The 57671-nt window shown below is 30.9% G+C and carries 51 protein-coding genes and 1 pseudogene (1 of these 52 running past the window's edge); 36 read left to right on the top strand and 16 right to left on the bottom strand.

From position 1 onward, the window contains the following. Nucleotides 1-7, top strand: the 3' end of a protein-coding gene (locus HMPREF3125_RS02545) for a TetR/AcrR family transcriptional regulator (RefSeq protein WP_017638061.1). Its footprint begins 569 nt before the window's first position; the window shows 7 of its 576 coding nt (coding positions 570-576); its start codon lies beyond the left edge, outside the window; it ends in the stop codon at nt 5-7. A gap of 298 nt (nt 8-305) precedes the next feature. Here the strand turns inward: HMPREF3125_RS02545 and HMPREF3125_RS02540 are convergent, their stop codons facing one another. Then, the gene (locus HMPREF3125_RS02540) at nt 306-755 is read right to left on the bottom strand and encodes a hypothetical protein (RefSeq protein WP_070451726.1); all 450 of its coding nucleotides are present in this window, start codon (nt 753-755) and stop codon (nt 306-308) included. A gap of 21 nt (nt 756-776) precedes the next feature. Continuing rightward, entirely contained in the window at nt 777-1352 is a 576-nt protein-coding gene (locus tag HMPREF3125_RS02535; protein WP_070451724.1) for a hypothetical protein, read from the bottom strand. 380 nt (nt 1353-1732) lie between these two features. On the opposite strand from HMPREF3125_RS02535, the gene HMPREF3125_RS02530 reads away from it, so the two are divergent. The 9 genes from HMPREF3125_RS02530 (at nt 1733) to HMPREF3125_RS02490 (ending at nt 14721) form a co-directional block, all read left to right on the top strand. Next, the gene (locus HMPREF3125_RS02530) at nt 1733-2695 is read left to right on the top strand and encodes a zinc-binding dehydrogenase (RefSeq protein WP_070451721.1); all 963 of its coding nucleotides are present in this window, start codon (nt 1733-1735) and stop codon (nt 2693-2695) included. A gap of 236 nt (nt 2696-2931) precedes the next feature. Beyond that, complete coding sequence (locus HMPREF3125_RS02525) at nt 2932-4662, top strand: DUF2075 domain-containing protein (protein ID WP_070451719.1); 1731 nt, start codon at nt 2932-2934, stop codon at nt 4660-4662. Continuing rightward, the gene (locus HMPREF3125_RS02520; protein ID WP_070451717.1) at nt 4655-4993 is read left to right on the top strand and encodes a nucleotide pyrophosphohydrolase; all 339 of its coding nucleotides are present in this window, start codon (nt 4655-4657) and stop codon (nt 4991-4993) included. Before HMPREF3125_RS02525 ends, HMPREF3125_RS02520 begins: the two co-directional genes overlap by 8 nt. Before the next feature lie 80 nt (nt 4994-5073). Beyond that, nucleotides 5074-6960: a hypothetical protein gene (locus tag HMPREF3125_RS02515; RefSeq protein WP_070451715.1), complete on the top strand. Its 1887-nt coding sequence runs from the start codon at nt 5074-5076 to the stop codon at nt 6958-6960. A gap of 112 nt (nt 6961-7072) precedes the next feature. Further along, on the top strand, nt 7073-8941 hold the full coding sequence (locus tag HMPREF3125_RS02510; RefSeq protein ID WP_070451713.1) for a DUF262 domain-containing protein: 1869 nt from the start codon (nt 7073-7075) through the stop codon (nt 8939-8941). Nucleotides 8942-9080: 139 nt separating this feature from the next. After that, entirely contained in the window at nt 9081-9491 is a 411-nt protein-coding gene (locus HMPREF3125_RS02505; RefSeq protein WP_070451711.1) for a phosphate-starvation-inducible protein PsiE, read from the top strand. A gap of 280 nt (nt 9492-9771) precedes the next feature. Next, nucleotides 9772-12009 carry a transcriptional regulator AryK gene (locus HMPREF3125_RS02500; protein ID WP_070451709.1) on the top strand — a complete coding sequence of 746 codons (2238 nt, stop codon included), beginning with the start codon at nt 9772-9774 and terminating at the stop codon, nt 12007-12009. 146 nt (nt 12010-12155) lie between these two features. Beyond that, nucleotides 12156-13334: a M20 family metallopeptidase gene (locus HMPREF3125_RS02495; RefSeq protein WP_070451707.1), complete on the top strand. Its 1179-nt coding sequence runs from the start codon at nt 12156-12158 to the stop codon at nt 13332-13334. 1 nt (nt 13335) lies between these two features. Further along, nucleotides 13336-14721 (top strand): MFS transporter, encoded by a 1386-nt coding sequence (locus HMPREF3125_RS02490; RefSeq protein ID WP_070451705.1) that lies wholly within the window; start codon nt 13336-13338, stop codon nt 14719-14721. Nucleotides 14722-14832: 111 nt separating this feature from the next. On the opposite strand, the gene HMPREF3125_RS02485 is transcribed toward HMPREF3125_RS02490, so the two are convergent. Further along, nucleotides 14833-15306 carry a peptide-methionine (S)-S-oxide reductase gene (locus HMPREF3125_RS02485; RefSeq protein WP_017637820.1) on the bottom strand — a complete coding sequence of 158 codons (474 nt, stop codon included), beginning with the start codon at nt 15304-15306 and terminating at the stop codon, nt 14833-14835. 170 nt (nt 15307-15476) lie between these two features. Here HMPREF3125_RS02485 and HMPREF3125_RS02480 point away from each other — a divergent pair, with 170 nt between their 5' ends. The 6 genes from HMPREF3125_RS02480 to HMPREF3125_RS02455 all read left to right on the top strand — a co-directional run bounded on the left by HMPREF3125_RS02480 (nt 15477) and on the right by HMPREF3125_RS02455 (nt 22498). Continuing rightward, nucleotides 15477-16778 (top strand): MFS transporter, encoded by a 1302-nt coding sequence (locus HMPREF3125_RS02480; RefSeq protein WP_070451703.1) that lies wholly within the window; start codon nt 15477-15479, stop codon nt 16776-16778. A gap of 2 nt (nt 16779-16780) precedes the next feature. Next, nucleotides 16781-18196, top strand: a complete 1416-nt coding sequence (locus HMPREF3125_RS02475) for a glycoside hydrolase family 32 protein (protein ID WP_070451701.1) — start codon at nt 16781-16783, stop codon at nt 18194-18196. Nucleotides 18197-18335: 139 nt separating this feature from the next. Then, nucleotides 18336-19313, top strand: a complete 978-nt coding sequence (locus HMPREF3125_RS02470) for a LacI family DNA-binding transcriptional regulator (protein ID WP_070451699.1) — start codon at nt 18336-18338, stop codon at nt 19311-19313. Between the two features lie 671 nt (nt 19314-19984). Beyond that, complete coding sequence (locus HMPREF3125_RS02465) at nt 19985-21040, top strand: PTS sugar transporter subunit IIC (RefSeq protein WP_070451697.1); 1056 nt, start codon at nt 19985-19987, stop codon at nt 21038-21040. A 217-nt stretch (nt 21041-21257) separates the two neighbouring features. Then, on the top strand, nt 21258-21575 hold the full coding sequence (locus tag HMPREF3125_RS02460; RefSeq protein WP_070451695.1) for a hypothetical protein: 318 nt from the start codon (nt 21258-21260) through the stop codon (nt 21573-21575). 524 nt (nt 21576-22099) lie between these two features. Further along, nucleotides 22100-22498 (top strand): hypothetical protein, encoded by a 399-nt coding sequence (locus tag HMPREF3125_RS02455; protein ID WP_070451693.1) that lies wholly within the window; start codon nt 22100-22102, stop codon nt 22496-22498. Nucleotides 22499-22594: 96 nt separating this feature from the next. Here the strand turns inward: HMPREF3125_RS02455 and lip are convergent, their stop codons facing one another. The 6 genes from lip to HMPREF3125_RS02425 form a co-directional block, all read right to left on the bottom strand. Then, nucleotides 22595-24769, bottom strand: a complete 2175-nt coding sequence (gene lip, locus HMPREF3125_RS02450) for a YSIRK-targeted triacylglycerol lipase (RefSeq protein ID WP_070451691.1) — start codon at nt 24767-24769, stop codon at nt 22595-22597. A gap of 246 nt (nt 24770-25015) precedes the next feature. After that, nucleotides 25016-26083: a polysaccharide intercellular adhesin biosynthesis/export protein IcaC gene (gene icaC, locus HMPREF3125_RS02445; RefSeq protein WP_029056681.1), complete on the bottom strand. Its 1068-nt coding sequence runs from the start codon at nt 26081-26083 to the stop codon at nt 25016-25018. Beyond that, nucleotides 26067-26945 (bottom strand): intercellular adhesin biosynthesis polysaccharide N-deacetylase, encoded by an 879-nt coding sequence (gene icaB, locus HMPREF3125_RS02440; RefSeq protein ID WP_029056682.1) that lies wholly within the window; start codon nt 26943-26945, stop codon nt 26067-26069. The genes icaC and icaB overlap by 17 nt, the downstream gene beginning before the upstream one ends. Next, entirely contained in the window at nt 26929-27255 is a 327-nt protein-coding gene (gene icaD, locus HMPREF3125_RS02435) for an intracellular adhesion protein IcaD (protein ID WP_046467279.1), read from the bottom strand. The genes icaB and icaD overlap by 17 nt, the downstream gene beginning before the upstream one ends. After that, nucleotides 27225-28448 carry a poly-beta-1,6 N-acetyl-D-glucosamine synthase IcaA gene (gene icaA, locus HMPREF3125_RS02430; protein WP_070451688.1) on the bottom strand — a complete coding sequence of 408 codons (1224 nt, stop codon included), beginning with the start codon at nt 28446-28448 and terminating at the stop codon, nt 27225-27227. The genes icaD and icaA overlap by 31 nt, the downstream gene beginning before the upstream one ends. A 288-nt stretch (nt 28449-28736) precedes the next feature. Next, nucleotides 28737-29765, bottom strand: a complete 1029-nt coding sequence (locus HMPREF3125_RS02425; protein WP_070451686.1) for a family 20 glycosylhydrolase — start codon at nt 29763-29765, stop codon at nt 28737-28739. A gap of 220 nt (nt 29766-29985) precedes the next feature. Between HMPREF3125_RS02425 and HMPREF3125_RS02420 the strand changes: the two genes are divergently transcribed. Further along, nucleotides 29986-31356 (top strand): CitMHS family transporter, encoded by a 1371-nt coding sequence (locus tag HMPREF3125_RS02420; RefSeq protein WP_017637810.1) that lies wholly within the window; start codon nt 29986-29988, stop codon nt 31354-31356. 110 nt (nt 31357-31466) lie between these two features. On the opposite strand, the gene HMPREF3125_RS02415 is transcribed toward HMPREF3125_RS02420, so the two are convergent. From HMPREF3125_RS02415 to HMPREF3125_RS02400, 4 genes and pseudogenes are all read right to left on the bottom strand, one after another. Next, nucleotides 31467-32111, bottom strand: a complete 645-nt coding sequence (locus tag HMPREF3125_RS02415) for an FMN-dependent NADH-azoreductase (RefSeq protein WP_017637809.1) — start codon at nt 32109-32111, stop codon at nt 31467-31469. Between the two features lie 172 nt (nt 32112-32283). Next, on the bottom strand, nt 32284-34902 hold the full coding sequence (locus HMPREF3125_RS02410) for an ABC transporter permease (RefSeq protein ID WP_070451684.1): 2619 nt from the start codon (nt 34900-34902) through the stop codon (nt 32284-32286). An 11-nt stretch (nt 34903-34913) separates the two neighbouring features. Then, nucleotides 34914-35615 (bottom strand): annotated as a pseudogene (locus HMPREF3125_RS02405) (ABC transporter ATP-binding protein). 283 nt (nt 35616-35898) lie between these two features. Further along, nucleotides 35899-36495, bottom strand: coding sequence for a TetR/AcrR family transcriptional regulator (locus HMPREF3125_RS02400; RefSeq protein ID WP_017637806.1), 597 nt, complete (start codon nt 36493-36495; stop codon nt 35899-35901). Between the two features lie 217 nt (nt 36496-36712). Between HMPREF3125_RS02400 and HMPREF3125_RS02395 the strand changes: the two genes are divergently transcribed. From HMPREF3125_RS02395 to HMPREF3125_RS02385, 3 genes are all read left to right on the top strand, one after another. Beyond that, nucleotides 36713-37825, top strand: a complete 1113-nt coding sequence (locus HMPREF3125_RS02395) for an amidohydrolase family protein (RefSeq protein ID WP_070451682.1) — start codon at nt 36713-36715, stop codon at nt 37823-37825. A gap of 149 nt (nt 37826-37974) precedes the next feature. After that, the gene (locus HMPREF3125_RS02390) at nt 37975-39213 is read left to right on the top strand and encodes an ArgE/DapE family deacylase (protein WP_070451680.1); all 1239 of its coding nucleotides are present in this window, start codon (nt 37975-37977) and stop codon (nt 39211-39213) included. A 493-nt stretch (nt 39214-39706) separates the two neighbouring features. Then, entirely contained in the window at nt 39707-40444 is a 738-nt protein-coding gene (locus tag HMPREF3125_RS02385) for a methyltransferase domain-containing protein (RefSeq protein ID WP_070451678.1), read from the top strand. 66 nt (nt 40445-40510) lie between these two features. Here the strand turns inward: HMPREF3125_RS02385 and HMPREF3125_RS02380 are convergent, their stop codons facing one another. Next, nucleotides 40511-41020: an immunodominant staphylococcal antigen IsaB family protein gene (locus HMPREF3125_RS02380; protein WP_017637802.1), complete on the bottom strand. Its 510-nt coding sequence runs from the start codon at nt 41018-41020 to the stop codon at nt 40511-40513. Nucleotides 41021-41304: 284 nt separating this feature from the next. Between HMPREF3125_RS02380 and HMPREF3125_RS02375 the strand changes: the two genes are divergently transcribed. Together HMPREF3125_RS02375 and HMPREF3125_RS02370 are read left to right on the top strand one after the other, a co-directional pair. Continuing rightward, on the top strand, nt 41305-42258 hold the full coding sequence (locus tag HMPREF3125_RS02375; RefSeq protein WP_070451676.1) for a hypothetical protein: 954 nt from the start codon (nt 41305-41307) through the stop codon (nt 42256-42258). Between the two features lie 81 nt (nt 42259-42339). Then, nucleotides 42340-42909, top strand: coding sequence for a hypothetical protein (locus HMPREF3125_RS02370; RefSeq protein WP_017637800.1), 570 nt, complete (start codon nt 42340-42342; stop codon nt 42907-42909). 56 nt (nt 42910-42965) lie between these two features. Here HMPREF3125_RS02370 and HMPREF3125_RS02365 read toward each other — a convergent pair whose 3' ends face one another. Beyond that, nucleotides 42966-44003 (bottom strand): PTS sugar transporter subunit IIC, encoded by a 1038-nt coding sequence (locus tag HMPREF3125_RS02365; protein WP_070451674.1) that lies wholly within the window; start codon nt 44001-44003, stop codon nt 42966-42968. Nucleotides 44004-44317: 314 nt separating this feature from the next. Between HMPREF3125_RS02365 and HMPREF3125_RS02360 the strand changes: the two genes are divergently transcribed. The 4 genes from HMPREF3125_RS02360 to HMPREF3125_RS02345 all read left to right on the top strand — a co-directional run bounded on the left by HMPREF3125_RS02360 (nt 44318) and on the right by HMPREF3125_RS02345 (nt 48447). After that, complete coding sequence (locus HMPREF3125_RS02360; RefSeq protein WP_017637798.1) at nt 44318-44539, top strand: hypothetical protein; 222 nt, start codon at nt 44318-44320, stop codon at nt 44537-44539. Between the two features lie 171 nt (nt 44540-44710). Continuing rightward, on the top strand, nt 44711-45268 hold the full coding sequence (locus HMPREF3125_RS02355; protein ID WP_070451672.1) for a sugar O-acetyltransferase: 558 nt from the start codon (nt 44711-44713) through the stop codon (nt 45266-45268). Between the two features lie 263 nt (nt 45269-45531). Further along, entirely contained in the window at nt 45532-46893 is a 1362-nt protein-coding gene (gene brnQ / locus HMPREF3125_RS02350) for a branched-chain amino acid transport system II carrier protein (protein WP_046467265.1), read from the top strand. A 186-nt stretch (nt 46894-47079) separates the two neighbouring features. Next, complete coding sequence (locus HMPREF3125_RS02345) at nt 47080-48447, top strand: MFS transporter (protein WP_070451670.1); 1368 nt, start codon at nt 47080-47082, stop codon at nt 48445-48447. Between the two features lie 289 nt (nt 48448-48736). Here HMPREF3125_RS02345 and HMPREF3125_RS02340 read toward each other — a convergent pair whose 3' ends face one another. Continuing rightward, nucleotides 48737-49285, bottom strand: a complete 549-nt coding sequence (locus HMPREF3125_RS02340; protein ID WP_046467263.1) for a cysteine hydrolase family protein — start codon at nt 49283-49285, stop codon at nt 48737-48739. A gap of 162 nt (nt 49286-49447) precedes the next feature. On the opposite strand from HMPREF3125_RS02340, the gene HMPREF3125_RS02335 reads away from it, so the two are divergent. The 10 genes from HMPREF3125_RS02335 to HMPREF3125_RS02290 all read left to right on the top strand — a co-directional run bounded on the left by HMPREF3125_RS02335 (nt 49448) and on the right by HMPREF3125_RS02290 (nt 57605). Next, complete coding sequence (locus tag HMPREF3125_RS02335) at nt 49448-49807, top strand: Na-translocating system protein MpsC family protein (protein ID WP_070451668.1); 360 nt, start codon at nt 49448-49450, stop codon at nt 49805-49807. A 157-nt stretch (nt 49808-49964) separates the two neighbouring features. Then, the gene (locus HMPREF3125_RS02330; protein WP_017637793.1) at nt 49965-50990 is read left to right on the top strand and encodes an NAD-dependent formate dehydrogenase; all 1026 of its coding nucleotides are present in this window, start codon (nt 49965-49967) and stop codon (nt 50988-50990) included. A gap of 238 nt (nt 50991-51228) precedes the next feature. Then, complete coding sequence (locus tag HMPREF3125_RS02325; RefSeq protein ID WP_046467261.1) at nt 51229-51852, top strand: nuclear transport factor 2 family protein; 624 nt, start codon at nt 51229-51231, stop codon at nt 51850-51852. Between the two features lie 17 nt (nt 51853-51869). Further along, nucleotides 51870-52814, top strand: coding sequence for an amidohydrolase family protein (locus tag HMPREF3125_RS02320; RefSeq protein WP_017637790.1), 945 nt, complete (start codon nt 51870-51872; stop codon nt 52812-52814). 192 nt (nt 52815-53006) lie between these two features. Then, nucleotides 53007-53888 carry a ribose/proton symporter RbsU gene (gene rbsU / locus HMPREF3125_RS02315; protein WP_017637789.1) on the top strand — a complete coding sequence of 294 codons (882 nt, stop codon included), beginning with the start codon at nt 53007-53009 and terminating at the stop codon, nt 53886-53888. 18 nt (nt 53889-53906) lie between these two features. Further along, a complete protein-coding gene (gene rbsD, locus HMPREF3125_RS02310; RefSeq protein ID WP_029056702.1) occupies nt 53907-54311 on the top strand; it encodes a D-ribose pyranase in 405 nt (134 codons plus the stop codon). A 23-nt stretch (nt 54312-54334) separates the two neighbouring features. Next, a complete protein-coding gene (rbsK, locus tag HMPREF3125_RS02305; protein ID WP_046467258.1) occupies nt 54335-55243 on the top strand; it encodes a ribokinase in 909 nt (302 codons plus the stop codon). A 167-nt stretch (nt 55244-55410) separates the two neighbouring features. Next, the gene (locus HMPREF3125_RS02300; protein WP_070451665.1) at nt 55411-55857 is read left to right on the top strand and encodes a MarR family winged helix-turn-helix transcriptional regulator; all 447 of its coding nucleotides are present in this window, start codon (nt 55411-55413) and stop codon (nt 55855-55857) included. A gap of 37 nt (nt 55858-55894) precedes the next feature. Continuing rightward, a complete protein-coding gene (locus HMPREF3125_RS02295; RefSeq protein WP_070451950.1) occupies nt 55895-56899 on the top strand; it encodes an NADP-dependent oxidoreductase in 1005 nt (334 codons plus the stop codon). A gap of 19 nt (nt 56900-56918) precedes the next feature. Further along, the gene (locus HMPREF3125_RS02290) at nt 56919-57605 is read left to right on the top strand and encodes a type 1 glutamine amidotransferase domain-containing protein (protein WP_070451663.1); all 687 of its coding nucleotides are present in this window, start codon (nt 56919-56921) and stop codon (nt 57603-57605) included. Nucleotides 57606-57671 lie beyond the last annotated feature (66 nt).

The raw sequence follows: 57671 nt of genomic DNA, 5'->3' as shown, positions 1-57671 counted from the left end.
GATATAAATAGATTTCAATATAGAAGGATTGACATAAATATCTTTAAGGACTTTTATTAGATAATTAACGTTTGAACTCTAGAAAAAATGATATCTTGTTAACAAATAAAAACCTCTTGTGAACCGTTGATGTGACGGCTTGTAAGAGGTTTTATGTGATAAAGTCATTAATTATGAGTTAAAAATCAATTATACTCGAATAGGTTGTTAATTAAATTCTCAATTATATTTTTAGTTGAAAATACATTTTCTAAAAGCTATCCTGCTTTTTGCACAATTAGTTTTGTTTTTTTCTTCAGTATTTATTAATTCTGGTTGTTTTTTAGCTGATTTCTAACATAATTTGCATACTCGTTACCTTTTTGATATTCAAATCTTCCCTCGACGACTTTTTTATTATCATCATCCATATTTTGAGTGTAATAGTTCATTAATTCCTCGTCAGACATGTTATCGATATTTGAATTATTAGAAGTTGTATTACTTTTATTACTTTGATTATTAGCTGGTTGTTGCTCATTATTATTTTGTATTGCTTCATTAGTGGAATTATTTTGACTACTATTATTACTAGTTTGGTTGTCATCATTAGTTGTCTCAGATTTTTGATTATCTTTTGTTTTACTATCTTGTGTTTGTTTATTGTCACTTGAAGCTAACACACTGTTTTTAAGTTGACTGTAACCAAAAAGTATTCCTGAACCTAATACGACTAATACAAACAATATTGATAAACCAATAATTACATTTTTCATTCTTTATATTCTCCGTTTTAATTAATTTTCACTGTCATCTTCATCTTCTGTATTTTCGCTATCAACATTTGCATTTTTAGCTGACATATTCACTTCATTACCAGCATCTCCAGCAGGTCTACCATTAATCGTTTTAGGATTAGAGCTGTTTGAATTATCTTCATTATTTTTATCTTTAGTCCATTCTTGGGCCATTCTATCGGAAACAGGTTGGAATTTACCTTCGTCTGCTAGTTTTTGTGCTTCAGGAGTTAATTCAGATGTAGAAATCAAGCCATCCCCATTTTTATCAAATCTGAGAAGGTTATTAGGATCTTCTTCATTTGTAGTGTTTGCTTGTTCATTTGTATTATTTTGTGAGCTATTTTGTGTATTACTTTGATTCGTATTGTTGGAATAATCTTGTTGGCTACTCTTATCTGTAGTAGTATCATTTGATTTTGAATCTTTATCTTTACTCTCTTTTATAGTAGTTTCAGTCTTTTTCTGATGATTACTGGCGGTTAGATTTTTAACGCTACTATAGCCGAATATTGCTGCAATTCCTATCATCAAAATGAGTGCAATAATCGTTAATATTTGAATAATTTTTTTCATATTTAATTTTCCTCTTTTTCTTATTTGAAAATATCTGCGTATTGTTTAAATTATATAAATTGTCATATTAATGTTTAAAACAGTGGTTAGTGAACTTAAGGTTATCAAACTTTAATAATTATATCTACTATATTATTGAATTAATTTATACTTTTTAGTTATTTGTAAAATTTATATTAAGTAGTAACGCTATGTTTTTTATTTTTGAAAAAGGTAGTAGTTTAAAATGTTTTAGTTATTTAAACTGAAAGTTAAATCAAACTGCAACTTATGGAATTCAGTACATAAGAGAATAATTTTTAAACAAAGGCATTAATTTAGTATAAAATGGGGAAAATAGAAATGAGATTCTTCCAACAAAAATAAAGGAGAGAAAACATATGAAAGCAGTTGTCATATATAATCCTGGTGATTCAGAACAATTAAAATATCAAGATGTTGAAACACCTGTCGTCAAAGAAGGCTGGTCTTTAGTGAAAATAAAGGGATTTGGTATTAATCGTTCAGAAATTTTCACTCGACAAGGTTTTTCACCTTCTGTACAATTCCCGAGAATATTAGGAATTGAATGTGTAGGGGTGATTGAAGAATCAACAGATTCTGAGAGATTACCTAAAGATCAAACGGTCGTTTCTATAATGGGGGAAATGGGACGTGACTTTGATGGTAGTTATGCGCAATATGCATTATTACCTAATGAACAAATTTATCCTATAGATACTAATTTATCGTGGGAGACGCTAGCTACTATTCCTGAAACATACTATACGGCATTTGGTTCTATTAAAAATTTAAAAATTGAACATAATGACAAAGTATTAGTAAGAGGTGCAACTAGTGGTGTAGGCGTAGCTTTTCTTAATCTAATTAAAGCTAAATATAAAGATGTAACAGTAAGTGGTAGTACACGGGATATGAGTAAGAAATCATTGCTTATAGAAGTAGGCTTTGATGAAGTAATCGAAGATAAAGAAAATGAACTAGATACAAGTTCTGAATATGATAAAGTGTTAGAATTGGTTGGTACAGTTACCATTAAAGATAGTTTTAAACATCTTAAAGAGGGCGGAATCCTTTGTGATACAGGAATACTTGGAGGTAAGTGGTACTTAGAAGAATTTGATCCTATCTTTGATATTAAGAAAAATAGTTACCTAACAAGCTTTGTTTCAGAAAATGTTGATGAAGCAAAGATAAAAGAACTCTTTGATTATATAGAAACCAATAATATTATTGTTAAACCAGAAAAAATATTCAAACTCGATGAAGTCAATAAAGCACACGACTATTTAGAAAGCACAAATAGCTTCGGCAAAGTTATTGTGTTAAACGAATTTGAGTAAGGATGATAACAAGAACACTTAAATATAAAGCAGGCGACTAATGATACAAGTCACCTGCTTTTATTGTGTTTAACTAGAGGATTTTTGAGAGGAAAATAATGAAGTTTGAAATAAGAACAAAGTTTAGTAAATAATAGTTTAAAACATTAAAGGCAATAAATATCAAAAAACTATATAAAAGTATCACAAAATTGATAAAATAGAGATTAATAGATGATAATTCAATAGGTGATATGATGGGAAATTTATTAAAAATAGAAAATATTAAATATTCATTGGATAATTTGGATAGTTCAGTACAAAAGTGGAATTCTTCGGCAGATGGAAGATATTTATTAAGGTATCCAACTGTATACATAATTAATGATAAAAAGCGTGAAAACAATTTTGAAGTCTATGTGGGAGAAACGGCAGATATTAGAAATAGAACCAGACAACATCTTAATGCTGATACAAAGGTAAAAACCTTTTGGGAAGAATTTTCTGAATCAAATCAATCATCAATGTATGTGATTGGTCATGAGTTATTTAATAAATCGTTAACACTCGATATTGAAAATAGATTAATGCAGTATTTATTAAGCGTTGATAATATTACTAGGGTTCATAATAGTAGAACTAATCAACAAAATGAATATTATACGTCTGACATGCTAGACGAAATTTTCTCTGAGATTTGGAAATCTTTAAACAAAGAAAATAAATCTCTATTTCCTATCGAAAGTATTATTAAGGATTCAGCTATATTCAAAGCGTCTCCTTTCCATAAATTGACTCAAGAACAAATTAATGCGAAAGAAGAAATCTTAACTAAAATTAAAGAATCTATACTTTTAGACGAAGATGGACAATTGATTATTGTTGAAGGTGAAGCGGGATCTGGAAAAACTGTTTTAATGAGTACACTACTATATGAATTAGGAAAATATCATTTGGATTTAGATAAAAATCTAGATATTCATCTTCTTGTAAATCAAAATGAACATGTTTCTATATATAATCAAATAGCATCTAAATTAGGTATATCTAACAAAAACAATAAAATAGTTGGTAAGCCAACGAGCTTTATTAATAATCATTCACCAGATGAAAAGGTAGATGTTGTTATTGTAGACGAGGCACATTTACTTTTAACTCAAGGTAAACAAAGTTATCAAGGAAAAAATCATCTAGACGATTTATTAGCAAGAGCTAAAGTTGTAGTAATCGTTTTTGACTTAAAACAAGTCTTAACGACTGAACAAATTTGGGAAGCAGACAAACTAAATGAATATTTTGATGTTACAAAAAGTAAAAATAATCTTGTAACTTTAAAAAATCAAATGCGTATTAATAGTGATGATTCCACAGTTAAATGGATTAGAAATTTAGTAGATAATCAAACAATTAACACTATACCTAAAGATAAAAAAGGGTATGAAATTAAAATTTTTGATACGCCAGTTGATTTGGAAAATGCTATTAGAAATAAAGCACAACACACAGATAGTGGTATTTCAAGAATGCTTGCTACATTTGACTGGAAGTATAAAGATAAGCCTCCTGAAGATGAGGGTTTTTGGCGAGTTAAAATTGGAAACTGGTCTATGCCATGGAATTATCAATTAAAAACTAAAAGAAACCAATCTAAATTACCATGGGTTGAACGAGAACAAACAATTGATGAAATAGGGTCTACATATACTATTCAAGGATTAGATTTAAATTATGCCGGCGTTGTAATAGGACCTTCTGTTAAATATCGAGATGGTAAAATCATCTTTGATGAAAGCAGTAGTGCTAATAAAAAGGCAACTCGAAGAAGAACATTAGAAGATGGGTCAAAACAGTACTTCTCAGATATGCTTTTAAAAAATGAATTAAATGTCTTATTAACTCGTGGTGTTAATGGATTATATATTTATGCAGTAGATGATCAATTAAGGGAAGCACTTAAAAAAGCCGCAAAGGGTGAAAATAATGGATGAAACTAAAGAAATATTAAAAGAAATCAACCAATTTAGAGATGCTCGTAATTGGAGACAATTCCATAATGAGAAAGATTTATCATTAGCTATTAGCTTAGAGGCTGCTGAATTACTCGAATTATTCCAGTGGAAGTCACCTGAAGAAGTAGTAGAAAATAAGCAAGAAAGATTAGCAGAAGAACTAGCTGACGTCTTAATTTATAGTTATATGTTAGCAGATAACTTAGATTTTGATATTAATGATATTATTCGCAAAAAACTAGTAAAGAACTCTGAAAAATACCCATTAGAAAAAAGTAAAGATAATAATTCTAAATATAATGAATTATAAAATATCAATAATTAAAAAATTTGTTAATACTCAGTTGTTATTATTGATAGATGAACCTATAAATAGGGTGAGAAACGTAAATGGAAAGAATTAAATATTTTGGTGCAGATGATTTATCAGTTGGTTGGTATTTAGAAAAAATTAACTCTAGATTGAATATTTTGAGACAAAAAGATAATCAAAATATTAATGACGTTTTAGAGCTTTATAATTGTAATATTTATTTAAATAAATTTCCTAACTACTGTTTTCAAAAAGAAAATAGAAAATTATTAGAAAAGACAAATTCAATTATAGGAAGATATTTTTCTAAAATAAATAATAAAAACATAATCCAAGAAGTTGAATATATGAACAGAATTTATAGTTCTGATTTTATGTTTTTGTTAAATAAATTTAAGACCTATAAGAAAATAAATGAAGGGAAATTTGTTTTTCTTTTGAGTAAAAAATTAATTTCTCTTAGAAAAGTCTGTGAATTTAAAGAGATAGTAGCTAATTTTAGTAGAGTTTTGTATAAATATATGAAGGAAGATATTAATAGCAGTGAGATAATTATTGATATTAAATTAGGGGTATTCAAAGGTATACTTCCAAAAGAAATTACACACGAAATAGCTAATAATTTAATATTAAATTATATAACAAGTGAAAAAGTGAGTTATAATTATTTACTTAAAATAATAGATTCTGTCTCATATGAAGGTTTCGAGATTGACGTAAAAAACAAACAAAAGGCAAAAGAAAAAATTGAAGATATTAATGAGCAAATTTTTGAGAAAAAGCAAGCTATTAAATTTCAATATAGTATAGAATTCTCAGATATAAATGAAATAATGAAGTTCGATAATCAAGGAAATAACCTTCATCTTTATTTTGATGAAAAATATCTAAAATCAAATTTAGATTACCCAACAATATTTAATAATTTTATTTGGCTATTTGAATTTATAAATTTAAATGGGAATTTAACTTGTATTTTGAATAATAAAAATAAACAAACCCAAATTGAAGAAGTGTTAAGTGTTCAAATTCCGAATAATTATCCTATTTCACATTCATTTAGAATTTTAGAAAACGTTCAGTTATTAATTATGAGAAATTATTATGAATTTTTACAAGTAAATAATATTGAGATAGAGAATGCTTTCAAATGGTTTTTCGAAGATTACGTGTCTAGTGAGTTTAGTGTCAAGAATATGGTGTTTTCAATTTCAACTTCTAGCACATATAGAGAAAAATGCTTAAATTTAGTGGCTAATATTGAATCCTTATTAAATCAAATAGAATGTTATACACTCTATGGTGAAGTTAATTTAAAATTAATCCATCTGTCATCTAGAATGATGGATTTTAAGACTTTGCATACCAACATCACTAATAAGTATATTAATACTACAAATAGTGTAGAAGAAATATACAATTTCTTTTTTTCATGTAATCCTTTATTTATTGATTTCATAAAAAGTGAAAATGATGGTTATGACAATTTCTTCGATTTGCTTTTAGATGAAGATGGAGTAGTAACATTAATTAAAGAATCAGAAATAGTAAAAAAGATAAAAAGACTCAATATGTTAAAAGTTGATGAGGATCAAACAATTACTTTGGGAAATGTAAATACAATAAATTTAATGAAAATATTACACGAAAATAATACATTGTTATTATATAGATTATCTAAAGAAGAAAGAGAAATAATAGAAACTTTCCATAAAGAAGAATTAATAGATATATCAAGTTCAATGTTTAGTAAATTAGAATCAGAGATGTTTGAATTTTACTTAAATAATAAAAGTTTTTCCAATGGATATAGTCTTAGAAACAGATATGCACATGGTAATCTAGCTTATTTAAATGAAAAAGATCATTATCAAAACTATATAATGCTATTAAGAATTACAATTATGATTATTTTAAAATTTAATGATGAAGTGTGTTTAAATAAAGAATTAACTGCTCATTAAGGTATAAAATTAATAATTATAAATTTACTTTTACTTTTTAAAATAATAGTTGATCTATACTAATTATTTTTTTATACTTAGTTCAACTATAAAATTGTGAGGTTTAATTCTTATGGAAGAAAGTAAAATTGATTCACGTCACCAAAATATTTCTGAGCTCATATTTAATAGCAAACTCCCTTTTTTTATACCGGAATTCCAAAGAGAATTTGTATGGAATAAAAAAGATATTCTAGAGTTATTATATGATTTCAAAGAAGATTCAGAAGATTTTAAAAAAGAAACTAGTGAATTAAGTGGCTATTTACTTGGTAATATTGTACTAATTACGAATAAAGAATATATGACTGTCATAGATGGGCAACAGCGTTTAACTACGATAACAATAATTTTCAAAGCACTTCAGACTTATGCTAAAGAAAAGTCAAATGAAGATAGTACTTTCAAAGATAAATGGAATAACTTAACAAGTACTCTTTCTAAAGGTTATAGTATGACAAATGATTTAGGAGAATTTGTAAAGTTAAAAATTAATCACCATACGTCTTTACCTTTTGGAAGTTATTATAGACGTTTAATGCAAGATCAACAACTTGAAACCTCTTCGATTGATAATAATAGTGATAAAAACATTCATGAAATATATGAATGTGTCTCAGAATTTATAGAGGATAATTATTTAACTGAAAAACAAATAATTCGTTTTATTAACTATTTAATGTACAATGTGTATCTAATAATGACAACTGCTCCAAATGAATCTAAGGCTTTTCAATTGTTTGAAGTTTTAAATGATAGAGGTAGAGCTCTTGAACCGCTTGACTTAATTAAAAATTTAGCGTTGAAATCTATTGCAAAAAGTGGTGATGATACTTTAAGAGATGAATTTTTAGCAAACTGGAAATCTTTCAGCTTAAATTTAGAGTACCCTTTGTTAAAAGATAATCGTCGAAAAAAAATATCCTCCTCTAAGTTTTTAACAAATTATTTGTTAGCTTTTCATGGTGAAAACATTAAAAAAAATAATTTGTTGGATTATTTTAAGAAAAAACTAAAAAATTGGGATTCATATGATATTGTTGATTTTTCAAAAGATTTAGAACATATCTCTGATATTTATTCTAGATTAGAAGTTCATGATTATAAATCTTTTACAAAAAAACACGAATATTTAATCTCAATAATTTATGAAGTTATAAGTATTGAACAAGCCAAAGTCATGTTAATGCCTTTCTATTTACTTGATAAGGAAAATGAAAAAGAATTAATATTAAAAACAATTATTAGATATGTCACTACAATTCTTTTTAGTTTTAATCAGACCAATACCATTGAAAGTTTTATTCCTAAAATGATAAAAAACTATAATACGAAGAAAGATTTACAAAACACGGTTAATTTAATAAATCAAGAAATATTTTCTTTCACAGATGATATTATGTCAAATTTACCTAATAAAAAATTAGAAAATAAAAATGGCTCTCATTCGCCTAAAGCTTTACTACTATATAGATTATTAGAAGGTCTTATTTGTGAAAATGGAAATGCAATAGCTAAATCTTTATCAAAACAACTTACAATTGAACATATACTTTCACAAAAAATTAAAGTTGATGATTATACTAAAATCGGCTTTTCTGATGAAGAAGAATTTAACCAGTATAAAAACAAAGTTGGTAATTTAACTTTAATATATAATACTGATAATTCATCTATAGGAAATAAAAAATATGTAGATAAGTTACTTCATTATGAAAAAGATGTTGAATTTTTACTGACTAAAAAATTAGCAGTTAATTTAGAAACAAATGTTAAAAATGGAAAAGATACTAAACTAGTTAAATTGATTAATAGTTATATTACAACTCCTAAAAAGGATAATGTTGATGGTCATTTCACAAAAGAAATGATTGATCTTAGATCTAATGAGATAACAAATCTAGTAATTTCATTTGTTACAGATGATTTTAATATCAAATAAGTGTACCCTTAAATACCTAAATGGATAATTTTCAAAAGTATGTATAATTATCTAATAATTGATCTTCGAAATATACTGTTGTTAACAAATCTATTATCAATTTATTCTAAAACAGAATTAACAACACTAAGGAGAACAGATGAAAAAATTCACACCAGATAAGATAAGTGAGCGATTTTCAAATTTATTGTTATTAGCAGTTAATATTTGTATTGCTATCATAGCTATAACGTTAGTTATATTTTTATTTACCGAATGTTTTGGTTTCTTTAACAATTTATTTTTACAAGATAAAGATTTAAAATATAGTCAGGTTATCGAAGATTTATTAGTGTCATTTATGTATATTGAGTTTATCTTATTGATTATTCAATATTTCAAACATAATTATCATTTTTCATTACAATACTTTATTTATATTGGTATCACTGCAATTGTGAGAATCATTATTGTAGAACATAGCGATGCTACTGAGACTATTTTATTAGTCTTAAGTATATTTATTTTGACCATTTCATTGTATTGTTTAAGAAAATTCACCATCGATTAAATTAAATACAAATATAGCATTTATTTTAGAGGGAAGTTTGTGTGAAAGCACAGTTCCCTCTTTTAATATGCTTATAATTAAGAGACTACCGACACATTCCGATTATCCAAAAAGCGCCTCGAATTTAATTCCTTATTGATTATGGTTATCTCCAATACTGCATACTTTTCTATCCACACGTTCCTTCTCACATTCAGCTCGTATTTTAATATAGGTTGATGTAAAATAATAAAAAATCATCCACTACTAAAATGAGTAGCCCAGTGAATAGAGGGATAGTATGCAACGTAGCTATGTAATTCAAGTAAAGACAGAATCAATGAATGATTTCAAGCGATTAAATGGTTTAATAGTTGGATTCGTTATAAAAGGGAATGTGCATCTTTATTTAGAAAATAATTTGAAAGTATTAAATCAAGGGGATTTGTTTTTTGTGAATCATCGTGATTTGTATCGCTTTCAATTTCATAAAGATTCTATTATTTGTTTTGTGCATTTCCAATTGCAATATTTAGCAGATAAAATTGATGATGATCAGCGTTTGTATTTTAATTTAACTGATGCTACGACGAAGAAGAATATTAATCAAATGCGTAACATTATTGCAAGACTTGTTTCAACTCACATTCGCAATAATGAATTATCGAAACTTACTGAACAGCAGTTAATTATCCAATTACTTATGCATATGATTCACTATGTACCAAGAACATATCAATCGAAACAAACGATGATGAACAATTCTAAAATTGATCAAGTTTGTGATTACATTGAACTACATTTTCATGAGGATTTGAGTCTGAGTACCCTAAGTCAGTATGTCGATTGGTCTGAAAGTCATTTATCTAAGAAATTCACTGAAGTATTAGGTATGGGATTCCAGCAATTTCTAAATCAAACACGTGTTGAACATTCAAAGTTAGATTTACAATACACAGACGATTCTATTACTGACATAGCTCTACGAAATGGTTTTTCGAGTGCGACAACATTCTCTAGAACTTTTAAACAATTTACAAATGAAACACCAAAAATGTTCAGATGTAAACATGACAATAAAACTGAAGAAAACATTACACATCAACAGACCTATAATGATAGAGAATTAATTTTTTTACTCAATGATTATATTGTTGAAATGAATCACTTTATAGAAGATGTTGAAAAAATTAATGATAAGGCAATTGATTTTACAAAAGCGACAAAGCCACTGAATAAATTTAACCATATTATACAAATAGGATATTTAAGCAACTTACTAAGTAAACAATACCAATCACAATTACTTACTTGTCATCAGGATTTCTTTGTTAACGAAGTTTTGGTGTACGATATTATGCCGTATATTACGAAAAAATTAAATGCACCATTTATGTATGATGCCAATGTTTCAAATTTATTTTACGATATCGATTTATGCTTAGATTTCTTGATGGAACATGACTTTGCTTTAACGATGCATCTCAATAATTACCAATCTGAAGCATATCTTGAAACGTTTAAATTATTTATGCATCACGTTGCTGTACATACTAATCGTAAACACAATTTAAAAATCAATATCTATGTAACTGAACTGCATTCTTCACTTATTGAAATGATGAAGTATTTCAAATCGTTATTTCCAGACGGTGGATTGTATGTTCATTTTAATCAATTTATTGAAAAATGGTTACCAATTGCCAAACAACTTGAACAAGATATCAATTATTTTGTATTTGATGCTAACTCCAACGATGCGGTTAATTTCGATAAAGTTAATGATGATGAATTTAAAACAGCGAGCCAAATTATAATTAATAAAACGAATTATTTAATAGATTTAATGGCCAAATATAAGATTAAACGACCACTAATTTTATTAAATTGGAATACTTTAACTGGAAATACCTATATTACTAATGGCGAATATTTTAGAGGGGGCATTATTGTCGAGCAATTACTAAAATTGAGCTCTAAAGTAGATATGATTGGGTATTGGTTAAATTACGACTTGCATGTCAGTCATTGTAAAACTGAAAGAGATTATATGAATTCTATTGAGTTATTTCACCAATATGATGGTAAGCGACCAGTTTATTACACGGCGTTGTTATATAATAAATTATCCAATAATGTATTATATATTGATGAAACATGTATTGTTACAGGTTCAGATAGCGATTTCCAAGTTTTATTATTCGATGCTAAACACTTTAACCCTTATTTAGCATTAGATGATGAGATGAACCTACGTATTACTGAAATGATACATTTAAAAATAAAAGACCTGAGACAAGGAACATATAAAATAAAACATTTCACATTAGATAAAGAAAATGGTGCATTATTTAAAATATGGAGGATGCATCATTCGAAACATGGTATGGATCAAGATTCTATTGATTATATTAATCGTATGAGCTATCCGAAATTAGAAGTGGCAGAAGTAGAAGTGACAGATACACTCATTTTAAATATGAAAATGATTACTAATGGTATACATTTAATTGAAGTTAAACGTTATCCAGATATTTAATTAAAACCACAAATAATGTATGACAATTCTTGTTCTTTATTATCATAATTTTTTAAAAAACAAAAAATTAACTATACACTTCTTGAATAATGACAATATTAAAAAGATAAAATTTATTAATATGTAATCAAGGAGATGAAGTAATTATGACACAACAATTAATTGAAACATTAAAAGCTAAAGAAGATAAAATGATTGAAATTAGACGTTATATACATCAACATCCAGAACTATCTTTTCACGAAGATGAAACAGCTAAATATATTGCGGATTTTTATAAAGGAAAAGATGTTCAAGTAGAAACTAATTTCGGTGGTAGAGGAATTAAAGTCACAATCGATTCAGGAAAACCAGGTAAAACATTAGCAATTAGAGCTGACTTCAATGCACTGCCAATTACTGAAGATACAGGATTACCATTTGCTTCACAAAATGAAGGTGTAATGCATGCGTGTGGTCATGATGCACATACTGCATATATGCTCGTGTTAGCTGAAACTTTATCCGAAATGAAAGATGCGTTTACAGGTAAAGTCATTGTAATACATCAACCAGCAGAAGAAGTACCTCCAGGCGGAGCGAAAGGAATGGTTGAAGCAGGTATACTTGAAGGTGTGGACAATGTAGTTGGTGTACATGTAATGAGCACAATGGAAACTGGTAGTGTCTACTATCATCCAGGATATGTTCAAACAGGTCGTGCTTTCTTTAAATTAAAAGTTATTGGTAAAGGTGGACACGGTTCATCTCCACATATGGCAAATGATGCTATTGTGGCAGGAAGTTATTTTATAACACAATTACAAACAGTTGTATCTAGACGTTTAAGTCCTTTTGAAACAGGGGTTGTTACTATTGGTTCATTCGATGGTAAAGGACAATTTAACATCATTAAAGATTCTATTGAAGTTGAAGGCGATGTTCGCGGTTTGACTGAAGACACTAAAGCAACTATTGAACGTGAAATTAAAAGATTATCAAAAGGATTAGAAGAAACATTTGATGTGACTTGTGAGCTAGACTATAACGATGATTATCCAGCATTATATAACGATCCTGAATTCACAGAATATGTTGCTAAAACTTTGAAAAATGCAGATCTTGATTTTGGTGTTGAAAGTTGTGAACCTCAACCACCTTCAGAAGATTTTGCTTATTATGCTAAAGAAAAACCAAGTGCATTTATTTATACAGGTGCAGCTCCAGAAGATGGCAAAATCTATCCACATCACCATCCTAAATTTAAAATTTCAGAAAAAGCATTACTTATTTCTGCAGAAGCAGTTGGGACAGTTGTATTAGATTACCTAAAAGGGGAGAATTAGCATGAATGAAACATATCATGGCGGTAATAAATTAATTTTAGGCATCGTATTAGGCGTTATTACATTTTGGTTGTTTGCTCAATCACTTGTTAATGTAGTACCGAATTTGCAACAAAGTTTCGGTGCAGATATGGGTACAATTAGTATTGCTGTAAGTTTAACAGCCTTATTCTCTGGTATGTTTGTAGTAGGTGCCGGCGGAATAGCTGATAAAATCGGACGGGTCAAAATGACAAATATTGGATTAATATTAAGCATTATTGGTTCTGCTTTAATCATTATTTCCAATTTACCTTCATTATTAATTTTAGGTCGCGTGATCCAAGGATTTTCAGCAGCATGTATTATGCCATCAACACTTGCTATTATGAAAACATATTACCAAGGTGCTGAACGTCAACGTGCCCTTAGCTTTTGGTCTATTGGTTCATGGGGCGGCAGTGGTATTTGTTCACTATTTGGTGGCGCTGTTGCTACAACAATGGGATGGCGTTGGATATTTATTTTCTCAATTATTATTGCAATACTTTCAATGATTTTAATTAAAGGAACACCAGAAACAAAATCAGAAGTGACAAATGTACAGAAATTTGATGTTAAAGGATTAACAGTTTTAGTAATTATGTTATTAAGCTTGAACGTATTAATTACAAAAGGTGGCGCGATTGGCTATACGTCATTATGGTTCTATTTATTAGTTGCAATCGTATTAGTTTCTTTCTTTGTTTTCTTAAATGTAGAGAAAAAAGTGGACAACCCGCTCATCGATTTTAAATTATTTAAAAACAAACCATATACAGGCGCAACAATCTCTAACTTCTTATTGAATTGTGTTGCAGGTACATTAATTGTTGCTAATACATTTGTACAACAAGGTTTAGGTTATACTTCATTACAAGCAGGTTATTTATCAATTACGTATCTAATAGCAGTATTAGCAATGATACGTGTTGGAGAAAAATTACTTCAAAAAATGGGTTCTAAAAGACCGATGTTATTAGGATCTATGATTGTTGTCATTGGTATTCTCTTAATTTCATTAGTATTCCTACCAGAAACATTGTATATCATTAGTTGTGTCATAGGTTACTTATGTTTCGGACTAGGATTAGGTTTATATGCTACACCATCTACTGACACTGCTGTTTCAAATGCGCCTTTAGATAAAGTAGGAGTAGCTTCAGGAATCTATAAAATGGCATCATCACTTGGCGGTGCTTTCGGAGTTGCTATTAGTGGTGCAGTATTTGCAGGCGTTGTTGCAGCTACTAACTTACACACAGGTGCTATGATTGCATTATGGGTTAATGTACTTATGGGTGTACTTGCTCTTATCGCTATTATTTATGCTATACCTAATGATGATAAACGTGTTAAAACTAAATAAACAAAAATGGTTGGCTTTGCGATTATGCATAACCAACCATATTTAATATCTAATTAAGATTTTTCAAACTCTTCAATCACCATATTGTAACTCGTTAAATCCAATTAACCACTATTTTTTATATTTATATACCAATGATTTTGGTAGGTGACAGTAGTCATCTGGATAGCGTTCTAGTCTGTTTTGATGCATGTCGGCACTTTTTACATAATTAGTCAGTGGTAAGACTTCCGTCGCTATAAGATGATGGTCTTCGATGGCGTCAATAAACGCTTGTGCCTCTTTTAAATGTTTTGGATCTTCACTATATAAGCCTGTTCTATATTTCAAACCAATGTCTTGTCCTTGTTGATGAAGACTATATGGATCAATAATTTCAAAAAGGTATCCCATTAAGTCAGTCACTGATACTTGTTCAGGATCGAATTCTGTCTTAACAGCTTCTACATAACCATCATACTCGCCGTCTAAAGTATCGGTAATTCCATTCGCTCTACCACTTGTCGTATCGATAACACCAGGAAGTGTTCTAATATAAGCTTCCACACCATATAAACAACCACCAGCTAAATAAACTGTTTCCATCATATTCGCTCCTTTTAATTGAAAATAATTCTCAATTAAACTGTAACGAATAATGAGAGATAATTCAAATGAACAAATTTATATTATATGTCATCCGGTTGACACACTATTAGAAAGCGTTTACAATTCATATTAAATAAAGCGATTTCATAAAACAAAGGAGATATAGTATGAATATAAACCGTCTAACAGCACCATTTAAAAATAGATATTATTTACAAAGTTCAGTTATGATAATGCTTTTCTTTGCTTCATGGAGTATTTGGTGGTCATTTTTCCAAATATGGTTAACATCTGATAGTAATGGGCTAGGACTAAATGGAGAGAAAGTAGGTATCATTTATTCAGCCAATTCATTTGTGACCTTAATATTGATGTTTTTCTATGGGGTTATTCAAGATAAGTTAGTCATTAAACGTGGTTTGCTTATTTTTTGTGCAATATTTTCTACATTGGTTGGACCATTTTTCATTTGGGTTTATGCACCTTTAATACAAAGTCATTTTTGGGTAGGGGTTCCTCTTGGTGCGTTCTTCCTTTCATGTGGATTCTTAGCTGCTGTGGGTGTATTTGAAGCAGTTGGTGAGAGATTTAGTCGTATGTTTAACTTTAATTACGGTCAAGCTCGTGCATGGGGTTCATTCGGTTATGCTGTTATGGCACTTGTGGCTGGATTTACTTTTGTGAAAAATCCACATCTTAACTTTTGGTTAGGTTCTGTTCTAGGTTTCATACTATTATTGTTATTAATTTTTTGGAAATCTAAAAAAGAAGTTGATATTAAAGAACATATTGAAGAGGGTGATAGTGAGGCGGTACCCTCATTCAATAAAATTATTTCACTACTCAAAGTTAAAGATTTATGGGTTATTATTATTTTCATTATGTTTTCTTGGTCTTTCTATACGATATTTGATCAACAAATGTTCCCAGATTTCTATACTAAATTATTCCCAACAGTAAGTATGGGACAACAAACGTATGGCACACTCAATTCTGTACAAGTATTTTTTGAAAGTATTATGATGGCAGTTGTTCCCGTTATTATGATGAAAATTGGTGTCAGAAAAACATTACTACTAGGTGTGACGGTGATGTTTTTACGTATCGGATTATGTGGTATAGCAAGTGGACCAGTGAGTGTTTCCTTTATTAAAATGTTTCATGCATTAGAAGTACCATTATTTTTATTACCAATTTTTAGATATATCACGTTACACTTTGATACTAAATTATCAGCGACAATTTATATGGTTGGATATAATGTTTCTGCTCAAATTGGACAAGTCGTTTTATCTAGTCCATTGGGTATTTTACGAGATCATATTGGTTATCAACCAACGTTCTTCGTTATATCATCTATTGTGTTATTAGCAGGTATTTTCGCATTCTTTACATTAAGAAAAGATAATGAATATGTTTATGGTGATCCTTTTGTCAAAGATTTACATAAAGAGAAGGAGATTGTATAACAATGGACGAACAAAATAAATTAGAAGTAACAAATTCACGATATCGTTTAGGTTATCATGTCATGCCTAAATACGGTTGGATCAATGACCCAAATGGTTTTTCATATTTTGATGGATATTATCATATGTTTTATCAATATTATCCTTATGCACCTGAATGGGGGCCAATGCACTGGGGACATGCACGTAGTAAAGATTTAGTACATTGGGAAACATTACCTATCGCTTTGGAACCAGGAGACATGGAAGACAAAAATGGTTGTTTTTCTGGAACAGGCATTGTAAAAGACGATATCTTATATTTATTTTATACAGGACATCATTATTATAACGATGATGACCCAGATCATTTTTGGCAAAATCAGAACATGGCTTATAGCGAAGATGGTATTCATTTTCAAAAATATGAGCATAATGCGATTATTCCAACGCCACCTAAAGATAATACACATCATTTTAGAGATCCAAAGGTATGGGAACATGATGGCCGTTATTACATGATTGTCGGAAGCCAGAATGACAAAGAACTTGGTCGAATTATTTTATATCGTTCAGATGATTTATATACTTGGGAATATATCGGTCCTGTAGATGAATCAAATGGACAACATACAGAAGGCTATATGTGGGAATGTCCAGATTTATTTGAACTTGATGGGAAACATGTCTTTCTATTTTCACCACAAGGAATGGAAGCTGAAGAAGAACAATACTTAAATCTATTCCAAAATGGCTACTTTGTTGGGTACTTTGATTACAACACTCATAAATTCATAAGAAAACAATTTAAAGAGTTAGATCATGGACATGACTTTTATGCACCTCAAACGATGCAAGCACCTGATGGCAGAAGAATCCTTATTGGTTGGATGGCTATGTGGGAAGCGAATATGCCGGAAAAAGAAGATGGCTGGTCTGGCGCATTAACGTTACCTAGAGAACTTTATTTGAAAGACAACCACTTATACATGCGTCCAGTTGAAGAACTAAAGTCTTTACGTATAGATGATGGTAAACAACAAAGTTACACACTCACTGAGCCTGTAATGATTTCACAAGGCAAGAAACAAGCAGAAGTTAATTTAAATATACCAGCATCAGATTTCACTATTAATTTAAAACATCAACACAATGACTTATTATCTTTAAAATATGATGCTGAAAGTCAAAAATTCACGTTATACCGTAATGATATTGGTGATTATAGATATGCGACGGTTCAATCTAGCGATAATCTAAATTTACAACTATATATTGATACAAGTTCTATTGAAATATTTATTAATGATGGAGAAGCGGTATTCACAGAAAGATATTACAGTGAAGAGGCACCAGAAGTATGGGTTTCTTCAGAGGAAGTCATTAATATAGAAACTTCAGTTTATGAATTGGAACATCAAGCAATACAATTTGATTAACATAAAGTAAGTTAAAATAGAGTTGAGCACATATTGGTAAAAATAATTGCCTGTGCTTAACTCTTATTTTTCTGTCGAATTCTGTTTATGAAACGTGCATAATATACATAAGTATTTAAATGAATTGGAGTAGATAACGATGAAACCGAAATTGGAAGATGTAGCTAAACTAGCCCAAGTTTCGAAAACGACCGTTTCGCGTGTATTAAATAATCGTGGATATATTAGTGATGAAACTAAAGATAAAGTCTATCAAGCGATGACAACTTTAAATTATCAACCAAATTCTGCAGCTAGACAATTATATAATCAAAAAACAAATATAGTTGGGCTATTGTTTCCTACTGTATCAAACCCATTTTTCGGGGAGTTAGTATTAGAACTTGAAAGAAAATTATATGATCTGGGTTATATCGTAATTATTGGGAACTCAATGAATGATTGTGACAAGGAAACGCATTATATTAATCAGTTACTATCAAATCAATTAGATGGATTGATTGTTGGTACCCATAATATTGGTATTGAGCAATACAATAATAGAAACCTTTCGATAGTGGCGATAGATAGAGTAGTTAATGAAGATATTCCTGATATTCGGTCAGATAATTTTGAAGGTGGAGTACTCGCAACACAGCATTTAATTGATAGAGGTGCAAAGCATATTATCCATACTAATGGGCCAATTGATGTAAATACGACTGCTAATTTGAGACAATCAGGCTACGAAGACACTATGAAACAACATGGTTTAACACCGATCACATATACAATTAATTTCGAATTAAGCTTTGATGAAAAAGCTAAAAAGTTTAGACAAATTTTTGAAGAACATCCAGAAGTTGATGGCATTTTTGCGTCTAATGATACTGATGCGATTCAAATTTATAACATGGCTGCAACTTATAATAAAAGAGTACCTGAAGATCTCAAAATTATAGGGTATGACGGTACGGAATTAATGAGACATATGCATCCAGAGCTTACAACAATCATTCAACCGATTAACAGCATTGCACAACAAGCAGTGAACGCTTTGGAACAACGTATTAATAATGAAGAAACAGAACAACATACGATATTACCAGTGGAACTATGGCAAGGTTCGACGAGTTAGTTTTGTATTTATCATTATTTAAAAGGGTGTAATAAAGTGTTTAGGAGCAAATACATGAAACTAACATTAAACTTGCTGAATATCATTAACTATTTAGTTCTAGTTATATTGATTGTTATTAATTTTAATCGATTAAGTCAATTTGGTTTAGATATTTGTTTATATTTTCTAATTGCGAGTGGCGTATTGCTTACTATTTCAATCTTGGTTTATTTTATATACAAATTGGAATCTTTTTTAATCAGTGTTTTTATTAATCTCGTTAATATAGTGATTATATTTCCAATTTTACTCTTAGTATTGTTTTAGTCATTAACATGGTAGCAAGTGCTCTCGTATTCCAGTACGAAAGCTATTTTTTGTCTTTATTATTATAGAGACATAGAACGTACCTATCATGTTCGCTATAATTGAAACCGCTATCACAAAACTGCTTAAAAACTTATAAAATAACTATGCTATTATGGAAAATAATGGTATCATAATCATAACTTGAAAACACTTTCGTATAAGAGGCTGAGACATAAAGTATTTATGCTCTGGAAAACGAATTAACGATATCCTAAGCGCTTTTGTCCGGTTCTCTCCTCGAGAGTGTTTTTTTAAAGAATATTATTTAGAATATTTTAAATTTAAGAAAAATTATGAAAGTTACATGAGGTATTTGAAATATGGGCGAGAAACAGATAATTACACCCAAAACATTTTTATTTAATGTATTAAATGGATTAGCGATAGCAATTATAGTAGGAATGATTCCCAATGCGATTTTAGGAGAATTATGTAAATATTTAAGTCAGTATAATGAAATTTTCGCTAAGATAGCTATTGTGGTTCAAGGTATTCAATATACGACTCCAATACTTACAGGCGTCATTATTGCGATACAATTTGGATTAGGACAATTACAAACCGCTGTAGTGGGTGCAGCAGCCTTTGTGGGTTCAGGAGCAACTACGATTACAGATAATAAATGGGTTATTACTGGTATAGGTGATTTAATCAACACAATGATTACAGCTGCTATTGCAGTAGGTATTATATTATTGATTAAAGATCGAGTAGAAAATTTTAATATGATTGTGTTACCTATTGTTGGGGCAGGTGTCGCTGGTTTAATTGGTTTGTTACTGTTACCTTATACTAAACTAATTACGGTTGGCATAGGTAATTTTGTTAATAGTTTAACGAATACACAACCTATTATTATGACGATATTGATTGCAATGATCTTTTCAATTCTTATAGTATCACCAATATCGTCCATAGGAATAGGTGTCGCAATTGGTATATCAGGATTAGCTGCTGGCTCTGCTGCAATTGGCGCTGGTACTTGTGCGATTGTGTTAGCCGTTGGAGCATGGCGTGTAAACAAAGTAGGTGTTCCTATTACAGTACTTCTTGGTGCAGTTAAATTAATGATGCCTAATACAATACGACATCCGATTATATTCTTACCAATTGTATGTTCAGCCGCAGTATCAGGACTTATAGGCGGTTTGTTTAATATTAAAGGTGCATCAGATTCTGCAGGTTTTGGTTTAATTGGTTTAGTAGGACCTATAAAATCATTAGGATTATTAGACGGAGGTATGGCTAGTGGACTGGTAATAGTTACTATAACATATATTATTGTCCCATTGGTAGCAGCCATATTCTTCAACTATTTATTTACAAAAGTCTTGAAATTATACGATTCAGAAGTGTTTGTTTTCAGATCAAAATAATAAGACAATAATAATGATATTAATATTCAATCAACGCTCTCGTATAGATCATACGGGAGCTTTTTTTATTCCTAAAATATCATATTAAAATTTGAGTGAGTCACATGCTTTAGGTATACTCATATTAAGAATAATAAAAATGCAAATGGGTTTATCTTCATATCTGTTTAAAGTAAAGACTCACCATATTAATGACAAACATTAGGGGAGATATAACATGGAAATTAATTTAGATCATCCAGTTTATACAGTTCATGGTTTAATGAAAATTGTTCAAGCTCAAGGTATTCCAGGAACGCTTTGTTTATTAGAAGATGCCATTTACTTTGAAGCGGATGGGTTTTTAAAAGGTTCTGAAATTAAAAATGTCTTTCATTTTGATGAGATTAAAAGTGTGAAATTTGGTTTATCTTTAAATCCATTTAGAATTGTTATTACTGAAAAAGATGGCGAAAATTGGATTTTTGACTATGTGCCACGTGCAGAAGGGAAGAAATTTGTAGAATTATATAATGACATAAAAGAAAGTAATTGAAACGAGCTATATATCTTAGTTATATTAAGATATATTAATTTTAAAAATATTGTCTATAATCCTATAATATAGTATTATAAAAGTATAAAAAAACACCTAGTCACTGATGGCGAATCAACAACTAGGTGTAAAACTTAGTAAACATATTCGTTGAGCTGGATAACTCGGTATATGTTATTTACTTACAGCCTATGTAATAGGTGCTCCCGTACTTCCAATACGGGGGCTATTTTTTTGTCTTTATTACTATAATGACATAGAACGTTCCTATTATGCTTACAATGATTGAAAAATCAATTTGAAGGAATATTGTCATACTTATCACCCCACTTTACTTACAAATATTCATAGGTGTATGTGATAACATATGACAAATAGGCTCACTAAGTTTTATGATTATATTATACTAAGTTAATAGATTGTTTTAAATATAATTTAACATTTGTATAGTTTCGTTTTTAATGATAGTCTAAATTTATAGATAGAACATAAATAATAAACATTAATAAAGGTTGTGTTTAGTGATGGATAGAGATTATTTATCAACAACGATACAAGCACTATATAATGATATTTTGATTGATTTGAATATTGATAAGATAAATACTTATTTTTCACCTTTGTATGTTCAAACTACTGACCACGTAACTTCTGATATTAATGAGTTTACTGAACATCTTAGGAAACTAAAAGAAGTAGTTTCAAAGCTAACAATTAAACAATTTGAAACAATGTTAATTGACGAAAATCAGAATACTGTATTCTTACGTTATAATGTTTACGTTACAAAAAAGAATGGGAATCGTGGGAAAATAGAAGTGTATGCAGAATTTAAATTTAATGAAGATGGAAAAGTAATAAGTTGTAATGAATTAACAATGCCTTATTCTGAAGAATTAAAAGGTATAGGTAGTATTAAATAAAATTATGAACATGATATTGAAGTAATCTACTAAACTTGTAAACGTTAAAGAAACAGGTCTTCCTAAAAAGAAAATTGGAAGACCTGTTTACATATCCTACTTATCTGTAACTTTCTCGCTTTTGACGGTATCCGCTAAAATGTTATCCCAAAATCCTTGAAGTTCTTCTACTGAGATATCTTTTTCATTTTTTTGTGTACCGACAAAGTCACCGTGATCCCAATTATGTTTAACAGGTGTCACTTGCCATACGCCTTTTTGAGGTTGATCTGAAGCATCCACATATTTTTGGTTGAATGGATGTTTGGCAGAAATGGTTGATACCAGTCCATCATTCTCTCGCCAAACTTTATCGTCTAGTTTACCAATAACATTTGCTGTTGTTAGATACTTAATGTTCATATGACGATCGCGTTTATAAATACCATTTTTATCTGGTTCGGTAGATTCACCTGAATATGTTTTGTATACAATATTAGGGTTTAAAGATGTCTTATTATTAAGTTCTTGTGCGCCTTGAGTGGTTAAATCATATAAGCCATTGTCTTGAGTTGTCCAAAGTTTGCTGTTTTTAACGCGTTTCACGTATTCAGTATAAGATTCGTTAGGCTGTTGTTTTAATCCCCATTGTCTTAAACCAAGGTCAGAGCGGGAATGTTTACCACCTTGAGTTTTAGCATAGTCATATAGTACCTGTCTAATGATAGCTTCATTGCCTAATTTATCTGACGCATGTGTACCGTTATGAGGTGTTGCAAGCGTTGTAATTGAAGAAATCATATTATCTTGTCCACCTTTATATAACGGTGAAATATCGCCACCATGTTGCTTCTGGTATTCAACCTCCTCAGGATCTCCATTACGAAGCATATCTTCTAATAGTCTAACGGTTTGTCCGCCCATACTATGACCAACTAAGTGAATCTTCTGTCCAGGTTTCCAATCTTTATAAGCACCTGCATAAGTTTTACCATAACGTTCGTGACCGTATTTTGCAGCATGTGCAGCGCCGTAATCTACAGTGCCACCTTTAATGTAATAGTATAGTTCAACAGCTCTATCATAATTGCTGCCTAATGCGCTGACACTAGCTTCACTGACGTTATAACCTTTAGCACGCGCTTCTTGAGTGATTTTAAGACGATCGCCACCCCAATAATTGCTGTTATCAAGGCCGGGACCATTATCGGCAGTGTAACCATTAAAGCCATGTACAAGAATAATAGGGTCATGATTTTTATATTGAATTTGAGGCGCAACTTTATTGGTTTGGTCTTTAGCTGGTTGTACAGCTTTATCCTTAGATTTATTGTTATGTATTGCTACGGCGTTTTTTGTAAGAGTATTAATACCGTCTTTTGATTCATCATCTTTATCATTTGTTGGGTTGCTATGTTTTTGATTACTATTATCTAACTGATTCAATTTAATATCATTTTGAGATTGAGTGTTTTTAGTTTGTGACTGATTATTTACTTCATTAGTTTTTTCTTCTGCTGCAGAAGAATCTTTAGCTGTGATATGTTGTTTCGATGATGATTGTTGTGACTCGGTCTCTGACGACACTTCTTTATTAGAATCTTCTTGCAGGGATGTCTTAGGGACCTCTTGTTTATTTGTGCTGTCATTAGCTTGAGTTGCTGATAGTTGATGCTCGTTAGAAGTTTGGTCTTTTTCTAATGATGGTGTTTGATCCGATTTCTCCACTTTAGTGTTAGATTGTTGATCTGTTTTAGATAACTCGTGAGGTTGTTGTTTCTCTGAGTTTGGTTTGTCAGATTGATTTTCATTTACATATGAATCATTAGTTTGTTGGTTATCTTTAGGTTGAAGGGAGTCTTCTTGAGTAGTCGATTCTTGATTTTGTTTTGTTGATTTTTGCTGCTGATCATCTGATTCTTTTGCAGTCTTTTCTTCATTATTATTAGGTGTTTTAGTATTTGTATTTTCACGTGAAACATCACTATTATTATTTTCTTGTTGTGAATTTAAATGTTCTTCTTTAGTTTCAGTTGTTTGCGCATTTTCATTCGCTATAGATGAAGCTTTGTTATTTTGATTATTTGAGTTCTCATTTTGTGTTTGTTCAGTTTGAGCTGAATGCTGATCTGATTGAGTTGTAGCAGTCGTTTGTGCGTTATTATTTTCGTTTTTAGTTTCATCGGCATGTGCAACACTACCGCCACCTATTAAGAGCATCGTTGCGACCATAATTGAAGATGCACCAATACTTAGTTTGCGAATACTATAAGCATGCGTTCTATTTGTCATGATTTTAGCACCTCTATTAACTAAATTTTTAAACTGTAACGTGATCAAATTTAAAGTTAATCAAATTCAATCACGAGATGTCTTCATCATAAATAAGAATTATGAAGCTAATATAAATTTCTATTTACAATTTCTTAAAGTCATTGAACACATCAATTCCAAGCCAACTATAAACTAACTAAAAAAACCATTTGTAATCTGTAAGTTGTTTACAGACCACAAATGGCAATAAATTCGTATAAAGTTTTAGTCTTTTAAATTCACATTCAGTTTATATGGTTGTTTACCAATTACGAAACGACATAGAGCAAACTCTCGGAGAATAATACCGACACCCACACACATACCTAAAGTACACACTAATGATATTACTATAAAGATAATACTTGTATTGATGAAAATAGACGTATATTCATATAGATATTCTAAAATGATCGGGTGTAATAGATATATGAAAAATGAAAATGAATTAACTAAATTCGTGACGCCATACATAAGCGTATTGAAATGAATAAATATACTAAGTAATAGTAAAAACATAAATGTATGATATAGCATTAATGTTTCAGTATAACTTGTTACATTCCAATAATCATGTTTACCAAATGCAAACACAAAAATTAAATAAGACACTACAGATAAAGTTAGTATAATAAACGGAAATTCATAAACAAACTTCATAATTCTATTGTAGTTATAGCCGATATAACCACCTAGGAAGAAGAAAAAGATCCACCCTAAAATAAATGTATTATCACTTAATGGATATATGTGATGTAATTGTGTTTCGAATGCATGATTTGTATGTAGTAAACGCAAAAATACAAATTGAACAATGAATGATCCTATTAATAGAATTTTACTATTGAATATTTTAGGTGATATTTTATAGATGATATAGCTTAATATGAAGTACTGAACTATAACGATAATAAAATAACCATACCAATATCCTAATACGACATTTTGGTAGAATTGGTGCCAGAAAGGATCTCCTAATTTTCTGGATTCACTATAACAATAGAAACAACCTACTAATAAATAGGGCATAATGATGTATTTAAAACGTGATGTTAAATAATTCAATTTTAATGAAGAATAATTTAACGTTGTCAGTAATTGAGACAACACGATGAAACACGGTGTGCCAAAGATAAATATATTTTGAGCATAATAAATGACTTTAAGTTGCGCTGTATCATCACCATCTATACCGCGCATATATTGCGTTAATATATGTGTGACGATAATAATAACGCAGAGAAATGCTCTAAGGTAGATGAGTTCTTTTTTCTTTTTATTTTGACTTGCCATCTTTAAAACCATCCCATTTTTTAATTAATTTATTAAAGGAATCTTCGTTTACTAAAACACGTGGAATAGCATAATTATCATCATCTGGATAGACTGAGCGGTCTGCTAATGTATAAGCATATTTAATATTTTCAGATTTCAATATTTTTATATTTTTCTTACTTGGTTCTCCATATGGAAAGGCTAAAGAATTATTAGTCTTATCAAAGTTTTTGTTAATATAATGGTTACTTTTACTTATATCATTTTTAATTTGTTTTCCACTTTTTTTTGTAATAATTGACTTGTTGTCTTTGGTTAATGAGTGAAGGTTATGTGTATGAGAACTGAATGTCCAAATCTTTGATTTCTGCATTTCTTTTAATTTACTTAGGTTAATGAGGTTAAGATTGTGGAAATCGTCTTCTCCGACATGGCCGGTAATCACAAATCCTGTTGCTGGTACATTATATTTCTTTAATATCGGATAAGCACTGTCATAAACGGACATGTCGATATCATCGAAGTTGATCCATACACTACGCGCAGGGAACTTACCTTTACTCTTATAATGTTGAAATTCCTTTTCTGTTAAAAAGTGTGCATCATGATCTTTCAACCACTTAATTTGTTTATTAAATTCTTTTTTAGTCACACTATAATCATTAATTTCTTTACTACTTGAAATGGTGAATAATGTATCTTCAAACCAATTACCATCACGGACACGATGGTAATTTAATGCTAAAGCGCTGTTTTCATGATGTTTACTATTTAACGGGTTTTTCTTTTCTTTAGCGAATGAAGTATTGTCATAAAAAATCATCAAGAAAAATAATGACGTGAATAATAGGGTGGCAATAAGTTTAGAACACTTTCCCATGATTAATACCTTCTTTTTTATATATTCTTTTTCTAATTAATAAGAATAATGAGAATACAATAGCATCAAAAATGATGAATTTTAATAATAAATTGAAAGTTTCGAACATAGTGTCTTGTTCAATGTTCAGTAACGTTCTTATAATTAAAACTAATTCATGACTTAAATTGAAAAGTGAGCCAATAATTAGAATGCAGGCTATAGCGAAATAGACCCAAAATATAATACTTAATGCAAAAGTAATGACTTCTCTTATACAATGTAAACAAAAATATGTACTTAGCTTTTTCCTCTGTCTGGGCTTGTCCATGTGGCAAACTCTCCTTTCTTTCTAGTAAGTGCTTTTGGAAAGGCAATAATAGCGACGGAAGCGTTAAGCAACCAATATATAGCTGAATACCAGCTTAAATAGAAAATAGTGAAAATATTAATTTTTTCGTATTTACTATCTGCAATAAGTGAAACTGTGAATTGAACTGTATTGATAAATGTTAGTAATAAGGCCGATAAAATGATGAGTGAAAATTTATAATTTAAGAAGTGGTAGTCTAAGAAGTTAGCATTTATAATTTGAATGATTAAAATAGAGACAACGCAGTAAACCCAAATAAGCGAAAAGATTTGTTCGAATACGAGTAAATATATGGCTGGATTCATTGATTTTAACCCGGCTTTAAAGTCACGAATTAAAACTTCTTGTCCGCCTTGTGCCCATCTTAATCGTTGTTTCCATAGGCCTCCCACAGTTTCGGGTACAAGCATTCTACAAAGTGCTCTAGGTTCATATTTAATTTGAAATCCTGCTAGATGGAATTTCCATGAGATGGCAATATCTTCAGTAATCATATCGATATCCCATTTTCCAACCTGTATAACTGCAGATTTTCTAAATAGTGTAAATACACCAGAGATTGTATTAATTTTTCCTGTTAAAGATTGTGCACGTTTGATACTTCCTACCATACTTGCATATTCAATAGTTTGGATTTTACCAAGTATAGATTTTTTATTTCTTATTCTTGGATTACCAGTAACTGCTGCTAATTTAGGATTGTCTTGGAAGTGTTGAATCATAAAGTAAGGTGCGCAATTATCGATAAGCGTGTCTGCGTCTATGCCCATAACGTAATCATACTCGGCATAATCAACACCTTTGTTTAGAGCATTGGCTTTCCCTTGATTGACTTTAAGATCGACAAATGTGAAATCCATTGTTTCTTGAAGCTTATAAATAATCTGTGCAGAATTATCTGAACTTCCATCATTGATGACAATGATTTGTTTGTTTGGAAATTCTAATGACAATAGATTTTCAATTGTATCTTTAATTGTTTCTTCTTCGTTAAAGCAAGGAACTAAAAATGATATACCTTCTTCTCCTATGGCTTTAGTCGGTTTTTGAGTAAGCCATAGCTCAGAAAAGAACATATAAATAATCGTTCCTACTATCCAAAATACAGACATAAATAACGGATAAAGTATTAAGAAATTTAATAAGTTCATGTTTCTCCCCCTAGGAATTTTTAACATGAACTGATGATAATGCAGTTTTCTAGGAGTTGCAACACTTTTTTAATATATAAAAAAGTTATAATTGGTATAATTATTATTAAACAAAAATAACTCTATTATTAATAATAGAGTTAAAAATTTTATGCTTAAGAAGTTTTAGTTGGTAAAAAGAGTTTATGGGTGAAAAAACGCTTTAGACAGTTTTAGTTTACTGTCAAAAAGGAAAAACTTAGCAATAAATCAATGGACAAAAAATGTTGTGTTAACAATAGCTTAATATTAGAAAAATATTTTAATGTATTTAATGATGTACTTGATGAGATCATTTTGACTTAGAGAAGAAGCAAACTCTCCCCAAAAACTCATCGTCACACCGTTTAGGTTTGTATCGTAATAGTTCTTTTGATGATTATGGTACGTATTAAATGACGTTATTTTTGTGTCAGATATTAAATCAATATTTTTAGATGTTGAAGTTGATTTTTCATCTCTAGGAAATAGATATAAGGACTGACTATTAAAGTTTTCAACTTGATGGTTGTAATTGAAAAAGTCTCGTGGTGTTAGGCTACTTTGATTTTTCTGTTGCCAATACATAATGATAATGGCTTGATCTAACTGTTTCAGACCTTCTTTAGTTATGGAATCGTTCCATATTTTAGTTTCATAGTTATTGGAATTAGCATAGTTAGAAATTTGATTGATGTATTTTACGAATTGTTGTTGGTTCGCACCACTACCGGGAACTTCATCGCCACCAATGACCATTTTCTGTTCATTTTTATACTTCGGCTGTTTAAATAAATCGCTAATTTCTGAAATTAAATCTTTAGAGAATTTCAATGAATCTTTGTTATCTATAAAATCAATCGTACTTGAATCATCTTGCGATACGACTTTTTGATATGTATCAGGATGATGTTTTCTTAATAAAGTAAGAATGGATTTTGAGTGAGAAGGTAAATCTATTTCTGGAATAATTTGCACATTCCTTTTGTTCGCATATTTAATAATAGATTTGAGTTCTTTTTTAGTTAAAAAGTATGAATTCGTTTTGTTGGATGTCTGCTTTAACATTTTTGAATAGATACTGTAGTTTTCATTATCAGAAAAATGTAACTGTAAGTATGTACCATGATGTTTGCTAAGATGTTTGATAATTTGCTTAATACTATGTTCTGTATAGTGTTTACGTGCAATATCTAACGTAATGCCTTTTTCTATTTCTGATTTATCTAGTTTCTTTTGGAAAAATATAGTGAATATCGCTAAAAAGATTACTAGGCATAAAATAAATTTCTTTAACATGATTAATCCCTTTTAATTAGAAAGTTTTTTATTGTACAAGATACTATTTAAAATGAAATAGCGTAGTTAAGTTAAAAATAATAATATATTTAAATACCCATATATTCCTCGATTAATCATTTATGTTAAAATATTTGTAATAAATAAATTTTCGGAAAATTTTTTCTACTTAAATATTTAGGGGTTTTAAAATTTAATAATTTCAAAGGGGATGTTAGTCATGCAAGGGGATCATATGTGGTTAACGATAATGGGTCTACTCATTATTATTTCAATTGTTGGTTTATTAATTGCCAAAAAGATTAGTCCATTCGTGGGGATGACACTAATTCCGTGTCTTGGAGCACTTATACTAGGCTATAACGTTCATGATTTAGTGACGTTCTTTGACAAAGGTTTGGCACAAGTCATGAATGTCGTCATTATGTTTATTTTCGCGATTATTTTCTTTGGCATTATGACAGATAGTGGTTTATTTAAGCCCGTCGTTAAAAGATTGTTATTAATGACACGAGGTAATGTGATTATTGTATGTATTATGACAGCATTGCTTGGTACAATTGCGCAATTAGATGGTGCAGGAGCGGTTACATTTTTACTATGTATTCCAGCGTTATTACCACTTTATAAAGCATTGAATATGAGTCGTTACTTACTTATCTTATTATTAGCACTGAGTGCAGCCATTATGAATATGGTGCCGTGGGGCGGACCAATGGCTCGTGTAGCAACAGTGTTAAAGGCTAAAAGTGTTAATGAATTATGGTACGGTTTGATACCTATACAAATTATTGGCTTTGTATTAGTCATGATACTAGCTGTTTATTTAGGATTTAGAGAGAAACGACGCATTCAAAAAGGTATCGCTAATGGAGAGCTTGAACAAACACAAGACATAGATATACATAAATTGGTGAGACATTATGAACACGATCAAGAGATAAAATTCCCAGTTAGAGGTCGCGCAAAAGAGCATGGGTCTATCATTTGGATTAATACACTGTTAACGATTTTAGTTATGGTCATTATGCTTTCAAATATAGCACCACCAGAATTTGCATTTATGATAGGTGTCGCATTAGCTTTAATTATTAACTATAAGAGTGTCGATGAACAAATGGACCGCGTCAAAGCACATGCACCTAACGCATTAATGATGGCAGTAGTTATCGTCGGTGCCGGTATGTTTTTAGGTGTGTTAGACCATACAGGAATGTTGAAATCAATCGCAACAGATTTAATTAAGATCATTCCACAACCTGTAGGCCCTTATATCCACATTATTGTAGGATTATTAGGTGTGCCACTTGATTTATTAACAAGTACAGACGCTTATTACTTTGCGTTATTACCAATTGTGAAACAAACTGCAGCAGAATTTGGCGTATCTCAAGTATCTACTGCATACTCAATGGTCATCGGTAATATTATTGGTACATTTGTGAGCCCATTTGCACCAGCATTATGGCTTGCACTTGGATTAGCTGAAGCTAATATGGGAACATATATCAAATATGCGTTCTTCTGGGTATGGGGCTTCGCAATCGTATTATTATTAATTGCAATGTTGGTAGGTACAGTGGCATTTTAATGTTTGGGCAGTCTTGAGGTAGTCTAAATATCATTATTTAATATAAAGACAAAATAAATACCCGTAACAGAGCGATTAAATCGTTCTATTACGGGTTTCTTTATTTGATATTATCCTTTTGTATAAAACGCATCGAATACTTGGTCTAAGTCTTCTTTAGCGCCTTTCATAATTTCATCTTCTGGTAGCACTGATGTACCTTCCGCACGAGCTACGTAAAATTCGTCAAAGCCCATAATTTCTTTGAACATTTCTCTTAAATAATGGTATGAGAATTCAAGAGGTGTGTAACGATCATCATTCGTATAAACGCCACCACTCGCTTGTAGTAATAATGCTTTGTAGTCATCTGTCATCAGCCCAACAGAACCATCTTCAGTATATTTAAATGTTTCTCTTGCCACCATAATATTGTCGATATAATCTTTTAATCTAGACGTGATATTGAAGTTGTGTAAAGGTGTCAAAATAACAATACGATGATGTTCTTTAAATTGGTTTAGTAAAAATGAAGACATCTCAGCGATTTGGCTTTCTTCAGCTGATAATTCTTCTCCTGAACCTAATTTAGACCACACATGTAATAATTGATCACTCTCTAAACGAGGTAGTGCAATATCATATAAATTTAATTCTTCAATTTCACCTTCTGGAAATGCAGTATTAAACTTTTCTAAAAATAAATTTTTCAATTTAGCAGTATAAGTCGCATCATTATTAAAATACGGATGCGCATTAATAAGTAATGTCTTCATTAATTTTATTTGCTCCTTTAAATGTAATATTCATAGTATATACATATAAATTTGAAAATACTATTATATAGTTTTAAATTAACAAATATTAAAGTAGGGACACGCAACTCTAGAACGCTTCGCTCATGAGTTGCATGTCCCTTAATTACAGGAATATATACATATATTTACTTTAATCTGCTGAGTTTAACGCATTGAGCATATCAATTCTACTTATTTTTCTAGCCATAATCAGCATTACAATAAATGCAAATACTAACGTTAATAGCGTAGAGAATGTAAAGTTTGTCCAATATAACGTTAAGTCAGCCATAGCATTGTTAGGTGGCAATGTATCCATAATAAAGTGATGTAAATAAGTGCCACCGATAAATCCAGTTAAAATACCGATGATAGTGAGAAGTATTGTTTCTCGGTAAATATACATCACTGTTTCTTTTTTATAAAAGCCTAATACTCGAAGTGTGGCGAGTTCTCGTGTACGTTCAGATACATTAATATTCGTTAATGTGAAGAGTACAACGAATGACAACGCAGATGATGCAACGACAATGATTAAGACGATATTATCAAGACCGTCTAAAATTGTATTGATGGCTGTTTTAGCTTGGTTGGATTGCACGGCTGTTTGGCTCGCATCTTGTTCATTTAATTCACTTGAAACTTTATTAATATTTGAAGCGGATCTATCTTTTAAATTTAAAATTTTAGCATTATAATCGATATCTTTATCAAATGCTTTTTCGTAATATTGTTTGTTCATCACCATGTAATGTCCAGCATACATTTGAGCGATACCATCAATTTTGACTTTATGTTTAGCATTAGTATCATCTTTAATTGTTAGAGTATCACCTTTTTTGTAGTGGCCAAGTTTAGCTAATTTTTCAGAAATAACAACACCATTATTGCTTAATTTTATTTTCTTATCTGAATCGGCGTCACGTAAGGTCATATAATCCTTAAAGTTATCAGAGTTTTTAGGAACAATCATAGAAATTTGTTGATTATCTATAACGTTTTTAGGTTTAGTAGTAACCGATTGATAGTAGACATCATCTTTTTGTTTAACTGAGTCTAAATCATTAATTTTGTCATTATATTTATCTTTGTCTTGTTGTGACGCATGCGTATTATAAACACTAATAATATCGTAGTGAATAATATTTTGATATTGGTTATGGATAATACCATTTAATGAATCTCGCATACCGAAACCAGTAATTAACAGTGATGTACAGCCAAACACGCCGAGTATTGTCATAAACATACGACCTTTGTATCTGAAAAGGTTACGAGCAGTCACTTTATGATTGAATGACAATTTATTCCAAATAAATGGTAGACGTTCTAATAATATTTTTGAACCGGCTTTTGGTGGTTTTGGTAATAATAAATATTTAGGTTGTTCTTTTAATGCTTTCCAAGCAATATATACTGAAGGTACAACTGTACAAAGTAATGCGACTAATAGACTAATACCAATCCACAACCAATGAGTAGGTGTTTGGATTTCAGGTACAATCAAGTTAGCAGCATAAGCTTGATAAATTTTTTCAGGTAAATACCATGTACCGAAGAAACTACCTAGGGCAGTACCTATAACTGCAGCACTTGTGCCATAAATTAAGAACAGTTTCATAGCGTCAAATTTTGTATAGCCAAGAGCACGCATTACACCCATATTCATTCTTTTTTCTTCAGCCATTCTAGACATTGTTATAAATGTAACTAAAATTGCTACTGCAAAGAAGATGATAGGGAATGTGTTAGATAAAATATCAATACGTTTAGCTGATTCACCAAACTGACTATAGCCTTGATTGTAATCACTACGTGGTTGAATTTCGTAGTTAATATCATCTAATTTTTTAATGTCGTTCTCTTTGTTTTTGAGTTGTGTTTCAGATTTAGCTATATCTTGTTGAGCGTCTTTTAGTTTGCCAGTTTGTTGTAGCATAGTTTTATTTTCATTAACTGAATCTTTTTGTTTATCTAACGCTTTTTTCGCTTTATTAAGTTCTGCTTGTTTATCATCTTTCATATCTGAACGTTGTTTGTCAGACCATTTTTCTAAATCATCAGCATTATTTGAAGCATTACTATTAATTTGTTTTTCAAATCGGTCTGAGTAGCTGTTACCGTGAGCGTTATTATAAGTTAATTTGGCTACATTAGGTTTAGAAGTGTTGAATCCAGATTTTGCTAGTACGCCGAATGTATCGATTTGTCCCTTACCGACATTGGTTACGCCTAAATTTTGTTTTTGCATGTAATCACTTGAGGTTACGAAACCAACAACTTTGTATTGATGATGTTTAAGTCCAGAAATATCTTTTTTACCTTTATTATTTGTAAAATCGATTGTTTGTCCAATTTTATATTTTGAAGTATCTTGCGCATTTAAAGCAATTTCATTAGAAGCTTTTGGCAAACGACCTTTTTTAACTTTGTAGGTAGATAATTTTGATGTGTTTTCGTTTAATCGAATAGCTTTATTTGAATTTGCAATACGAGCATCTTTCGAAATGCTATATTCTGTCTTAGCCACATGATCCATATTATTAATATGTTGTTTATCATCTTTTGAAAATCCAATAGGACTTGTTACTTGTGCGTGAGCCATATGATGATCTTTAAAATATTGATCTCCAGTTAGTCGCATATCATCGCCAGTTACTTTTAAGCCAATTAATATAAAAGCACCTAAAGCTAACAAAATAGTAATTGAAATGAAGCGAGGAAATGATGACTTAAATTCACGTAATATCGTTTTATTTAATTTACTCATGTATATCCTCCTTAATATTCAATTTCTGATATTGGTTTAGGATGATCATTGATGTAGTCTTCTTTAATTTTTCCGTCGAATATTTCAATTACATGGTCGGCCATATCTTTTAATGCTGCGTTATGCGTCACGATGATGACAGTTTTATTATTTTCATGACTTAAATCTTGCAGAACTTGTAAAATCTTTTTACCAGTTTTGTAATCTAATGCGCCTGTTGGTTCGTCACATAAGAGTAAGTCTGGGTTTTTCGCAACGGCACGGGCAATAGAAGCACGTTGTTGCTCACCACCAGATAGTTAGGAAGGGAAGTTACCTATTCTTTTTTCTAAACCAACTTTTTTTAGCGTTTCTTTAGGGTCTAATGCTTCTGATGATAATTCAGATGCAAGTTCTAAATTTTCTAAAGTCGTTAGGTTAGGGATGAGATTATAAAATTGGAAGACAAAGCCAACTGATTTTCGTCGATAAGTAGTTAATTCTTTTTCGGAAAATTGAGCAATATCCGTACCATTAATGATGACTTTTCCTTCTGTAGCTGAATCCATACCACCTAATGTATTTAATAATGTTGATTTACCTGCACCAGATGAACCCACAATGACCATAAGTTGACCTTTTTCCAATTCAAATGAAATATCGTTATTTGCATAGACCTTTTGATCTCCAGTTCCAAATATTTTTGAATAATTTTCTAATTTTATATACGCCATATGATCCCTCTTTCCATATAGTTGAATATTAATAATAATTGGTTTGTTTATAATAGACAGTGTGTCTATTAGTTAAAATAGCATATTTTGATTAGAAAATCTTGGTTTCGTTATATAAAAATTCGACTTAATAGACAGTATGTATATTATCGTCTATCAATATTAAAATAATAGATAAATATGTGTTGATTTAAAACTAAGCTAACTAAAAAGCACTCTAAAAATTAGACAAATAACTAATCTTTAGAGTGCGAATTTGAATATGATATAGGTTGATGTTAGGTTATTGATTTTCAAATTCAGATTCAATACCTAATAGTGATATGGGAGAATGGCTAGAAACATCGAAAAGTACCTCCGCAATATAATGAGAGCTATAATAATTCTCGCTGTTAAACCAACTTTCAATAACTCCTAAATCACCATATATTGTATGATTCAATATAATATCTTTTTGGAAGTTCATTTCAACGTTGTTTTTTTCCAATAATGGATAATAAATATTTTCACGAACCTTTTCTACTAGTAATGCGCGAAAATAGGTTGTATTCATATTTGTAATGAGTACTTTTACAAACTCAAAATTAAGTTCAATATATTCTAATAACCGTGTGAAAGACACTTTAAATTCAGTATTAAATATAGCATCATCATTGACTGAAGATTGTTTTACATAATCGGTAAGCTCATCAATCGTTTCCTCAATTACAGAGTTTAAGAAATCGTCCTTGCTCTTATAATGTAAATAAAAAGTACTGCGATTGATATTAGCAGCGTCAGCTAATTGTTTAATCGTGATATTAGAATAACTTACTTGATTTAATAATTGAGTAAGTCCCTTTTTTAAATATTGGTTAGTACGAATTTGTCTTTTGTCCATTTCTGCTTCATCCTTTATTGCATAAATACTCTATTATGTTAAAGATAATCAACATATATCATTGATATGTACATTAAACCTATAATTCGAGAAGTTTCTGCGAGTATTCATTATGGAAATTTGTTAAGTTATTTAATAGACGTATTGTCTATTAAAATATAAGATAACTTAAATAATATTGCAATTGATTTCAATAGTAGAAAGTGAGTGTTTGATTATGAAAGAGAATTTACAAATAATAGATATTCACCATCACATTATTCCTAAAGTATATAAAGACGCATTACGTAAGATAGGTGTAACAACTGCTGGTGGCTATCCTATTAAGGATTGGAAGACTGAGGACAGTCTTAATATGATGAATGAATTAAATATAGATATAGGTGTAACTTCAATTTCAGAGCCTGCTACATTACCGTTTAATAAGAAGCAAGCTTCTAAAGTAGCTAGAGAAGTAAATGAATATCAAGCACAATTAAAGAAAGACTACCCAGAATGTTTTAAAAGCTTTGCTTTACTCCCGATGCCATATATTAAACAGTCAATCAATGAAGTAGTTTATGCTCTAGATGAATTGAAATTAGACGGTATTGGATTGTTATCTAATTATGGAGATCAATATTTAGGTGACGATATATTTGAACCTGTGATGAAAGCAATTAATGATCGTCATGGCGTGGTGTTTGTGCACCCTAGTTCGGCTTCAGATAAAGTGAAAAAACCTCAATATGTTGTAGCGGATTTTATAGAAGAATTTACCTTTAATACTACGCGAGCAGCGACTAACTTAATATTGAGTGGTACGTTGGATCGTTATCCAAATATTAAATTTATTTTGGCGCATGCTGGAGGTACGTTGCCGTATTTAGAATGGCGAATTAACCAAACACTTGAAACATTAAGTTATATCATGGTGAATCCGAAAGAACGTCTGAAGCCGTATTTAACGGGAAGTAAGACAAAGATGATTGGAGAAGTTGCTAAACATCCTATTCGCTATGGAAAAATGTTCAAAACATATCTTCATAGTTTGAAGCGAATGTCACAATTACAATATTCGGCAGACAATTATATTCGTCGATTTTATTATGATACAGCACTTTCAACAGGTAACTCTACATTTGCGAGTTTGAAAGAAGTTACTGATACATCTCATATCGTTTTTGGCTCAGATGCACATTATGCACCTAACGATTGGATTGCTAAAATGGAACAAGATATTGGAGCGTCTAATTATTTTGAAAAAAATGAGCAACATCAGATTTTTAATGACAATAGTAATGCATTATTAAAAAATAAAAGCTATCAATTGAAAGATGTTAAAGGTTAATAGCTATATTTCAATATGAATTGTTTGATTGACTACACTTTGATAGATACCATGAATCTGTTGCCAAAGATTAAATTTTTGCAAGTTAGGATATGGGTAATGTTATTAAATGATCCTAATGGAACAACAGTATTAAAGGAGTATTTAACATGAGTGTATTTTCAAAAGATGAGCAATTACAAATATTAAAAGATATGATAGAGATTAAAACCGTAAATGATAATGAAATTGAAGTAGCAAAATATTTACAATCATTACTACAAAAGCACGGTATCAAGGCAGAAATTGATGAAATTAAAGGACATCATCATCGTGCCAATTTAATTGCGTCAATTGGTGATGGTCATCCTGTTGTAGGCATTTCTGGTCACATGGACGTAGTATCGGAAGGTGATTATGGCGATTGGACATACCCACCATTTGAATTAACTGAACAAGATGGCTTCTTATATGGTCGTGGGACATCGGATATGAAAGCAGGGCTAGCTGCATTAGTTATTGCAATGATAGATATTCATGAACGTGGTTTATTGGAAAAAGGTACAATTAAGTTAATGGCGACAGCTGGGGAAGAAATGCAACAGCTTGGTTCCGAACAATTATACAAAGCAGGCTATATGGACGACGTAGATGCGCTTATCATTGCTGAACCATCTGAGTCAGGTATTGTCTATGCACATAAAGGTTCAATGGATTATCAAATTGTGTCTAGAGGACAAGCAGCACATAGTTCTGTGCCAATTGTAGGTAAAAATGCGATTAAACCTTTATTAGACTTTGTGCGTAATATTGATGATGATTATGAAAAACTTCAACAAGAATTAAATTATAAGCAGTTAGATTTTTCTCATTTTATAGAAGGCGTTAAGGAAAGAATAAACGGCCCTATAGACGAACAGCAACTAGCACAAGTAGTCAAAGGTTTAGTTATTAATCACACAATGATTCATGGTGGTAATCAAGTGAATTCGATACCAGATAAGGCCACAACTGATTTTAATATCCGAACTGTTCCAGAATTTGATAATGATAAAGTAAAAGCACTATTCGACAAACATATCAATCAAATTAATGGTGAAGGTGGACAACTTGAAGAGGATATATATTTAGATTTAAATCCAGTGCTTACAACAGGTGAGAATCGCTTAATAGCGTTAGGTCAACAAGTTGCAAAGACTATCTTTAATCGTGAGGTCGTTGCGACTCCAACTGTAGGCGTGACTGATGCCTCTAATTTACTTCGAGATAAAGATGAACATTTTCCATTCTTAATGTTTGGACCTGGAACTGTACCCCATCAAATCAATGAGCACGTCAATAAAGAAACATATCATCAATTTGTTGAGTACTATATTGAATTATTAACGACTTATTTAAATGAGGATTAGTTTCTTAGTATATGGAGTTAGCCTATGGAAACATAATATATGTCTTCGTAGGCTAACTCCATTTTAATTTAAACTAATAGTAATGGCGCAGAATATATAAGAAGTAAGACTGCGTTCAGTATTATTAATATGATAAGAGCAAAGCGTTGCCCATATTTAAAAAGAGAAATTAAATTGATGATTAAAGTTATGATGATAAGAGTGGCACCTGGCCAATACCATAGTGAGAACTTAGTATCATTAAATAAGTTAGTAAAAAATGTTGTATAAACAACGAATAAATTAACTATACTTAAAATGATTGATAATAAATATAAGATGCGAGTTGATTTCATGATGTCTGTCCTTTCTAATCATGTATTTATATTAAGATAATATTATATAATTTTGTTGTTCAGTTTGTAAATAGATTTAATGCGTCATTTATATTTTAGTATAAAGTGAGCTTCAGTAAGATATATAATCAAAAATGTTTGATGAAGGAGAAAAATAGATGAATAAGAGAAATGAAGTTATTAACAAATTACTAGAGCGTGCAGATATTCATGAAGGTATGCGTGTACTAGATATTGGATGTGCTACTGGTGAAGTAACACAATTAATCGCCGAACGCGTAGGATCACAAGGAGAAGTTATTGGTATCGATATGAATGAAGACTTATTGGCTAAAGCAATTGAAGGAAATTCATATACAAATGTCTGTTATCAATTACATGATATTTACCAATTACCCGAAACGTTGGGTCAATTTGATGCAATTGTTGGTCGACGCGTATTAATGTACTTGCCTGATGTGAAACAAGCTTTATCTATATTAAAAGGATTTTTAAAACCTGGCGGGCAATTTTGTTTTCAAGAGAGTGATGCGATTAATGGAGGAACGGGTGCAGATCAATTACCAAACCATCAAACAGCAATACAGTGGATCTGGGATACTGTTGAAAAAGAAGGTGGAGATATTCATATTGGACAAAAACTATATCAATTATTTAACGAAATAGGTATGCGTGATATAGATTACTTCGCTGAAGCGGTGATTCATACTTCTGAAAATAATGATTTAGAATGGTTAGTGGGAATGATGTTACCTAGAATGAAAGCACATCACGTAGTGGAAGACAATTTCTCAATGGATACATTTAAAGATAAATTAAATCAAGAAGCGAATCAAAATCCAGCTGCTTTTATACGAGATATGGCCTTTGCCATAACAGGAAAAATCAAAGGTTAATAAACAAGATAGAGGCTAGAACCCGCAAAATGGGTTCTAGCCTCGTTTATATATTAAAAGTTATGTTTAAGATACATTCGCGTATGTGACATATCCATTTTGTACAACAAAAACAATATGCCCTTTACCTACTTGATAACTATATAAGCCATCGCCTTTCTTCTTAGTAGGACCATTTAATGGATTTTGGAAATCGTAGTGATTACCATATTTTTGTTTCACTTGTTTTAAAGTAATTGTATTTGGTTTGATTTTAAATTCTACATTATTTGCTTTGTGGTTTTTATATTGTTGGAAATTTTGATCATAAATATCTTTAGAATTATTGGGTGCTTGATACTTACTATTTACTTTCACACCGTTGAATTCTACGTTACCTGCTTTTAGTCCATTGTAGAAAGATGAACTTAACACAAAATTGCCACCAGAAGCGGTATAACCATTATATTTATACCAATATTGAGATGAAGCAGCATGAGCTTCGTGAGATGATACATTGTCTGCAGAAACACTTACTCCTAATGCAGTGCCGAGAATAATACTACTAGCAACAAAAGTTTTTGTTAATTTCTTCATAAAGCATCACTCCTATATGATTTTGGTAGTGAAAACACTACCACTTTTAATTTACAATATTATTATAAGATATTCAAACTTAAAGTATAAATTTATTTTCGTTTATTTTATTTAATGATATATAGTACATAATTCATTTATATCTATATTGTGAAATATTTTTGTTTCGTGTCTATATTTATATAAAAATATAGTATAGTCTATATGTATAAAGTATTTTTTCAATAAATGTAAATTTATGCATATTTAAATTAAATCATTAACTAAACAAAGGGGACTTATTAGTGAAGAAATTGTTATTTTTAAGTGGAACAGCACTTTTATTGTTGGCAGCGTGTAATAATGATGACTCATCAAGTGACAACAAAGGTGCGTCAAATGTAGAAGATAGTCAAAAAAGTGAAAATAGCAACAAAGGGGATAATTCAAAATCATCTTCTAGTAAAGATAGCTCAAATAAAGAAAGTAATTCAGATAGTTCGAAAAGTTCATCTAGTAATGACATAGCTAACTTATCTGAGAAAGAGAAAGTAGCTTTAGTATTTTTAGCGAATGAATCAGGTAAATATACTTTAACGAAAAATGATATTTTGACTGGTAGATATACAGCTCAGATGTCAGATGGTAAAGAGACTAAAACTTTGAAAAATTTTGCTGTAAGTAGAGAAATTCAAGATATTCCAAATTCACCTGAAGGGATGAAATTTTATGGTGTATCTCCTTCTGTAGGAATGTTTGGATCTATTATAGGTGTCAGTGACGATAAAATTTATTTAGGTGGTACTCAAAGTGAAATTCCTTCATATAAAGATGCTTTAAAGTACGGTGAAGAACACGACACTAAAGAAGTCTACGAAAAATATAAAGATTCTAGTGAATTTGAATCAGTAGCTAACAAGATTAATATTTATGATAAAATGCCAACATTCTCAGATGATGACGATGAAGAAAGTGATGACGATTCAAGTTCAGATGATAATAGTTCATCAGATAGTAGTTCTGATTCTGAAGAAGTTACACGTGATAACGTTATTGATAAAGTAGAATCCTACGAAGGAGAAAATTTAGATACAGACGAATATACATTTAAAGAACCTGAAAAAACAAGTGATGGTAAATGGGGATTCTCATATGATGATAAAGATGGCAATTTAGCAGGATCATATACTGTAGATGTTGATGATGGCTATGTGACGAAATATGATGAAAATGGTGACAAAGTAGGATCAGGTTATTAAGCTTTAATGCAACTCATAATAATGTATAAGAAGTATGTACCTTATAATCAACGACTTCTATAAGAAAGGATTAAATGAAATATGTTTGAAGCGCCTGTTATGGAATGGTTTATAACATCCCTCATTGTATTTGTAATTATTTTATTAGCTGTAGAATTAATCAATTCTATAAGTAAAAATAAGAAAAGAATAATGGACATAGCAATAGAGTTAGACAGTTGGGTAAAATATTGTTTGAGTTTGGCTTATGTTGTCCTTATTTCAATAGGTATCTACGAATTCACGTTTTATTTTATGTTAGAAGCAGCAACACTTTGGGCAATTGTATTTCCAGTTACAATCATTGTCATATTTACACCATACTTACTTTTATTTTTACCATTATTTAAATATACAAGTACTTGGGGAATATTTCCCATTATATTGTGGAGTATGGTCAGCGCATTACCTTTAACTTATGGTATAAATCTATTAATAACTTCAAAAATGAGAACTACTGAATCTGATGTAGTCGCTTATACTAACGGTGAGGAAGTCTTTAAGTATGTCGGTGGCGCTTCGTTGGTTATAGTAGCAGTAACAGCCATGGTATTGATTATTATTAAATCAGTAACAAAAAAATATACAAAAGAATTAATTAGTGAAGAATAATAAAAAACCATCTCCCAATTGCGAGTTTAGCCGCATTTTTGGGAGATGGTTTTATTCTATGAATGTTTCGCTTTTTTGTTACCAGGCATTGGGATGTGTAAGTGCATTAAATCAAATTTTTTAATTAATGTGCCAATAATGTAAGCGAGTATTAAGCTAGTAATTGCTACGGCAATAATTGTTATAGCGGATGATACTGGATTATTAAAGCCAAATAGTACAATGGCACCTGCAATAGGCGTTGCCATACCAGTTACGCCTATTTTTAGACCGCTAAATGTGATAATGCAAGCATTGACCATACCTATAATAGCGTTGGTTCCGTATAATACGGACACATATTTTACAATTAAATCAATTTGTGTCAATGGTTCTATAAAGACGGCGAAACGATTTGGTTTTTCGCCAATTTTTAAAATATTGAATAGCGTAAAGTTTACAAATGATGCGCCGGTACAAGTAATCGCACCGATAGCCATTGGTAGACCAGTTAGACCTAAAATACTTGCAAGTACCATTGAGCTTAATGGTGTCATACTTGTTACTGGAATAATAAGACCTAATATAATTGCTAATGCATAAGGACTACTATCGCCAACTGAGTTAACAGCGCCGGCAATTTGGTTTAATACGGCTGTGACTCCTGGATTGATTATAGAAGCGAGTCCATAAACTAATGCTGGTGCAATGAGTATAACTACGATTAAATCTAAACCTTCTGGTACTTTCTTTTGAATAAATTTAATGATGAATGCAACAATATATGCAGCGATAAACGCTGGTAATAAACTGAAATCTTTTAATACTAGACCTACAATAATAGCGAATACTGGTGATACGCCTAAATTGATACATGTGAGTATACCCACTGCGATACCACCTAGACTACCTGCAAGATCCCCGATGTCTTGTAAGAATTTAATATGTAAGATACCACCTATGGCATAGCTTAAGAATGCTTGGGGAAGGAATGTCGCACAAGCTGCACCTGATAATGCTTGTAAGCCTTCCTTACCGTATGGTGCAAATTTTAAAAATAAAGTCATTATAATTAACACGGCGACAAGTGTTCCAACGCCTAAAATAATATTCATGTATATTAACCCCTTTAGTACAATTTAAATACCATCTCTATAAAAAATCATTTCACAATTGTAACATAATGTTCAAAAAATTAAATCGCCCACAAATAATTATTATTAAATATTTAATCTTTTTGAAAATTCAAATTCAGAATTCGAGTTGTAAATCTATATAGAAGTTAAAAAAGTATACAATTCGTTTGGAAATCATTTGTTTATTTTTACAAAATAAATGTTTTAACAATATAGACATAAAATATAACAATTTACATGTATAAATTTATGTTTTGGGGTATATAATATACACAACAGAGGGGGAGATTCTTATGAAATTTTTCAAATTAGATTATCAACACAATAAAGATATTGTCGACGATAATGTTCTAACTATGTTTGTTATTGCTAAAAATAAAGATGAAGTAGAAGAATTTGCTAAAAAATTAGGCTACGCAGTGGAAAACATTAAAAAATTAAGTCAAAAAGAATTTGACCACGAAAAAGAAGTCACTGAACATTATAGATTAGAACATGCAGATCAATATTTATAATGTTTAAGTGTAACAAGTAAAGTAATAAAAGGGGTAAGCTGTAGATTGCTAAATATTGGCAGACTACAGCTTTTTGAATATCACTAAAAAACTCATAATTACAGAGTTATTGATTGATATATTAAGTTAAATTCACATTGAATAATATAGAAACGAGAGGGTCGGATTACTATGAGAGAAATTGAAAAACTTGATAAAGGTATGCCATATCATTTTGATGATAAAGAAGTAGCAGATCGTAAAGCAAGAGCCGCGCAATTATGCCAAGAATTTAATGCCATTCCTGCTACAGATCCAGAACAACAGGAAAAGAAAATTCGTGAAATATTAGGTTCAGCTGGAGATAACATTTCTTTCCAAGCTACATTCAATTGCGATAATGGAAGCAATATACATGTAGGGCATGATGTATTAACTAATTATAATCTTACTATTTTGGATATTGCACCAGTAACAATAGGAAATCATGTCATGATAGGTCCAAACGTCGATATTTATACTGTTAATCATCCTTTGAGTGCAAAAGGCAGACGAGAATATTTAGCACAAGCAAGCCCAGTTAATATAGGAAATGATGTTTGGATAGGAGGCAAGGTAACTATTACACCGGGTGTTACGATAGGTGATAATGTAGTTATCGCATCAGGTGCAGTAGTAACAAAAGACATACCTGATAACTCACTTGCAGCAGGTGTACCAGCTAAAGTCATTAAACAATTAGAAGAATAGAGGCATAAACAGTTTTAATGAATCGCTAATTTCTGCAGTGAAGAATAAATCGGCTAATAATAAAGTTTTGAAAAGCTATACGAAAAAGGTCTGTTTAAATATGTAAAATCAATTATTAAGTGCATTAAAATGTAATTTTATACATTTATGTGTAATGATGAACCATTATTGTCTAATTTTTAAAAATTTTCTTGTTATTTACATTTTTCCTTTACAAAATATAATGTATAATGAACAAAAAATAACTAGGAGAATAAACAGACATGATGAAAAACAAATTGACATTAAAAGAGAATATTTTTATCGGATCAATGCTATTTGGTTTATTCTTTGGTGCAGGGAATATTATATTTCCAATTCATCTAGGACAAACAGCAGGATCAAACGTATTTATAGCCAATTTAGGCTTTTTAATTACAGCCATTGGGTTACCATTTTTAGGTATCATAGCAATCGGTATGTCTAAAACAAATGGCATTTTTGAAATTACTTCAAGGGTAAGTAAAACGTACGCATACATATTTACAATAGGTCTATATTTAGTAATCGGACCATTCTTTGCTTTACCTAGGTTAGCAACGACATCATTTGAAATTGCATTTTCACCATTTATCTCACCAGGTGCTGCGAAGATTTATTTACCAGTTTTTAGTATTATTTTCTTCTTATTAGCATGGTTCTTTGCGAGAAAACCATCTAAAATTTTAGATTACATAGGGAAATTTTTAAATCCTGTATTTTTAATCTTATTAGGTATCGTTGTTGTCTTAGCCTTTATCCATCCATTAGGTGGATTAACTAATGCGCCAGTAAGTGCGGATTATAGTAAGAGCCCACTGCTCAAAGGATTTATTGATGGTTATAATACTTTAGATGCATTAGCGTCACTAGCATTTGGTATTATCATCGTAACAACGATTAAAAAGTTAGGTATTACAAATCCTAATAGTATTGCTAAAGAAACAATTAAGTCAGGAACAATCAGTATTGTATTAATGGGTATCATATATAGCTTACTTGCGTTTATGGGTACAATGAGTATCGGTAAATTCAAAGTGAGTGAAAATGGAGGTATCGCATTAGCACAAATCGCGAGACATTATCTTGGAGATTACGGCATCATTATCCTATCATTGATTGTTATTGTGGCATGTTTAAAAACAGCTATTGGATTAATCACAGCCTTTTCTGAAACGTTTACTGAGTTGTTCCCGAAACGTAGCTACTTAATGTTTGCGACAGTAGTCAGTATTTTAGCATGTGTATTCGCTAACGTTGGTTTAACGAAAATCATTATGTATTCAACACCTGTATTGATGTTCATTTATCCATTAGCGATCACAATTATTTTATTAACATTAATTAGTCCATTATTTAACCACTCAACTATTGTTTATAGATTCACGATTTTCTTCACTATGATTGCTTCATTCATTGACGGAGTTAAAGCAAGTCCAGAACCATTTTTAAAAACATCATTTGCTAAATTCGTTATTTCATTAGGTGAAAAATACCTACCATTCTTCGATATTGGAATGGGATGGATTTTACCAGCATTGGTTGGCTTTATTATTGGCTTCATTGTTTACAAAGTTCGTTCAAATAAATCTTCAACAAATGAATAGAATTCTAAGAGTGTATCGCGTCTATCCTTAATAAGATAGGCGCGATTTTTTATATCAATTAAACAAATATTCATTAATATTATATGCGAAATAAAGAAGGCTTAAATAAATATTTATTTTTACTTAATAATGAATTAATAATCATTAATTAAGCTTAATCTAACGAAAATCTAAAGGATGGTTAATATGGAAATGGTAAAGTCTAAGCAAGATTTATACAGAATTATTGATGATTCTGATAAGCAACAGACTTCTAAAATGTTACTTTTAATGGTATTGGGAACGATATTTTTAGATGCATATGATATTACCATTTTAGGAACAATGACTGATCAAATTACAAAAGAGTTTCATTTATCTCCCACAATGTTATCCATTGTGATGACATCTTTACCTGTAGGTGCATTGATAGGTGCGATTTTTGGAGGGAGTTTAGCACACCGTTTTGGGAGAAAAAGAATCCTTTCTATTTCTCTTTTAATTCTTATCGTTACATCATTATGTGCAGCCATATCACCTAATTTATTTATGTTGTTAATTAGCCGATTTTTAATGGGAATCGCTATTGGTATGGATAGTCCAGTTGCCTTCACATTTATTGCAGAAATTAGTAATAAAGTACAAAGAGGTCGTAATGTTAATTACTGGCAAGTTGTATGGTACATCGCTATTGTAATATCTTCATTAGTGGTCATTATGTTTTTCTTATTAGGTGTTGGAGAACTCTTATGGAGAATGGCAGTTGCATTTGGAGGGGGTATTGCCCTCATATTATACATTATGAGATTGAAATACTTGAAAGAAAGTCCGACATGGATTGTTAATCATTTATCTCTTAAAAAAGCATCACTATATATTCAAAAGCATTATGACGTTCAAATTCAATTAGTAGAAAATGAAACAGATGTTAAAGAAATAGACACAGCTAAACCTGAATATAAAAGACTTTTAAAGCCGCCATACTTAAAAAGAATTACACTAGCAACAGCAATTTCTACCTTACAAGGAATGCAGTATTATGCGGTTGGTTTATATATCCCTATAATTGCAAAATATATGATAAGTGAAGATAAACTAGGTGTGCTACTTGGGACTGGAATTGTTAATATTGCTGGTATTATTGGTGCTTATTTAGGAGCACAATATACCTATCGGATAGGTACACGTAAACTCACAATGATAGGCTTTGCTATTGTACTCTTTGTCATGATTATGACGGGATTATTATATAGTGTTATGCCTATGATAATTAATTCATGTTTAATCGCACTATTCTTATTTGGACATGCAGGGGAACCAGGTACACAAGGTAAAACGATAGGAGCAATGTCATTTCCAACGCAATTACGTTCACAAGCGACAGGAATTGTAGAATCAGTAAGTAGAACAGGTAGTATTATAGGTACGTTCATATTCCCAATTATTTTAGCAACTGTAGGTTTAAATCAAACCATGTTAATTATTGGTCTTGTACCTTTAATAGGTTTAACAATTACGTTCGTACTGAAATGGGAGCCAGTCGGAAAGAACGTTGAGAATGAACTGACTAGTTAATGCGGACAAAGGGGATAATTGGGAAAGATGCTTGTATATAACTGCCATGAAGGGATTATTTGGCTAGATGTAAGTGTTCGGTTTGTCTGAAGTTAGTGTAACGGCGGTCTAAAAATCTACTTTTCTTCAGAGCATTATCCCCTCCCCTATCTAGATTGATTGAGGTGGCAATCATTAATAATAAAGAAGACTTTCTTATTGCACATAAAATGCAATAAGAAGGTCTTTAGTTATAATTCAGATATTAGATTATAAATCGCTCATTTCAAATATGAGAGCAAAATCTTTATTATTTAGTTAAAAATTCTGAAGTTGTTGTTACTGAAGCGAAGTTTGATAATGCTGAAATATATGCAGTTTGAACATTTTTAGCATCGACTGTTTCGCCATTATACTCTAAATCACATGTAGCAGTTGTATCTTCAACTAGAATAGGCTGATAGCCAAGTTCAGCCGCAACTCTTGTTGTAGAATCAATACACATATGTGTCATCATACCTGTAATCACAAGTTGTTCAACACCTTGTTCTTTTAAAGTGTCTTGTAGAGTTGTACCTAAAAAGCTATTAGGATATTGCTTTTCAATGATAATATCATCAGATTGTACATTGAATTTTTCATGAATTTCAATACCATTAGTACCTGCTTCAAATAAAGGAGCACCTTCAGTATGATCAATATGTTGAATATAAATAACAGGTAACTGTTGTTCTTTAAATGCATCTTTCAATTGAACTGCTTTGTCTGCAGCAGCTTCCGGATTAACAAGTGGGTTTTTACCACCATCGAAGTAATCATTTTGTATATCTATAATAACGAGTGCTTGTTTTTTAGTCATTTTATCTCTCCTAAACGTTTTGTTAATTCTAACGTATGTAACTAAAAAAAAAGAAATATTTAGATTTGTGTCTAAATTGTGATCATTTCTCTTGAAAATTTTGTCAAAAGTATTACAATGGTATCTGTAACGTAATTGAAAACGCTTCTTAATTAGAAGAAGGTGAGTCAAATAGATAAAAGAAAAAAAGAGCAAGCCTTTGCTAATCTTGTACGTGCCTATCGTAAAGAACATGTCGGTAAAGGACCTGAAAAAATCGAAGTCGATTTTAAAGGTAATTGGGCAATCGCTTTTATGACAGGTGCATTAAGTAAAGTTGAAAACTTTTACTTGCGTGATGAACGTAATGAAGAAATGTTACGTCATGCACGAACACAAGAAGTAAAGCGTCTATATGATGAGGTCAATCCTGATGAGATGGAAGAACTTGTCGGTGCTAAATTTGTAAAACTATTTACAGATGTTGATTTAGCTGCTGATGAAGTAGTGTCAATATTTGTTTTCGATAAATCAATAGAATAAGCGTGCTGGTGTAAGGTACCTGGTGCTGTTTGCTAACTACGCTTGAATAAAATTAATTATTCAAGGGGGTGATATGTGCAAATAGTAGCAGGTATTTTTGTGTATTAAGAAGTAATTTAAATTTTAAATAAAAAATTTTATAGGAGTGTATTATTTTATGAAAATAGTAGCATTATTTCCAGAATATGTAGAGGGCGAAGAAAATCAAATTTTAAATACTAAAAAAGCAATTGGTTTAAAACCATTTTTAGAAGAAAAAGGACATGAATTAGTCATCTTAACTGATGGTGAAGCTGACTTAGATAAACACTTAGCAGATATGGATATTGTTATTAGTGCACCATTCTATCCAGCTTATATGACTAAAGAACGTCTTGAAAAAGCACCAAACTTAAAATTAGCTATTACTGCAGGTGTCGGTTCTGACCATGTTGACTTAAAAGCAGCTAGTGAAAACAATGTGGGTGTTGTAGAAGTAACAGGTAGTAATACAGTAAGTGTTGCCGAACATGCTGTTATGGACTTATTAATCTTACTACGTAATTATGAAGAAGGTCATAGACAATCAGTTGAAGGTGAATGGAACCTTTCTAGAGTTGGTAATGACGCACATGAATTACAAAATAAAACAATCGGTATCTTTGGTTTCGGTAGAATTGGTCAATTAGTAGCTGAACGTTTAGCACCATTTAACGTAACAATTCAACATTATGACCCAATCAACCAAAAAGATAATGAACATTCAAAATTTGTAGACTTTGAAACATTAGTATCAACAAGTGATGCAATTACTATTCATGCACCACTTACACCAGATACAGATACACTATTTAATAACGATGTGTTAAGTAAAATGAAAGAAGGTAGTTATTTAGTTAACACAGCTAGAGGTAAAATTGTAGATACAGAAGCATTAGTAAAACAATTAGAATCTAAACACATTCAAGGTTATGCTGGCGACGTATGGTATCCACAACCTGCTCCTGCAGATCACCCTTGGAGAAATATGCCTAGAAATGCAATGACTGTACACTATTCAGGTATGACATTAGAAGCACAACAACGTATAGAAGAGGGTACAAAAGATATTTTAAATCGTTTCTTTAACAATGAACCATTCCAAGACAAAGATGTGATAGTTGACGGAGGTCAAATCACAAGCGCAAGCTATAACGCAAAATAATTCACACAACACCATAGCCATGGATATTACCCTTTCCCATCTCCCTTAAAAAATATAAATCTATAATAGAGAAACATTGTTTACCCCTGGACAATGTTTCTCTATTTTTATTATTTAGCATCGATTACAAATTGGTTGTAATTTAGGTTTATCTTTTTCATAATAAACGGATAGATGTCCACATATTAATTGGAATGAGCAAAACTAGACTTTAGTTATAAATTAAAGGAGATAGATTATGTTATTCGAAAGAAATAAACCATTTACGAACGAAACATTACTTGATAAAGAAAATATATTAGAACTGATTCAATTTGAAAGATTTTGTCGTGATAACAGTCTTTGGGACAGTATGTATCAATGTTTTTCAAAAGATTCAACGGTAAATATTTCGTGGTTTAAAGGGTCAGGCGCTGAATTTGTAGAATCATCAAAAGAAATGAATCGTTATGCACCGCATCAAATTTATAATTCACAGATTTGGATTAATCAACATAGAGCAGTTGCAATTATGCAGGCAACAATCCAAGCACGATTACCTATTGAGGATGTTCAAATGCAACTCAATTCAGATGCGAAAATTGTGTATGGATTAGTTAAAGAAGGAGACACTTGGTATATCCAAAATATGGAATGTGTCTATGAAAAAGATAGTCTTACACCTGTCGTACCTTCAACGATTACTATTCCAGACGAACAGTTACAAGCATATCGTTCAAGTTATGCATGCTTAAGTTATTGCCTAAATTACATTGGTTATAGTGTAAATCATGAATTACAAGGTATTGATCGACCAGAGCAATTGAACGATTATTATCAACGTTTAGATCAATGGTTAACTTATCAAAACGACACGATATAAATAAAGGAGTATTAAAGATGAAAAAAATAGACTTACATTCACATTATCTTTCACCAGGATTTGTGAAATTTTTAGATGATTATTTTGATGGTAAAGGTGACGGTGTACCAACGCCTTCATTTTCAATAGATAGTTATTTAAAGTTAATGGAAGATGAAGAGATAGATTATAGTGTATTATCAATTTCAAGCCCACATTTAAGTGCTGCACCAGATAAAGAAATGCTTGAGTTAACTGAAGAAGCGAATACCTATGCTGCTGAGATGGTAACAGCGCATCAAGATAAATTAGACTACTTCGCATCATTACCTCTACCTTTAGTAGAAGAGAGTATTCAAATGATCGACCGTGCCTTAGATGACCAACATGCATTAGGGTTTACATTACCAACCAATGCACGAGGTATTTATTTAGGTGATGATCGTTTAGATAAAATACTTGCTAAACTAGATGAACGTCACGCATTAGTAGCAATTCATCCTAATGAACCTAAACCAGTTAATGATTCAATTAAAGAAAAAATACTATCACCATTGATGGAATTTTTCTTTGATACGACACGTACTATTATTTTCATGAGTCAAAATAATGTGTTTAGTAAATATCCTAATATTAAATGGATTGTGCCACATAGCGGTGCGTTGTTACCAGTTATCGCACAACGTGTGAGCATAGGTAATAAAATGTTTAATGTTGAAAATGGACCGGATGATATCGAACAAGTTATGAAAAACTTATACTTTGATTTAGCCGGTATGGTATTACCTTATCAATTACCAACATTATTAGAAATGGTGGATGAAGATAAAATTGTGTATGGTGCAGATGCTCCTTATACAACTGATGAAGTAATTAAATTATTAGCGAATCAGCTTGAATCTACAGATCAATTATCTAATGAACAAAAAGAAAAATTCTTATATAACAATGCAAGTAAATTGTTAGGATTTTCAAATAAATAATAGTATTTAAAAAAGGAGCGTTCCAATGAGGATACGCTCCTTTTATATTTTGAATAAGTTATGACAATAAATCAGAATAGATCTTTTGTCCTCTTAATATTTCATCAATTATACATGATAGTGCTATACTTGAGTAAAGCGTTTTCCTAAAAATTTGGTCATTATAAAAAATATAGATAGAGGTGTTTAATAATGAATTTAGTCGCAATACTTATTGGTTTAGGACCACTAATAGGTTGGGGTCTATTTCCAACTATCGCTTCAAAATTTGGTGGTAAACCAGTAAACCAAATTATAGGTGCTACTGTCGGAACATTAATTTTTGCCATTGTGTTCTTTGCATCGACAAGTCATAGTTTCCCAACAGGTATGGATTTATTCTTTGCACTGTTATCAGGCGCAGGGTGGAGTTTTGGTCAAATCATGACATTCAAAGCATTTGAATATGTAGGATCATCACGTGCAATGCCAGTAACAACAGCATTTCAATTGTTAGGTGCTTCTTTATGGGGCGTCTTTGCACTTGGTAACTGGCCTGGTGTTACAAATAAAATTATCGGATTTATCGCATTAATTGTTATTTTAATTGGTGCGCGTATGACAGTTTGGGATGAGCATCCAGAAGCAACAAATAGCAAATTATTAAGAAAAGCAGTTGTGATTTTATTAATTGGTGAAATTGGTTATTGGTTATATTCAGCAGCACCACAAGCGACAGATATCGGTGGTAAAGCAGCATTCTTACCACAAGCAATCGGTATGGTGATTGTAGCTGTTATTTATGGATTGATGAACATGAAAGAAAGTAATCCATTTACTATGAAAGTAACATGGTTGCAAATTATCTCAGGTTTCTTCTTTGCATTTGCAGCGTTGACATATCTTATCTCTGCACAACCAAATATGAATGGTTTAGCAACAGGTTTCGTACTATCTCAAACTTCTGTTGTGCTTGCAACTTTAACTGGCATTTACTTCTTAAACCAACGTAAAACATCTAAAGAAATGTTAGTCACTGTCATTGGATTAGTACTTATTTTAGTAGCAGCGACTGTAACAGTATTTATCAAATAATAAAGAGGAGAGATTTTGATGAAGAAAACAGCATTACTCAATAGTCATGTATCAAAAGCTATCGCAACGATTGGTCATTATGATTTACTGACAGTTAACGACGCGGGAATGCCTATCCCAAATGATGATAGAAGAATTGATTTAGCAGTAACAAAGGAATTACCTAAATTTATTGATGTACTAGAAACAGTATTATCAGAAATGAAAATTCAAAAAATTTATTTAGCTGAAGAAATCAAAACAAATAATGCGACACAGTTAAAACAAATTAAAAATTTAATTGATGATGATGTGGAAATTGAATTTATTCCACATTCTGAAATGAAAGCATATTTAAGTCATCCATTAAATAAAGGAAATATACGTACTGGTGAAACTACACCATTCTCTAATATCATCCTTGAATCAAACGTAACATTTTAATTAATTGAAACGGAGAGGTTGTTATGACTAATAAAGTCGTTATTTTGGGATCTACAAATGTAGACCAATTTTTAACAGTTGAACGATATGCCAAACCAGGGGAAACATTACATGTGGAAAAAGCACAACAATCCTATGGTGGCGGTAAAGGTGCCAACCAAGCTATTGCAACAGCACGTATGAAAGCTAATACGACATTTATTTCTAAAGTAGGTAAAGATGGATTAGCGCAATTTATGTTCGACGATTTTAAAGATGCAGGTATGAATATAGATTATATTTTAGAATCTGAAACTGAATCAACTGGCCAAGCATTTATCACTGTTGACGCGCAAGGTCAAAATACGATTTACGTCTATGGCGGTGCAAATATGGCCATTACACCAGAAGATGTTGTTAGTGCTAAAGAGGCAATTACACAAGCAGATTTCATTGTTGCACAGTTAGAAGTACCGGTACCAGCAATCATTGAAGCTTTCAAAGTAGCAAGAGCAGCAGGTGTAACGACAGTCTTAAATCCAGCACCAGCCAAGGAATTACCACAAGAATTATTGGAATTAATTGATGTGATTGTGCCTAATGAATTTGAAGCAGAAATATTATCAGGCACCCCTGTCACAGATGAAGCGTCTATGGCACAAAATGCGAATTATTTCTTAGGATTAGGTGCAAAAGTGGTCATCATTACTTTAGGAGAACAAGGTACATATTATGCCGTTGAAAATGATTCTGGATTAGTACCAGCTCAAAAAGTAAAAGCCATTGATACAACAGCAGCAGGAGATACTTTTATCGGCGCTTTCGTCAGTCGATTTAATATGGAAGAACGTAATCTTGTTGAAGCCATTGATTTTGCTAACAGGGCAGCTTCACTTACAGTACAAAAATCAGGCGCACAAGCCTCTATTCCTTTAGCAGAAGAAGTAGAATAATCATATAAACCTCTGATAGTCTTCTTTTTGAACGGCTAATCAGAGGTTTTTAATTTCTAAAAAGTATTAATCAAATCAATCATTTGAATTATAAAGAAAGATATCTTATATTTAATAGTACACCCGGTGTACTATTAAATAATTACTTTTGAAATAGGGGCAATAAAATGAATATTAATCAACTAGAACAATCCATTAACCAATTTCATGTTGTAATGATGCACATTAATAAAGAAATCGATGACATGGTTAAAGAAACAGGACTTGATGATGTATTATCAAGAGAACAAATTGAAGCACTTAGAATGATACAAGCTAATGGTTCAATGACTGTTGGAGAATTAGCCACACAGCAAAATATATTTAAGACGGCAGCCTCAAAGAGAATAAATAAACTTCAAGACAAAGGCTATGTAGCGCAAGCACCTTCTGATAATAAGCGAATTAAATTAATCACATTAACTGATGAGGGAGAGAAATTGATTAGTGAAGTTACTTCAAAAATTGCTAATACTTTGAAATCAAGATTAAATAATGAATTTAGTGAGCAAGAACTTATCGACTTCGTGAATCAACTCGATCAACTAGAACAAGTATTAAGCAGACATCATTAAACATTCATTTAAAGGAGAGATAAAGATGAAAACAGATATGAGGGCAATGGTTATCTATCAATATGGAAATAACCCTGTAACTGAAACACGTATGCCGATACCAAGTATGAATCCAAATGAAGTAAGAGTAAAAATTATAGCAGCAAGTATAAATCCTATAGATTTTAAAATTAGAGATGGTGAGTTACGTATATTATTGAAATATCAATTCCCGCTCATACTAGGAAATGATTTTTCTGGTGTCATTACAGAAGTTGGTAGTAACGTAAAACAATTTAAAATTGGAGACGAGGTATATGGTCGTCCACGGAAAAAGAAAATAGGCACATTTGCAGAGTATATTTCAATTGATGAACATGATATTGCTTTAAAACCAAATAATTTAACTTTTGAAGAAGCAGCGAGTGTACCTCTTGTTGGTCTAACATCATATCAAGCGTTTAATGATATGATGAAACTTAAAAAAGGTGATAAAGTATTAATTCAAGCTGGATCAGGTGGTGTAGGTACATTTGCTATTCAATTGGCTAAAGCAATGGGATTATTTGTAGCGACAACAGCAAGTCCTAAAGGATACGACCTTGTATCACAATTAGGTGCTGATAAAATAATTAATTATAGAGAACAAAACTTTTGGAAAGAAATATCAAACTATGATGGTGTATTTGATACATTGGGTGGAGATAATTTGAATCATTCATTTGAGGTACTCAAGACTGGCGGTACAGTGGCATCAGTTTCAGGTATTCCAACAGCTAAACTAGGACGACGTTTGAAACTTGGATTTGCTAAAACTACGCTATTAGGCTTGGCATCTTTAAAACTATTACTTAAAGCAAAGAAACATCATGTCAATTATGAATTTTTATTTATGGAACCTAGCGGCGAACAGCTTGAAATCATTCGCAACTTAATTGAAAAAGGTCAAATTAAACCAGTTATAGATAGAGTATATGATTTTAAAGATACTCAACAAGCTATTGAATATTCAAATAGCGGTAGAGCTAAAGGTAAAATTATTATTAAGATGGAAGATAAATAGAGAATAGGGAGCCGATACAATGAAAAAAATAATGATAGTAAATACAAGTACTGATGTCTTTGAAGGTACTGAAATACCAACTGGTTTATGGTTAAGTGAACTCGTACATTTTTATAATCAATTTAGAAGTGATGACTACCAAGTCGATTTATTCAACATTACAGGTGGCAACACACCTATCGATCCAGTAAGTCTTGGACGTCTAACATTAGATAAAACGACTAAATCATATTTATATGATGAGAACTTTATGAATTTATTGAAGTATGCGCAACCTATTGCTGAAGCGGACCCTAAACAATATGACGCCATTTATTTTACAGGTGGTCATGGTGTGATGTTTGATTTTCCTGATAATAAAGATGCACAAAATGCAATTAATGAAATTTATAATCATGGTGGTATTGTTTCAGCTGTATGTCATGGCATCGCAGGGTTATTAAATGCTAAAAATAGTAAAGGCCGTTTCATTATTGATCAACATCAATTGACTGGATTTTCAAATGTAGAAGAAGTGCTTGCCAATCGTAAAAATGTCGTTCCTTTTAAATTAGAAGACGAAATTAAACGTCGTGGCGCACATTATAGTAAAGCTAAATTGCCATTTCGTCCATATGTTGTTGTTGATGGACAAATCGTTACTGGCCAAAACCCACAATCACCAGAACATGTTGCCCGTGAAGTAAAAGCATTGTTAAATAAATAGATTAGAATAAAAAAGAGTACTTGATTATAGTTGAAATGATGTGCACCCCAAAAGTTGGACTAAAAA

Source organism: Staphylococcus sp. HMSC13A10 (genome assembly GCF_001808005.1).
Taxonomy (GTDB): domain Bacteria; phylum Bacillota; class Bacilli; order Staphylococcales; family Staphylococcaceae; genus Staphylococcus; species Staphylococcus pasteuri.
The sequence above is the reverse complement of the archived record's forward strand: the minus strand, read 5'-3'. Positions and strand labels throughout refer to the sequence as shown.

Bases quoted from the DNA above. Each gene is read 5' to 3' on its own strand.
- HMPREF3125_RS02540 (WP_070451726.1), bottom strand. From the start codon at position 755: ATGAAAAATGTAATTATTGGTTTATCAATATTGTTTGTATTAGTCGTA.
- HMPREF3125_RS02535 (WP_070451724.1), bottom strand. From the start codon at position 1,352: ATGAAAAAAATTATTCAAATATTAACGATTATTGCACTCATTTTGATG.
- HMPREF3125_RS02530 (WP_070451721.1), top strand. From the start codon at position 1,733: ATGAAAGCAGTTGTCATATATAATCCTGGTGATTCAGAACAATTAAAA.
- HMPREF3125_RS02525 (WP_070451719.1), top strand. From the start codon at position 2,932: ATGGGAAATTTATTAAAAATAGAAAATATTAAATATTCATTGGATAAT.
- HMPREF3125_RS02520 (WP_070451717.1), top strand. From the start codon at position 4,655: ATGGATGAAACTAAAGAAATATTAAAAGAAATCAACCAATTTAGAGAT.
- HMPREF3125_RS02515 (WP_070451715.1), top strand. From the start codon at position 5,074: ATGGAAAGAATTAAATATTTTGGTGCAGATGATTTATCAGTTGGTTGG.
- HMPREF3125_RS02510 (WP_070451713.1), top strand. From the start codon at position 7,073: ATGGAAGAAAGTAAAATTGATTCACGTCACCAAAATATTTCTGAGCTC.
- HMPREF3125_RS02505 (WP_070451711.1), top strand. From the start codon at position 9,081: ATGAAAAAATTCACACCAGATAAGATAAGTGAGCGATTTTCAAATTTA.
- HMPREF3125_RS02500 (WP_070451709.1), top strand. From the start codon at position 9,772: ATGCAACGTAGCTATGTAATTCAAGTAAAGACAGAATCAATGAATGAT.
- HMPREF3125_RS02495 (WP_070451707.1), top strand. From the start codon at position 12,156: ATGACACAACAATTAATTGAAACATTAAAAGCTAAAGAAGATAAAATG.
- HMPREF3125_RS02490 (WP_070451705.1), top strand. From the start codon at position 13,336: ATGAATGAAACATATCATGGCGGTAATAAATTAATTTTAGGCATCGTA.
- HMPREF3125_RS02485 (WP_017637820.1), bottom strand. From the start codon at position 15,306: ATGGAAACAGTTTATTTAGCTGGTGGTTGTTTATATGGTGTGGAAGCT.
- HMPREF3125_RS02480 (WP_070451703.1), top strand. From the start codon at position 15,477: ATGAATATAAACCGTCTAACAGCACCATTTAAAAATAGATATTATTTA.
- HMPREF3125_RS02475 (WP_070451701.1), top strand. From the start codon at position 16,781: ATGGACGAACAAAATAAATTAGAAGTAACAAATTCACGATATCGTTTA.
- HMPREF3125_RS02470 (WP_070451699.1), top strand. From the start codon at position 18,336: ATGAAACCGAAATTGGAAGATGTAGCTAAACTAGCCCAAGTTTCGAAA.
- HMPREF3125_RS02465 (WP_070451697.1), top strand. From the start codon at position 19,985: ATGGGCGAGAAACAGATAATTACACCCAAAACATTTTTATTTAATGTA.
- HMPREF3125_RS02460 (WP_070451695.1), top strand. From the start codon at position 21,258: ATGGAAATTAATTTAGATCATCCAGTTTATACAGTTCATGGTTTAATG.
- HMPREF3125_RS02455 (WP_070451693.1), top strand. From the start codon at position 22,100: ATGGATAGAGATTATTTATCAACAACGATACAAGCACTATATAATGAT.
- lip (WP_070451691.1), bottom strand. From the start codon at position 24,769: ATGACAAATAGAACGCATGCTTATAGTATTCGCAAACTAAGTATTGGT.
- icaC (WP_029056681.1), bottom strand. From the start codon at position 26,083: ATGGCAAGTCAAAATAAAAAGAAAAAAGAACTCATCTACCTTAGAGCA.
- icaB (WP_029056682.1), bottom strand. From the start codon at position 26,945: ATGGGAAAGTGTTCTAAACTTATTGCCACCCTATTATTCACGTCATTA.
- icaD (WP_046467279.1), bottom strand. From the start codon at position 27,255: ATGGACAAGCCCAGACAGAGGAAAAAGCTAAGTACATATTTTTGTTTA.
- icaA (WP_070451688.1), bottom strand. From the start codon at position 28,448: ATGAACTTATTAAATTTCTTAATACTTTATCCGTTATTTATGTCTGTA.
- HMPREF3125_RS02425 (WP_070451686.1), bottom strand. From the start codon at position 29,765: ATGTTAAAGAAATTTATTTTATGCCTAGTAATCTTTTTAGCGATATTC.
- HMPREF3125_RS02420 (WP_017637810.1), top strand. From the start codon at position 29,986: ATGCAAGGGGATCATATGTGGTTAACGATAATGGGTCTACTCATTATT.
- HMPREF3125_RS02415 (WP_017637809.1), bottom strand. From the start codon at position 32,111: ATGAAGACATTACTTATTAATGCGCATCCGTATTTTAATAATGATGCG.
- HMPREF3125_RS02410 (WP_070451684.1), bottom strand. From the start codon at position 34,902: ATGAGTAAATTAAATAAAACGATATTACGTGAATTTAAGTCATCATTT.
- HMPREF3125_RS02400 (WP_017637806.1), bottom strand. From the start codon at position 36,495: ATGGACAAAAGACAAATTCGTACTAACCAATATTTAAAAAAGGGACTT.
- HMPREF3125_RS02395 (WP_070451682.1), top strand. From the start codon at position 36,713: ATGAAAGAGAATTTACAAATAATAGATATTCACCATCACATTATTCCT.
- HMPREF3125_RS02390 (WP_070451680.1), top strand. From the start codon at position 37,975: ATGAGTGTATTTTCAAAAGATGAGCAATTACAAATATTAAAAGATATG.
- HMPREF3125_RS02385 (WP_070451678.1), top strand. From the start codon at position 39,707: ATGAATAAGAGAAATGAAGTTATTAACAAATTACTAGAGCGTGCAGAT.
- HMPREF3125_RS02380 (WP_017637802.1), bottom strand. From the start codon at position 41,020: ATGAAGAAATTAACAAAAACTTTTGTTGCTAGTAGTATTATTCTCGGC.
- HMPREF3125_RS02370 (WP_017637800.1), top strand. From the start codon at position 42,340: ATGTTTGAAGCGCCTGTTATGGAATGGTTTATAACATCCCTCATTGTA.
- HMPREF3125_RS02365 (WP_070451674.1), bottom strand. From the start codon at position 44,003: ATGAATATTATTTTAGGCGTTGGAACACTTGTCGCCGTGTTAATTATA.
- HMPREF3125_RS02360 (WP_017637798.1), top strand. From the start codon at position 44,318: ATGAAATTTTTCAAATTAGATTATCAACACAATAAAGATATTGTCGAC.
- HMPREF3125_RS02355 (WP_070451672.1), top strand. From the start codon at position 44,711: ATGAGAGAAATTGAAAAACTTGATAAAGGTATGCCATATCATTTTGAT.
- brnQ (WP_046467265.1), top strand. From the start codon at position 45,532: ATGATGAAAAACAAATTGACATTAAAAGAGAATATTTTTATCGGATCA.
- HMPREF3125_RS02345 (WP_070451670.1), top strand. From the start codon at position 47,080: ATGGAAATGGTAAAGTCTAAGCAAGATTTATACAGAATTATTGATGAT.
- HMPREF3125_RS02340 (WP_046467263.1), bottom strand. From the start codon at position 49,285: ATGACTAAAAAACAAGCACTCGTTATTATAGATATACAAAATGATTAC.
- HMPREF3125_RS02330 (WP_017637793.1), top strand. From the start codon at position 49,965: ATGAAAATAGTAGCATTATTTCCAGAATATGTAGAGGGCGAAGAAAAT.
- HMPREF3125_RS02325 (WP_046467261.1), top strand. From the start codon at position 51,229: ATGTTATTCGAAAGAAATAAACCATTTACGAACGAAACATTACTTGAT.
- HMPREF3125_RS02320 (WP_017637790.1), top strand. From the start codon at position 51,870: ATGAAAAAAATAGACTTACATTCACATTATCTTTCACCAGGATTTGTG.
- rbsU (WP_017637789.1), top strand. From the start codon at position 53,007: ATGAATTTAGTCGCAATACTTATTGGTTTAGGACCACTAATAGGTTGG.
- rbsD (WP_029056702.1), top strand. From the start codon at position 53,907: ATGAAGAAAACAGCATTACTCAATAGTCATGTATCAAAAGCTATCGCA.
- rbsK (WP_046467258.1), top strand. From the start codon at position 54,335: ATGACTAATAAAGTCGTTATTTTGGGATCTACAAATGTAGACCAATTT.
- HMPREF3125_RS02300 (WP_070451665.1), top strand. From the start codon at position 55,411: ATGAATATTAATCAACTAGAACAATCCATTAACCAATTTCATGTTGTA.
- HMPREF3125_RS02295 (WP_070451950.1), top strand. From the start codon at position 55,895: ATGAGGGCAATGGTTATCTATCAATATGGAAATAACCCTGTAACTGAA.
- HMPREF3125_RS02290 (WP_070451663.1), top strand. From the start codon at position 56,919: ATGAAAAAAATAATGATAGTAAATACAAGTACTGATGTCTTTGAAGGT.